The sequence below is a fragment of the Leisingera sp. ANG59 genome (genome assembly GCF_013317235.1).
Classification (GTDB): domain Bacteria; phylum Pseudomonadota; class Alphaproteobacteria; order Rhodobacterales; family Rhodobacteraceae; genus Leisingera.
On sequence record NZ_WLCM01000004.1, the window covers coordinates 55,738 to 111,725 of the forward strand.

56 protein-coding genes, 1 tRNA gene and 2 pseudogenes (2 of these 59 only partly in view) are annotated in these 55,988 nt (G+C 59.6%); 23 read left to right on the plus strand and 36 right to left on the minus strand.

The window, feature by feature from the left end; genetic code table 11:
• The 3 genes from GKC28_RS04605 to GKC28_RS04615 all read right to left on the minus strand — a co-directional run.
• Nucleotides 1–133: the 5' portion of a hypothetical protein gene (locus GKC28_RS04605; protein ID WP_174145483.1), read on the minus strand. 494 nt of this gene lie to the left of the window's left edge; the window shows 133 of its 627 coding nt (coding positions 1–133); its start codon is at nt 131–133; its stop codon lies off the left edge, out of view.
• A 68-nt stretch (nt 134–201) separates the two neighbouring features.
• Complete coding sequence (locus tag GKC28_RS04610; protein WP_174145485.1) at nt 202–540, minus strand: hypothetical protein; 339 nt, start codon at nt 538–540, stop codon at nt 202–204.
• A gap of 46 nt (nt 541–586) precedes the next feature.
• Nucleotides 587–901: a hypothetical protein gene (locus tag GKC28_RS04615; RefSeq protein ID WP_174145487.1), complete on the minus strand. Its 315-nt coding sequence runs from the start codon at nt 899–901 to the stop codon at nt 587–589.
• 312 nt (nt 902–1,213) lie between these two features.
• Here GKC28_RS04615 and GKC28_RS04620 point away from each other — a divergent pair, with 312 nt between their 5' ends.
• Nucleotides 1,214–1,792 carry a site-specific integrase gene (locus GKC28_RS04620; RefSeq protein ID WP_254604158.1) on the plus strand — a complete coding sequence of 193 codons (579 nt, stop codon included), beginning with the start codon at nt 1,214–1,216 and terminating at the stop codon, nt 1,790–1,792.
• Between the two features lie 32 nt (nt 1,793–1,824).
• Here GKC28_RS04620 and GKC28_RS04625 read toward each other — a convergent pair whose 3' ends face one another.
• A complete protein-coding gene (locus GKC28_RS04625) occupies nt 1,825–2,064 on the minus strand; it encodes a hypothetical protein (protein WP_174145492.1) in 240 nt (79 codons plus the stop codon).
• A 104-nt stretch (nt 2,065–2,168) separates the two neighbouring features.
• Entirely contained in the window at nt 2,169–2,699 is a 531-nt protein-coding gene (locus GKC28_RS26320) for a DUF3768 domain-containing protein (protein WP_254604146.1), read from the minus strand.
• Between the two features lie 193 nt (nt 2,700–2,892).
• On the opposite strand from GKC28_RS26320, the gene GKC28_RS04635 reads away from it, so the two are divergent.
• Both GKC28_RS04635 and GKC28_RS04640 read left to right on the plus strand, forming a co-directional pair.
• Nucleotides 2,893–4,050, plus strand: coding sequence for a type IV secretory system conjugative DNA transfer family protein (locus GKC28_RS04635; protein ID WP_174145494.1), 1,158 nt, complete (start codon nt 2,893–2,895; stop codon nt 4,048–4,050).
• Nucleotides 4,051–4,235: 185 nt separating this feature from the next.
• On the plus strand, nt 4,236–5,030 hold the full coding sequence (locus tag GKC28_RS04640) for a recombinase family protein (RefSeq protein WP_174145496.1): 795 nt from the start codon (nt 4,236–4,238) through the stop codon (nt 5,028–5,030).
• On the opposite strand, the pseudogene GKC28_RS04645 reads toward GKC28_RS04640, so the two are convergent.
• The 3 genes and pseudogenes from GKC28_RS04645 to GKC28_RS04655 form a co-directional block, all read right to left on the minus strand.
• Nucleotides 4,937–6,396: pseudogene (locus GKC28_RS04645) on the minus strand (IS66 family transposase). The gene GKC28_RS04640 and the pseudogene GKC28_RS04645 overlap by 94 nt on opposite strands.
• Nucleotides 6,397–6,451: 55 nt before the next feature.
• Nucleotides 6,452–6,805, minus strand: a complete 354-nt coding sequence (gene tnpB, locus GKC28_RS04650; RefSeq protein ID WP_174145498.1) for an IS66 family insertion sequence element accessory protein TnpB — start codon at nt 6,803–6,805, stop codon at nt 6,452–6,454.
• Complete coding sequence (locus GKC28_RS04655) at nt 6,799–7,209, minus strand: transposase (protein WP_174145500.1); 411 nt, start codon at nt 7,207–7,209, stop codon at nt 6,799–6,801. Before GKC28_RS04655 ends, tnpB begins: the two co-directional genes overlap by 7 nt.
• Nucleotides 7,210–7,319: 110 nt before the next feature.
• On the opposite strand from GKC28_RS04655, the gene GKC28_RS04660 reads away from it, so the two are divergent.
• A complete protein-coding gene (locus GKC28_RS04660) occupies nt 7,320–8,033 on the plus strand; it encodes a zinc ribbon domain-containing protein (protein WP_302480785.1) in 714 nt (237 codons plus the stop codon).
• 58 nt (nt 8,034–8,091) lie between these two features.
• On the opposite strand, the gene GKC28_RS04665 is transcribed toward GKC28_RS04660, so the two are convergent.
• From GKC28_RS04665 to GKC28_RS04700, 9 genes are all read right to left on the minus strand, one after another.
• Nucleotides 8,092–8,418 (minus strand): hypothetical protein, encoded by a 327-nt coding sequence (locus GKC28_RS04665; protein ID WP_174145503.1) that lies wholly within the window; start codon nt 8,416–8,418, stop codon nt 8,092–8,094.
• A gap of 525 nt (nt 8,419–8,943) precedes the next feature.
• Nucleotides 8,944–10,527, minus strand: coding sequence for a DUF6119 family protein (locus tag GKC28_RS04670; RefSeq protein ID WP_174145505.1), 1,584 nt, complete (start codon nt 10,525–10,527; stop codon nt 8,944–8,946).
• 496 nt (nt 10,528–11,023) lie between these two features.
• Nucleotides 11,024–11,998, minus strand: coding sequence for a hypothetical protein (locus GKC28_RS04675; protein ID WP_174145507.1), 975 nt, complete (start codon nt 11,996–11,998; stop codon nt 11,024–11,026).
• 709 nt (nt 11,999–12,707) lie between these two features.
• On the minus strand, nt 12,708–13,529 hold the full coding sequence (locus GKC28_RS04680) for an IS3 family transposase (protein ID WP_174145509.1): 822 nt from the start codon (nt 13,527–13,529) through the stop codon (nt 12,708–12,710).
• A complete protein-coding gene (locus GKC28_RS26325) occupies nt 13,526–13,678 on the minus strand; it encodes a hypothetical protein (protein ID WP_254604147.1) in 153 nt (50 codons plus the stop codon). Before GKC28_RS26325 ends, GKC28_RS04680 begins: the two co-directional genes overlap by 4 nt.
• A gap of 21 nt (nt 13,679–13,699) precedes the next feature.
• On the minus strand, nt 13,700–13,843 hold the full coding sequence (locus GKC28_RS26330) for a DUF1153 domain-containing protein (RefSeq protein WP_254604148.1): 144 nt from the start codon (nt 13,841–13,843) through the stop codon (nt 13,700–13,702).
• Between the two features lie 150 nt (nt 13,844–13,993).
• Nucleotides 13,994–14,536, minus strand: a complete 543-nt coding sequence (locus GKC28_RS04690) for a hypothetical protein (RefSeq protein WP_174145511.1) — start codon at nt 14,534–14,536, stop codon at nt 13,994–13,996.
• Between the two features lie 12 nt (nt 14,537–14,548).
• Nucleotides 14,549–15,028 carry a hypothetical protein gene (locus GKC28_RS04695; protein WP_174145513.1) on the minus strand — a complete coding sequence of 160 codons (480 nt, stop codon included), beginning with the start codon at nt 15,026–15,028 and terminating at the stop codon, nt 14,549–14,551.
• Nucleotides 15,025–15,834 carry a hypothetical protein gene (locus GKC28_RS04700; protein ID WP_174145515.1) on the minus strand — a complete coding sequence of 270 codons (810 nt, stop codon included), beginning with the start codon at nt 15,832–15,834 and terminating at the stop codon, nt 15,025–15,027. Before GKC28_RS04700 ends, GKC28_RS04695 begins: the two co-directional genes overlap by 4 nt.
• 138 nt (nt 15,835–15,972) lie before the next feature.
• On the opposite strand from GKC28_RS04700, the pseudogene GKC28_RS04705 reads away from it, so the two are divergent.
• Nucleotides 15,973–16,108, plus strand: a pseudogene (locus tag GKC28_RS04705) (IS5/IS1182 family transposase); the annotation flags it as partial.
• A gap of 36 nt (nt 16,109–16,144) precedes the next feature.
• Here GKC28_RS04705 and GKC28_RS26335 read toward each other — a convergent pair.
• Together GKC28_RS26335 and GKC28_RS04715 are read right to left on the minus strand one after the other, a co-directional pair.
• Nucleotides 16,145–16,330 (minus strand): hypothetical protein, encoded by a 186-nt coding sequence (locus GKC28_RS26335; RefSeq protein WP_254604168.1) that lies wholly within the window; start codon nt 16,328–16,330, stop codon nt 16,145–16,147.
• Nucleotides 16,327–17,475: a tyrosine-type recombinase/integrase gene (locus GKC28_RS04715; protein ID WP_368041087.1), complete on the minus strand. Its 1,149-nt coding sequence runs from the start codon at nt 17,473–17,475 to the stop codon at nt 16,327–16,329. Before GKC28_RS04715 ends, GKC28_RS26335 begins: the two co-directional genes overlap by 4 nt.
• 378 nt (nt 17,476–17,853) lie before the next feature.
• On the opposite strand from GKC28_RS04715, the gene GKC28_RS04720 reads away from it, so the two are divergent.
• The 4 genes from GKC28_RS04720 to GKC28_RS04735 all read left to right on the plus strand — a co-directional run bounded on the left by GKC28_RS04720 (nt 17,854) and on the right by GKC28_RS04735 (nt 24,301).
• A complete protein-coding gene (locus GKC28_RS04720; RefSeq protein WP_174145517.1) occupies nt 17,854–20,130 on the plus strand; it encodes a glycosyltransferase family 2 protein in 2,277 nt (758 codons plus the stop codon).
• 111 nt (nt 20,131–20,241) lie between these two features.
• On the plus strand, nt 20,242–21,810 hold the full coding sequence (locus GKC28_RS04725) for a class I SAM-dependent methyltransferase (RefSeq protein WP_174145519.1): 1,569 nt from the start codon (nt 20,242–20,244) through the stop codon (nt 21,808–21,810).
• A gap of 141 nt (nt 21,811–21,951) precedes the next feature.
• Entirely contained in the window at nt 21,952–23,325 is a 1,374-nt protein-coding gene (locus GKC28_RS04730) for a hypothetical protein (protein ID WP_174145521.1), read from the plus strand.
• A 73-nt stretch (nt 23,326–23,398) separates the two neighbouring features.
• Complete coding sequence (locus GKC28_RS04735) at nt 23,399–24,301, plus strand: hypothetical protein (RefSeq protein ID WP_174145523.1); 903 nt, start codon at nt 23,399–23,401, stop codon at nt 24,299–24,301.
• On the opposite strand, the gene GKC28_RS04740 is transcribed toward GKC28_RS04735, so the two are convergent.
• The 6 genes from GKC28_RS04740 to GKC28_RS04765 all read right to left on the minus strand — a co-directional run bounded on the left by GKC28_RS04740 (nt 24,285) and on the right by GKC28_RS04765 (nt 30,559).
• Nucleotides 24,285–25,223 carry a hypothetical protein gene (locus GKC28_RS04740; RefSeq protein WP_174145525.1) on the minus strand — a complete coding sequence of 313 codons (939 nt, stop codon included), beginning with the start codon at nt 25,221–25,223 and terminating at the stop codon, nt 24,285–24,287. The genes GKC28_RS04735 and GKC28_RS04740 overlap by 17 nt on opposite strands.
• 4 nt (nt 25,224–25,227) lie before the next feature.
• Entirely contained in the window at nt 25,228–26,538 is a 1,311-nt protein-coding gene (locus GKC28_RS04745; protein WP_174145527.1) for a TRAP transporter large permease, read from the minus strand.
• A gap of 6 nt (nt 26,539–26,544) precedes the next feature.
• The gene (locus GKC28_RS04750; RefSeq protein ID WP_174145529.1) at nt 26,545–27,078 is read right to left on the minus strand and encodes a TRAP transporter small permease; all 534 of its coding nucleotides are present in this window, start codon (nt 27,076–27,078) and stop codon (nt 26,545–26,547) included.
• 73 nt (nt 27,079–27,151) lie between these two features.
• Complete coding sequence (locus GKC28_RS04755) at nt 27,152–28,126, minus strand: TRAP transporter substrate-binding protein (protein WP_174145531.1); 975 nt, start codon at nt 28,124–28,126, stop codon at nt 27,152–27,154.
• Nucleotides 28,127–28,175: 49 nt separating this feature from the next.
• A complete protein-coding gene (locus GKC28_RS04760; protein ID WP_174145533.1) occupies nt 28,176–29,429 on the minus strand; it encodes an FAD-binding oxidoreductase in 1,254 nt (417 codons plus the stop codon).
• Nucleotides 29,426–30,559 (minus strand): enolase C-terminal domain-like protein, encoded by a 1,134-nt coding sequence (locus tag GKC28_RS04765; RefSeq protein WP_368041097.1) that lies wholly within the window; start codon nt 30,557–30,559, stop codon nt 29,426–29,428. Before GKC28_RS04765 ends, GKC28_RS04760 begins: the two co-directional genes overlap by 4 nt.
• A 95-nt stretch (nt 30,560–30,654) precedes the next feature.
• Between GKC28_RS04765 and GKC28_RS04770 the strand changes: the two genes are divergently transcribed.
• The 3 genes from GKC28_RS04770 to GKC28_RS04780 all read left to right on the plus strand — a co-directional run bounded on the left by GKC28_RS04770 (nt 30,655) and on the right by GKC28_RS04780 (nt 33,089).
• Nucleotides 30,655–31,557, plus strand: coding sequence for a LysR family transcriptional regulator (locus tag GKC28_RS04770; protein WP_174145535.1), 903 nt, complete (start codon nt 30,655–30,657; stop codon nt 31,555–31,557).
• A gap of 95 nt (nt 31,558–31,652) precedes the next feature.
• Nucleotides 31,653–32,345, plus strand: a complete 693-nt coding sequence (locus GKC28_RS04775) for a GntR family transcriptional regulator (protein WP_174145537.1) — start codon at nt 31,653–31,655, stop codon at nt 32,343–32,345.
• Nucleotides 32,346–32,354: 9 nt separating this feature from the next.
• The gene (locus GKC28_RS04780; RefSeq protein ID WP_174145539.1) at nt 32,355–33,089 is read left to right on the plus strand and encodes an aspartate/glutamate racemase family protein; all 735 of its coding nucleotides are present in this window, start codon (nt 32,355–32,357) and stop codon (nt 33,087–33,089) included.
• 113 nt (nt 33,090–33,202) lie between these two features.
• Here the strand turns inward: GKC28_RS04780 and GKC28_RS04785 are convergent, their stop codons facing one another.
• The 7 genes from GKC28_RS04785 to GKC28_RS04815 are packed head-to-tail and all read right to left on the minus strand — an operon-like array spanning nt 33,203 to nt 39,705.
• Nucleotides 33,203–34,135, minus strand: coding sequence for an AEC family transporter (locus tag GKC28_RS04785; protein WP_174145541.1), 933 nt, complete (start codon nt 34,133–34,135; stop codon nt 33,203–33,205).
• Nucleotides 34,136–34,182: 47 nt separating this feature from the next.
• Complete coding sequence (locus tag GKC28_RS04790; protein WP_174145543.1) at nt 34,183–34,980, minus strand: MBL fold metallo-hydrolase; 798 nt, start codon at nt 34,978–34,980, stop codon at nt 34,183–34,185.
• Entirely contained in the window at nt 34,980–35,789 is an 810-nt protein-coding gene (locus GKC28_RS04795) for a TatD family hydrolase (RefSeq protein ID WP_174145545.1), read from the minus strand. The genes GKC28_RS04790 and GKC28_RS04795 overlap by 1 nt, the downstream gene beginning before the upstream one ends.
• Nucleotides 35,790–35,824: 35 nt before the next feature.
• A complete protein-coding gene (locus GKC28_RS04800; RefSeq protein WP_174145547.1) occupies nt 35,825–36,943 on the minus strand; it encodes a DNA polymerase III subunit delta' in 1,119 nt (372 codons plus the stop codon).
• On the minus strand, nt 36,940–37,587 hold the full coding sequence (gene tmk, locus GKC28_RS04805) for a dTMP kinase (RefSeq protein WP_174145549.1): 648 nt from the start codon (nt 37,585–37,587) through the stop codon (nt 36,940–36,942). Before tmk ends, GKC28_RS04800 begins: the two co-directional genes overlap by 4 nt.
• Nucleotides 37,584–38,798 carry a D-alanyl-D-alanine carboxypeptidase family protein gene (locus GKC28_RS04810; protein WP_174146049.1) on the minus strand — a complete coding sequence of 405 codons (1,215 nt, stop codon included), beginning with the start codon at nt 38,796–38,798 and terminating at the stop codon, nt 37,584–37,586. Before GKC28_RS04810 ends, tmk begins: the two co-directional genes overlap by 4 nt.
• Nucleotides 38,782–39,705 (minus strand): SPOR domain-containing protein, encoded by a 924-nt coding sequence (locus GKC28_RS04815; protein WP_254604149.1) that lies wholly within the window; start codon nt 39,703–39,705, stop codon nt 38,782–38,784. The genes GKC28_RS04810 and GKC28_RS04815 overlap by 17 nt, the downstream gene beginning before the upstream one ends.
• Nucleotides 39,706–39,958: 253 nt before the next feature.
• Here GKC28_RS04815 and GKC28_RS04820 point away from each other — a divergent pair.
• Nucleotides 39,959–40,048 (plus strand) — tRNA-Ser (locus tag GKC28_RS04820).
• Between the two features lie 97 nt (nt 40,049–40,145).
• Here GKC28_RS04820 and GKC28_RS04825 read toward each other — a convergent pair.
• A complete protein-coding gene (locus GKC28_RS04825) occupies nt 40,146–40,559 on the minus strand; it encodes a hypothetical protein (RefSeq protein ID WP_174145553.1) in 414 nt (137 codons plus the stop codon).
• On the minus strand, nt 40,556–41,125 hold the full coding sequence (locus tag GKC28_RS04830; RefSeq protein WP_174145555.1) for an NADPH-dependent FMN reductase: 570 nt from the start codon (nt 41,123–41,125) through the stop codon (nt 40,556–40,558). Before GKC28_RS04830 ends, GKC28_RS04825 begins: the two co-directional genes overlap by 4 nt.
• A 365-nt stretch (nt 41,126–41,490) precedes the next feature.
• Between GKC28_RS04830 and GKC28_RS04835 the strand changes: the two genes are divergently transcribed.
• A complete protein-coding gene (locus tag GKC28_RS04835; protein WP_368041088.1) occupies nt 41,491–42,882 on the plus strand; it encodes an alpha/beta hydrolase in 1,392 nt (463 codons plus the stop codon).
• A gap of 321 nt (nt 42,883–43,203) precedes the next feature.
• Nucleotides 43,204–43,830, plus strand: a complete 627-nt coding sequence (gene ycaC, locus GKC28_RS04840; protein WP_174145557.1) for an isochorismate family cysteine hydrolase YcaC — start codon at nt 43,204–43,206, stop codon at nt 43,828–43,830.
• A gap of 109 nt (nt 43,831–43,939) precedes the next feature.
• Here ycaC and GKC28_RS04845 read toward each other — a convergent pair whose 3' ends face one another.
• The gene (locus GKC28_RS04845) at nt 43,940–44,878 is read right to left on the minus strand and encodes a pirin family protein (RefSeq protein ID WP_174145559.1); all 939 of its coding nucleotides are present in this window, start codon (nt 44,876–44,878) and stop codon (nt 43,940–43,942) included.
• A 162-nt stretch (nt 44,879–45,040) separates the two neighbouring features.
• Between GKC28_RS04845 and GKC28_RS04850 the strand changes: the two genes are divergently transcribed.
• On the plus strand, nt 45,041–46,561 hold the full coding sequence (locus GKC28_RS04850) for a VOC family protein (protein WP_174145561.1): 1,521 nt from the start codon (nt 45,041–45,043) through the stop codon (nt 46,559–46,561).
• 44 nt (nt 46,562–46,605) lie between these two features.
• On the opposite strand, the gene GKC28_RS04855 is transcribed toward GKC28_RS04850, so the two are convergent.
• On the minus strand, nt 46,606–47,463 hold the full coding sequence (locus tag GKC28_RS04855; RefSeq protein ID WP_174145563.1) for a pirin family protein: 858 nt from the start codon (nt 47,461–47,463) through the stop codon (nt 46,606–46,608).
• A gap of 272 nt (nt 47,464–47,735) precedes the next feature.
• Here GKC28_RS04855 and GKC28_RS04860 point away from each other — a divergent pair, with 272 nt between their 5' ends.
• The 7 genes from GKC28_RS04860 to GKC28_RS04890 form a co-directional block, all read left to right on the plus strand.
• Nucleotides 47,736–48,710 (plus strand): LysR family transcriptional regulator, encoded by a 975-nt coding sequence (locus GKC28_RS04860; RefSeq protein WP_254604159.1) that lies wholly within the window; start codon nt 47,736–47,738, stop codon nt 48,708–48,710.
• Between the two features lie 420 nt (nt 48,711–49,130).
• Nucleotides 49,131–50,405 carry an NAD(P)/FAD-dependent oxidoreductase gene (locus GKC28_RS04865; RefSeq protein WP_174145565.1) on the plus strand — a complete coding sequence of 425 codons (1,275 nt, stop codon included), beginning with the start codon at nt 49,131–49,133 and terminating at the stop codon, nt 50,403–50,405.
• Between the two features lie 123 nt (nt 50,406–50,528).
• Nucleotides 50,529–50,945, plus strand: a complete 417-nt coding sequence (locus tag GKC28_RS04870) for a RidA family protein (RefSeq protein WP_174145567.1) — start codon at nt 50,529–50,531, stop codon at nt 50,943–50,945.
• Nucleotides 50,946–51,067: 122 nt separating this feature from the next.
• Complete coding sequence (locus GKC28_RS04875) at nt 51,068–51,742, plus strand: DUF1028 domain-containing protein (RefSeq protein WP_174145569.1); 675 nt, start codon at nt 51,068–51,070, stop codon at nt 51,740–51,742.
• Nucleotides 51,743–51,756: 14 nt separating this feature from the next.
• Nucleotides 51,757–53,253 carry an aldehyde dehydrogenase gene (locus GKC28_RS04880; RefSeq protein ID WP_174145571.1) on the plus strand — a complete coding sequence of 499 codons (1,497 nt, stop codon included), beginning with the start codon at nt 51,757–51,759 and terminating at the stop codon, nt 53,251–53,253.
• Nucleotides 53,254–53,286: 33 nt separating this feature from the next.
• Complete coding sequence (locus tag GKC28_RS04885; protein WP_174145573.1) at nt 53,287–54,231, plus strand: LysR substrate-binding domain-containing protein; 945 nt, start codon at nt 53,287–53,289, stop codon at nt 54,229–54,231.
• A 91-nt stretch (nt 54,232–54,322) separates the two neighbouring features.
• A protein-coding gene (locus tag GKC28_RS04890) for an FAD-dependent oxidoreductase (protein ID WP_174145575.1) crosses the window boundary here: on the plus strand, nt 54,323–55,988 show its 5' portion. It continues 404 nt past the right edge of the window; the window shows 1,666 of its 2,070 coding nt (coding positions 1–1,666); it begins with the start codon at nt 54,323–54,325; its stop codon lies beyond the right edge, outside the window.

Sequence of the window (55,988 nt, forward strand, 5' to 3'; positions counted from 1 at the left end):
TATATGTGGTCCTTAGGTGCATTCTCGCGTATTCGCCAACCAGGCCTTCGGTCAGAGATCTGGCTTTCATTTCATCCGCTGAGACCGGGAATGCTAACGCGATGGTAAAAGCTAAAGGCATCAGAATTCTCATTTTTAATCCTTTGTCGGAAAGTTGCCGTGGTAATTTTACTGTGATTACCTGCTCGGAAATTCTGCCCGCTACTCCCTGCGCTTTTCAGACGGAGCCACAATCAGCCCAACAATCGGGGCGATCAGCGCAATAATGCTGCCAATGCGCAAGATGGGCGGGGCTCCGGTCGCCTCGCCAAACCCGGCCTTGTGTGCGGCGGCCTCTACCCACAGAGAAGGGGTGAGAACCAGGAACACAATCGCCGAAATAGCCACGACAGCAATCGGCAAGCCTTTGGCACCACCAAGGGCAGCCAGAGTGGCCAGCGCCAAGGCAGCCCAGCCAACATAGAGACCGACGCCGGGTGTAATTGCTCCTAATACAGCGAGAACGATAGCGGCGATGCTCAGTCCATTTTCATTATTCAAAACTTTATCCTCTCGACCTGATCCAATTCAACAGCGAAACCAACCACTACAACCGGCAGCCTCTGCGGGCGGCGGCCTCTTTGACCGAAGCGCGGCGTACGGCCCAGTTTCCATAGGGATTGATCCGGGCGAGCTTGTTGCTCTCCAGCCGGGCGTGTTCGGCCCGCAACTGGGAACAATTCATGCGCTGGACTTTCAGGTTGTGATCTACGGTCTTGTCGAGAGTGTTATTGACGAGGGCTGGACCGGCGACCATGCCCGCCACCGGCAGCGCTGCGGCCAGGCAGCCTGATAGTGTGGCCGTGATCCCGATGAGGATCAAAAAACGGCCCGCCCGGCCTGTCACATTGGGAAAATTCATTCTGCACCTCCATCGCAAAATCAGGGTTCTCGCGCTGTTTGCAGCCCTTGTGGTTGGCGATTTCGGGAAGGCTGATTTGCACCAAAATTGGTAATTTTGTACACTGTGGGAAGAGGGGCATATTTTCCGTTGTTTGCCCCTCTTCTTGCAGCTATGCTCCCAGGCATTCGCCGCTAAGTCCGCGTTTTTTGGTGATATTTCGGAACGCGCATCAAAATTACCAATACTGATGCGTGTCAGCTGACGCAGATGATCTCCAAAACAACGTGACTTTTCCTCACTATGGAACACGTACACGACCCGCCCGCTGAAATGCGGCTGTATGACCGCGCTCATCAGCGCCTCTATATCAACGCCGATGAGCGAAGACGGTTTTTGCGGGCAACGCTCAAGAGACCGCTCAAGGTTCGCTGCTTTTGCCTGATACTTCTCTATACCGGCTGCCGGATCTCGGAGGCGCTGGTGTTGACCGCTGAGGACATTCAGCCCGCCACCCGGGTAATTACCTTCCGTACGCTTAAGCGGCGTAATCCGCACAAATACCGTGAAGTACCAGTGCCGCCATCGTTGGTCGAGCTCTTCGCGCGAGGCTTCGATCTGGAGCAATCAGTTGCCAAGTGCCCGCTCTGGCAGAATGACGGCCAACCGCTTAACCGCAGCACTGCGTACCGGTGGGTTAAATCTGTAATGGCCGAGGCGAAGATTTCCGGCGCCCAAGCCTGCCCGAAGGGGCTGCGCCACGGCTATGGTATTCACGCCATTCGTTCCGGCGTGCAGCTGAATATGCTGCAAAAATGGATGGGTCATGCGTCGATGAGTACCACTGCGATCTATGCCAATGCCATCGGTGCTGAAGAGCTGGCCATCGCAGACCGGATGTGGGCCGACTAGAAAACCGCTCCCCTTACGGGAAGCGGTTAGGATCAAAGCAGCGGCAGCTGCGGATCATCGGGGTTTTCTATCCCATAGAACTCGCGTGCCATCTTCAGCGTGGCGGCACCAGAGAACAGAGGTTTCTCCACTTGATGATTGACGAAATGCCAGCCGCCCCAGATTTTTAGTCCGGCGGCTTGGTGAACGACATCCATCAGGCCAGGACCACAGGAACCGCCCCAGATGCCGAGCGTGTCTTCCAGCGCCTTGGTAAGTTCGCTGTCGGTCATGCCCCGGGCGATAGCCTTGGCATAACGCCTCGGAAAACTCTGCATAGCTTGTCGAAATACCTGTTCTCGATCTGCCGGGGTGAGGGGGCGCTTAGTTCGTCCCATCAATATTCACTAGCCAGCATGATGGTGAGCACCCGGTGAGTGACTTCTGGGTTGGCCGCGTCCGGGGAATGCATCTTGAGCGCACGGTCAAAATAATCGATTTTCCAGAAGAGCTTGTCGCCTTCATGGGTGAAGGTGCCGAAGTCATGCTCACCATGCGGGTCATTGTCTTCTGAAAAATCTTCGTATGTGGCCACTTGAGCGCTGATGCCGGGCAGAGCGTCGTCGCCTAGTGCCTGCACGCCTAGGGTCGCCACCACCGATCCGTGGGCGATCTCACCTCGGCGCATTGCATCATTAAGACGCCGGATGCGCTGGCGGCGAAACTCTTCATCGAGCTGCCACTGCAGACAATCCTCAGCTGCGCAAGCCTGGCAGACATTCTGGCCAGCCAGCTTGTCCAGCGCCCATTCTCCAGTGGCGAAGTTCCAGGCTGCCCAGGCCGCGAGCACGATCTTGCGGGAACCGCAGGCGCGGCATACCGGATAGGCGCCCACCATATCGGCAACAGTTGTTTCATGTGTTTTCATCTCCGTCTCCTTTCTCGGGGTGGCCGCCCGACCTGTTCGGACGCACCCCTCAAAAGGCGACGCAGAAGACCAAAAAAGAACTGGTCTGCTCTCAGCCTAGCAAAGAGCCAGCCGCCAGCTACCGGCCGCTTTGGTGACTGGGTGACCGTGCCGCCCCCTAGGCGGCATCATCAGAGCGGTGAAAACTGTATTGATGACACCACCGATCACCGTACTTGGCACCGCCTATGGCCGCTATGGCGGCAAGCCCTTAGGTATGCATCTGAGAGACCGGCTGCAGCATCTCTATGTGATCGGCCAGACAGGTACTGGAAAATCGACCTTGCTCTTTAACATGGCGAGCCAGGACACGGCGGCGGGCACTGGGTTTTGCCTGATTGATCCGCATGGCGATTTGGCCAGGGACCTGGCCGCTGTTCTCGATAGTACGGCCTTGGTCTGGAACGCTGCCGATCCTGATTGCCCGTTGGGATATAACCCGCTCACTCGTACCTCGCCGGGATTGCGCCCGTTGGTGGCCTCAGGGCTCATTGAAGCCCTCAAGAAGCAATGGGCGGAAGCCTGGGGCGTGCGCATGGAGCATCTGCTCCGCCATGCTCTCTTGGCGCTTCTTGATCAACCCGCAACCGATATGCGCGACATCATGCGGCTCTTTCTGGACCGCAGTTTCCGCCGCGAAGTAATTCTCCGCATTACCGATCCGCAGGTACGCCAATTCTGGGAAGAAGAATTTCCAGCCCTCAACTACAAAACCGCTTTTGACGGTGTGGCGCCGATTGCCAACAAACTCGGAACCCTTCTTTCGCACCCGGTAGTGCGCCGCGCCCTTTGCGAACCCGCCGAGCCGCTGCGTTTCCGGCAGACTATGGATGAGGGCCGGGTGCTGGTGGTGAACCTGGCAAAGGGACAGCTTGGCGCTGACATTGCCAATGTGCTGGGCGGCTTGATTGTCTCCGGGATCACCCATGCCGCATTCACACGTCAAACTGATGCCATCCGCCGTCCCTTCATGCTGTATGTTGATGAATTCCATAGCTTTACCACAGCTGCGCTTGCCGACACGCTGGCGGAAACCCGCAAATACGGGCTGGGGCTGACGCTCAGCCAACAGCATTGCCAGCAGGCCGCACCGGAAGTCTTCGCCTCGATCATGGGGAATGTGGGCAGTCTTATGGCGTTCAGGGTAGGGGCATTGGATGCGCCCCTTATCGCTCGGGAACTGGGCGGTATCCCGCCTGACACCCTTCAAACCCAGCCGAACTACCAGGCTGTATGTCGCCTGATGATCGATGGTGAGCGCTCCAAACCGTTTTCTGCCACCACTATGCCGCCCGCGTCGGAGCTTTCATGACCGGGCTGGCCGCTACCGTTGGCGGGCGGGCAGGTGCAGAATAACTGGATGAAAAATGATCCCCAATTGGAAGCCTATCTCGCACTATGCCAACGAATCTTTACGCGAATGGAGCGTGAAGGTTCCTGGCCGTGGAAAAAGAAAGACATCAAGGACAAAACATTAACAGACTAACGTGAAAGTATATGAAAACCTGTTTTGGATATGTGCGTGTATCTACCACCAAGCAAGGTGAAGGTGTTTCACTACAAGCGCAAAAGGAGGCAATTACTATCTACGCTGAACGCAATAATATACAAATTACCATGTGGTTTGAAGAGAAGGAAACCGCCGCTAAGTCAGGGCGCCCAGTCTTCAACCAGATGCTCAAAAAACTGCGCCGGGGCGCTGCCCAAGGGTTAGTGATTCACAAAATCGACCGTTCGGCGCGAAACCTAAAAGATTGGGCGATTATTAGCGATCTATCCGACGCAGGGATCGACGTCTTTTTTGCTGCCGAAAGTCTAGATTTTCGCTCGCGTGGTGGTCGGCTTGCTGCCGACGTACAGGCAGTAGTCGCCGCCGACTTTATCCGCAATCTCAGGGAGGAGTCGATTAAAGGCATGCGCGGGCGTCTGAAACAAGGACTGTATCCTTGGGGCGCCCCGCTTGGCTACATCGACACTGGACGTGGCAACCCCAAAGCACTTGATCCAGAACGAGCCCACTTTGTTCGGGAAACCTTTGAACTCTATGCGACTGGTGGTCATTCATTCCGCTCCTTATTGGCAGAAATGACCAGGCGCGGATTAACAAACCGCAAAGGTCGACCTCTTACTCTACACGGCCTAGAAGCAATGCTTGGCAACCCGTTTTACCGTAAGCGGCGTCTCCACCTCACCCAGGATCAGCTTGACGGCTGGAAGTTCCAGGGGAGGAGTTCATCGAGCTGGTTAGCGGGGTGTCCTGAAGCGATGGCTTCGAGGGTGGCCTTGAGGTAGGCGAAGGGCTCGACGCCGTTGATCTTTGCCGTGGCGATGAGCGAAGCGATACGGCCCCAAGCGCGGCCGCCTTCGTCATGGCCAGCGAAGAGCGCGTTCTTTCTCGTCAATGCGATAGGGCGGATCACTCTCCGAGACGTGACTTTGAGGAGATCCGGCGGCGCTGGCTTTGCAGCCATTCTCCAAACTCGGTGACCAGCGGCGCGGTGCGGGTCTGCCGGGCCGACAGCCGCTGGCCGGGGCCCATGCCGCGGATCTCAGCCTCGATGCGGTAGAGTTCCGCAATCCGGCGCAGTCCCTCGGCGGCGACCTCCGAGCCATCGCGGTCGAAGACCTCCTTCAGCTTCCTGCGGGCGTGGGCCCAACAATGCGCCACGCGGATTGGGTCGCCGCCCTTGCGGGAGGGACGCGTCAGCCGATTGTAACCCTGGTAGCCGTCGAGCTGCAGGATGCCATCGAAGCCCTGCAATATCTGTTCCGCGTTTTGCCCGGCGCGGCCGGGAGCATAGGTGAAGACCACACCGGGCGGGTCATCGCCGCCCCGTCCACGGTCGTCCCGGGCCAGCGCCCAAAGGTATCCGGTCTTTGTCCGGCCCTGGCCCGGGTCCAGAACCGGCGCCGTGGTTTCATCCATGAACAGCTTGCCTGAGCCCTTCAGGTGCTTGGCCAGCCTGTCGACCACCGGGCCGAGGTGGAAGGCCGCGGTGCCAACCCAATCGGCGAGCGTGCTGCGGTGCAGGTCGATCCCGGAGCGGGCCAGGATCTGGCTCTGGCGGTATAACGGCAGGTGATCCGAGAACTTGCTGACCAGCACATGCGCGATGGCGCCCTCGGTCGGCAGACCACCCTCGATCAGATGGGCCGGCGCCGGAGCCTGGCTGACCCCTTCCGCGCAGGTGCGGCAGGCATACTTGGGCCGGACGGTGGCGATGACGCGCAGCTGCGCCGGGATGATATCCAGTCGTTCAGTGCGGTCCTCGCCGATCTGGTGCATTGTCCCGCACCCGCATGGGCAGTCCAAGCTGTCCGGCTCGATCACCTTTTCGATCCGTGGAAGATCCTTGGGCAGATTGCCACGGTTGCGCCGGGCSGCCCGGCGCTGGGACGCTCGCGGCGGAGCCTGTTCGTCCTGCTGGGTCTCAACCTCGGCGACTGCGGTTTCCAAATCCTCGAAGGCCAGCTGCCGCTCGTCCTCGCTCAGCCTCTCCGACCGCTTGCCATGCACAGCCTGGTTCAGCTCGGCAACGAGGTGCTCCAGGCGTTTGTTGGCCTCCCTGAGTGCATCCCGCTCGCGCAGCACCGCCAGAACAGCGTCACGCTGATCTTCAGGAATGGCAGAGAGGTCGATGGGCGGGGCGCTGGACATGGCCGGACCATACCCTGATCGGCACCTCGATGGGCAGGCATTCTGCCCGACCGAGTCACTCTGCCACAGCCGGCCGGCGCGCCTCCAGGGACCGCACCCGCCGCCAGTCCAGCCCGGCAAAAAGCGCCTCGAACTGGGCCCGGTTCAACGTCATCGCCCCATCCCGGATGGCGGGCCAGGTGAATGTGCTTTCCTCGAGCCGCTTGTAAGCCATCACAAGTCCGCTGCCGTCCCAGAACAGGATCTTCATCCTGTCCGCCCGCTTGGCCCGGAATACGAAGACCGTGCCCGTGAACGGATCTTCCGCCAGCGCTGACTGCACGAGCGCCGCCAAACCGTCATGACCTTTGCGGAAATCCACCGGCTTCGTCGCCACCAGAATCCGCACGCCTTGCGAGGGCATCAGCATGGCGTGGCCCCAAGCGCATGCACAATCTCGGCGATCCGGATTGCGGGCGTGCCCGGCGCCAGCTCGATCCTGACTTCGCCCGAGACGATCCGGACCACCTCTTCTGATGCGGCAATGTCCGGTTCCGGCTGCTCCTCCGGTACATCGCAGACCACCAGCGGGGCGAAGACCGGTTCGTCCAGCTCCGCCGCTGGCAACACCAGCTTCCCTTGCTTCGCCAACCGGCGCCAGGCCGACAGCTGGTTCGGCAAAACCCCATACCGCGCTGCCACACCATTCACCGTGGCGCCCGGCTCAAGCGTATCCGCCACAGCACGGGCCTTGGCTTCATCCGGCCACCGCCGGTGACCAGACGCGTAGATCTCGACGCCCAACGATTTGAGAAACGAATTTGTAGCGCACATTGCGAAACGCACTCCCCTCTGTGAGATGTGCAAGATCTCGCAGCACGGGATAGGCGCTACAACGTGGGGCCGGGACACCGGTTACACGGCATAATCATCTGTTTCAGGGACTGTTCCGTTGTGGTCTATGTTCAGGCGCAATGAGCCCCGAACGGCAAAAAAGCCGCGTTTATTATCGATGCCAGCGGCCTCACTGCCCCACTACTACAATCCGGGAAGACCGGCTTGATCAAGCCGTTGTTTCGGAACTGAAGACTTTAAAGGTCTTGAACCCAACTGCTTGCGAGAAAATTGAAAGCGGCGACCTTTGGCGGCGAAACCAAGGCCGCGGGCAAAACGTCACGGATCTCAAATTGCGTATAGGTCACAAACAAGCCAGCTTAAAACGGTTAACGGATCTCGTGGTCGAAGGTGTGATTGATAATTCTGACTATCAGAAACGCAAGGAATCGCTACTAGCTGCCATAGCGGCACTGGAAGAAGAGTTGCAAGAAGTGAAGAAACAGGTGGCCGATGAAGCAGACCTTGAAGAATTTACCGAACTCGTAAAAAACCTTGCAGGGCTTTACGATTCCTCGAATCGTGGAGAAAAGCGGCAAATACTGGAAACTGTCTTCTCGAACCGTTGTGTTTCTCAAAAAAACGTTGAACTAGAGCCTTGTATTTGGTTGCAAGGAGGACAGAATAACGCTTCTGTCCCCAGTGGTGACCTACACCACCACAAAGATCGAACTTCTGGCGACTGTCCCCTGTGGGGTGTCGATGCACGGAGATTGCTCGAACGCCTGTTACGGCTCTTTGATGGCTCTGTTTACACTAATTAAAGCTGACCACAGGTAACGGAGACTTTTTCTCTAAAGTAGAATAAGAAGAGTAAGTGATTCATGCACCTGCAGTCATCGGAGCGACCGGTGAGTCCAAAATAAATCTATGACCATTATTGTCATCTCCAAAAATCAGAGCACGTGACCCTTCAGAGCGAAGATCTTCTTTTGACTTTCCCTGAAAATACTTCGGTGAAGCACTCTGTGATTCTGGTATTGTTGGCATTTTAATCACATGATTTACGACCGCCAGAGTTCCACCATCAGCGAGCTCGGTGTCCCATAGAAGGGTGCCGTTTGATACGGCAAGACTTTGCCCCGCCTTGAGAATCAAGATCATTGTCTCGTTTGCGTGCAAAGTTGGTGCATTTTCAATTTTCACCATGTTTCTTCCGTTGGTGTCCATCCGTGTAGTCACGGCTGACCAAGGGGTTAAGATTTTGTAGGCCAGTACAATTCCAGGCTTCACTTCTGAGGGCCGATTCCACTCTTCTACACGAGGATTTGTCTTTGGTTGGGACGGGTCATGATTTAGCCTTGTTAGGGATTCCCTAGACATTGTTGTGTGCCATTCGCCTGACGGATGAAAACTTGTATGGAGTGCGCCGCGTAGTTCACGACAAGTCAGATACACCTCGGGACCATAATCGGAAACTTGCGTCCAAAGCTTCCAGGTTGCCGCACGTTTCCCGGCGCCATCCGCAACAGTAAATCTGACTTCTTGCCTTGCCATAGACACATGGTAGCCTATCGACCTGATTTAGCAAGTCAGCCCAATTTGACTGGTAATGTGAGCTGCAAGTCGCAAAGATCAAACTTCTGATCCGCCCGAAGCGGCAGGGCTTTTGTGTGGGAAGCGTCCAGCAATCAAGATAAAACTGACTAGCGCCTAATTTTTAAAACCTCCTTTTCAGGCTGGAGCTTTCTGTCTTTGAATTTTAGTCACAAAGACATCTCTAAAGCCAAAGGCCCGGAGTTGCCTTTTCTCATTCTTGAGATTGACTTTGCTGAAGAATGGTAGATTTAGATCATTCTCGCTCTCACTGATAATTCCAAACACTATACTGTAGTCGGTCGCTACTGGAGATACGTTTTCATCAAAAGGATGGGTCCCCTCCTCGGCCTTAACCTTTTCCCTAAATCCTCTGTCATTGAGAAACAATTCACCAGAAACCCTACCTTGTGCAAACAAGTGACTTAGAGCACTGGATCCATAGTAGTTTTTCACATGAATAAACGCGTTACTGTCGGCGTCAAAGACATCACAAAACTCTACCGCGCTTGAACCGCCGCCGTAGCGAATATTGCGTCTATCCATCATAATAGCGTTCGGCAAACTTTCTGCCAAACGTTCATTGTAAACGTTTTCATGTTCGCCATGGATTGCTTCGAGTAATGTTGTGTCCTCTGAGGCCGCCATAATTTCATCGTAGCTTTGATTAACTAAAGCAACGAAATCTCGAGCAATCTCATACCATTTACCATTGGTTAAAATCACTGTCCTGTCTGCCTCTGTGATTTCACAGTACAGACACTGGAACACAGACCAGCTATTAAACTCTTCATCAGAAGTTGCTTTGATGGCAGCTACACGTTTGCGTTTGAGTACATCTATCGTGATGTTCTCCAACTGTTCTTGAGTAAGGGAATTTTTGAATTCAGGCAAGGAAATATCATCCAACAAATCTCCAGACTTCTTTCCAAACGAGAATCCGGAGACGTTCTCCCATTCAATGATCTCAGGTATAGCCATCCAAACCTGAACACCTTCGACGGTGTCATCTTTCAGTTTTGCAATAAGTCGATCGTTAAGATTGGCAGAGGACTTAATTTCTCTAACCTGATCAATAAACTCAAAATCGTCTTTGTAGTCGTCTTTCTCATAGAACTCCTTGCAAGATCTGAGGAAATCATGAATATCCTCAACATCGAGCTTCATTGATATTGAGAAGGCAACCTTTCCGGTGACAAGGTTCTTTCCAAAAATGTCTTGAACAGCCTCCTTTGGCTGACCGGTGATTTCTTCAACAAGATCTTGCTCAATATCGATCCCAAAGTCAGATATGGCGCCAATTTTACTGAGCTGTTCGACCGTATTCTTTGGATCAGAGGCAAGCGTCCGTTTTCCTATTTTTCTAATACTCTTCCGGTTAACAACATTCAGGACGACTTTTAGGCCAAAATCATCCACACACTTTGATTTGTCGATCATTGAGTGACCATAACCGAACGGTAGCGCAAATATTCTCGTTTCGCCCTCAAACTCCTGCTCAGTGAACCAAACCCCTTTTGAGCTTCGATTTTTCAAGTCTACATCAGCGAGAGACACACCGAAAAAGCTTGAGACCCAAGTTGGTGGGTTTGAAGGGGTGGCTGCATAGTAAAACCGCCCATTTTCCAGATCAATGGACTGAAAATCTTTCCGTAAAACACCCTCGATTGAAGTCGAGGGTTTTAGTAGGTAAATTGACAGCTTGTTCGTTTTTTCGGCCATACATAGTTACTCCGCTCGACACACCTCTTGGAAGAGTGCTATGACTTGCGTTCTATCGTAACAATAGGGTGAAAAGGTGTCTAGTGTCACATTCCTGCCGGAAATGGTACTCTTTCTATATGACTGAAGAAGAAGCACTTAACAGCTACATACAGCTATGCCAGGATATATTTTCACGTATGGAACGAGAAAATTCGTGGCCCTGGGTAACCGATCCAGAACGTTGGAATGAAAATTCCCCAGAGCATAAGGTTGAAATAAGTTCGGATCCCCTTAGGGGTAAGGGAAAATCAGGCTAAATTTGCCATTTCTCAAAAACACAAAACCGCTCAGTTGAGCGGTTTTGTTGTCTAGATGCCAGAATGTCTATAATGTGAACCCTCGACACACAGATCGAACTTTTGGACAGCCTGAAGCGATTAAGCGTTTGTTTGAACTGTATTCTGAAAATCAGAACGAAGATTGACCGGCAGGTCGCCAAAAATCGTCACAGTCACTAGGTCTTTGTGAAATCACCGCCACCTTCATGCTGTATCTTATACTCAAAAACGAGCAGATCCTGCTCATCTCCGCGATCTTCATATTGAACATCGATCACTTTGATTGCTGCAAAAATGCCGTTCTGGTTCTGCAGAACCAAGACACCACCTTCACGAACATTTCTTGACCGCGATGTGAAGTCAAACTCTGAGGCATCCACTATTTCACTTATTTCTTCATGGCCTTTCGCGAGTGCAACCCCCGATAAACTAGATGGATCGTTGTAGACGTGAATGGATACTTGGTCCGCATGCGTCCACATGGTTTCGAACAAGAACGATCCGTGACCAATTGTGTATCGCCCATCGTTATTTGAATAGTCGAAGCGGGCTTCACCATCGAGAGAAGAATTCTCGTAGCCAACAGCTTTTCGTTCGCTTTCTAAGGGTTTGGATTTTCTGGTCTCGATATGACCCTTCAACAGCTCGACGCACTGCCCTGGGTTCATCACCACGATGCCAGGTGAAGTCTTGAGCACTTCCGCTTTCTTAAGAATGCCCTTGTCGTCGGTAACAAAGACGTCTCGTTCATTGATTTTGTGGCCGACGAGGTGGTCGATATCGTTCAGCTTGTTTCCAAAATTGGAAGCCTCAGTATTCAAACCCCCAGGAAACAGAATTTTTTGAATTTCATCCGAAATTCGTGTCGTATCATAGCCACCCCAAACATCTCCGGAATCCCATTTGGAAACGTCCCAACGCGCTACCGTGCCAACTACGGGGAACATCTTGATTCGACCAAGCAGCTCTGTACGCCTGGCATCGTTCCGGTCATTTTCCAAGTCTGCCTCAACACGAGTAGTGATTGCTATTTCGGCATCACTTGAGAGAGCCAGCTGCATCAACTCATTGAGTTCATCGACCGAAGTCGCTGAGGGCGAATTGGCATCAAAGAGGTTGATGATGCAGTTGTTGTCTAGAGTGATCTTCATAGCCATTTTCAATGCTTTAGTGTATCCGACAGAGGCGAGATTTTCCAGTTTCCCTGACGGTACTCCACTGGCACGTGAAAGGATAGTGTGGGACACGGTCGACCGGTTATCAGTTTAAATCAAACCACCATTTTTAAGCCATTTCAGAAATAGGTTCTGACACAGTCAGCCTTCGAGCATCACTAGCCCGATGCGATCGAGATGCTGAGCAGCATCGAAGAGTACGCTTGGGCCCTCGACTGCAACGTTCGAGAATTCCGCGTCGTATTGCAGAACTTAGAGGATGTCCGTGATCAGCCAAGGGGGTGCCCGAACATACAAACAATAAAACCGCTCAATTGAGCGGTTTTGTTGTCTAGATGCCTGAATGTCTATAATGTGACCAACACCACCACAAAGATCGAACTTCTGGCGACAGTCCCCTGTGGGGTGTCGAAGCGCGAAGATTGCTCGAACGCCTGTTGCGGCTCTTTGATGGCTCTGTTTACACGGATTTGGACGGGAAAGCTTGAAGCAACGGCCCATTCCTCGAACACCTACTGAGATGCTCATACGGCGACTCGATGAACGCAACGAATTCCTGAAGGCGGAAAAGAGCCCGATTTACTGCGGGAATTGATGGACATGCTCGATCGGTACATTTCAGGACTAGGGTCTGGACTTCGGTAACGAGGCCGTCCCTGTATCGACCCAGCGGAATCTGCTCAGGTTAAGCCGCTAATCTGAATGCCTCGGCAGGCGTGCGCATGGCAAGGGCCTGATGAGGGCGGCGGTTGTTGTAGAAGTTAATCCAGTCACCGATGACGCGGGTCGCGTGCTGGATGCTCTCGAAACGGTGCCGGTGAACGCACTGCGCCTTGAGTGTTCGGATCACGCGCTCGACCATACCGTTCTGCTGCGGACAGTGCGGGGTGATGAACTCCTGCTTCAGGCCATAACTGCGGACTAGGGCCGTGAAGTGGCGGCTGGTGAAAACGAGGCCGTTGTCCGATCTCAGCAGGAATTGGTTGTCCACGCGGCCGAGGGTGCCGAACCTGCTGATCAAAGCATGCTCAAGGGCAGCGCTGGCGGTGGTGGCCTTGCCTGAGCGCGACAGGTGCCAGCCCAGAAGCTCGCGCGTGTGGCAGTCGATCACCAGGGCCAGAGAAGCCCAGCCGTCCTTGCCAGCCCAGACACGCGCCAGGTCCGTCGACCAGCGCTCGTTCGGCGTGGTGGCGACGGATGGCACGGCCTGGATGCGAGGACGCATGCCCACGGCGCGCTTGCGGACCTGCCAGCCCTTGATCTGGAAGATCCATTGCACGGTGTTCTTGTTGAAGCCCAAGAGCCACGCGACCGTGCGATAGCCGAAGGAGGGTTCCTCCTCGATCATCGCCTTGATCGGTTCGGCAAAGCGCGGGTCGACCTTGGGAGCTGCCTTGACCGGCTTGTAGTAGACCGTCCGGCGCGACACGCCGAACCAGACGCAGAGCTTGGAGAGCGACACCGCGGCGCCGTCGGCCAGAAGGCCCTCATGAAGCGTCCGGATCAATTGCCGTCCTCCCGCTCCATGAGGGCCGCCAACTTTTTTCGGGCGCGCAGTTCCAGCATGGCCTCGCCGTAAGCCTCCTGCAGATCCTTCAGCTGCTTCTCATATTGCTCGCGGATGTCGAGCGGGTTGGCGCGCAGGGAATTTTCCATGCCCCGCTTGGCATCCTCTACCTAGCCCTCGATTTCGGAGGGCGTCAGGTCAAACGACCGGCTGGCCTCCGCCACCGTCGTTTTGCCTTGGATAATCTCGATCACAAGCGCCGTTTTGCGCTTTGCCGTCCAACGCTTGATGTTGTCTTCCAATGGTCCACTCATCGCTACTTCTTCCTTCTTGTAGCATGAGCAGGTTTTCACTGGGTCGATACACGTTTTGGTAGCGGTGAATCATGCAGCGCACGGAAAATCAATGGGTCCGGAGCATAAAAGACCCAGCCACAAGAAGTGACCCGCCAAGGAATACGGATGCTATTGAATCTGCTTGAAATCGACGATTAGGTCTGGTTCAAGTACGTTAATCATCACACATGCTTTATCAAGCAACCAAGAATTAACAAAAAGTGGGTCACCTTCTGGTATCGAGCATCTTATTGACTTCGGGTTTCTCCCAAGTTTTTTCAATGCTTTCACATACAGTTCAATTATCCACGCATCATCGTCATGACCGAGCTTTACCTTTGAGGAATCTTGTAAGTAATCCATCAAAGGTGGTTGAAAACCCGGTGCATCTGACTTTTTGCTCAGATAGATTGCTCGCATTTTCTCCCAGTGACTATTATCAATGAGATCGATGCAGTTCTCTAGTTTTACAGAAACACGAAAGACCGCAGGCACCTGCTTTTTCCAAGTTGCCATAAACTTTGCCCAGTCAGCCGCATGACCTGGAGCTTCTTGAAAAAAATATCGACCGTGACCGATCCATAATCCATCACGCTCGCTGGCTTTAAATCCGACTTTATTGATATTTTTAGCCGCAGTCTGCGACGTCCCATGGTAACAAGTTACAATCAAAAATTGAGCCCCCTATTCGGGAGCTCTTTTTTTCCAGAATTCACGCTGGAATTCCACATTTTCTTCTGGGTCATCATTCCACCGTTCATCGATTTCCTTTCGAACATCGCTGGTGTCAAAGAACTGTTGGTCTGCATTTTCTAGCACAAATCGCAGTTCTTCTTCTGTCGGCGCCGGAATACGCCAAGATTCTTCATCTTTCCTCCGGGACATTTCCGGTTGCTCCTCTGGAATGAGGAGGTCAATCTGCGCCCCTTCACCAGTGGAGCGCAAGGCGCCTCCTCTGGTTGGAATAAATGTGCTAACTGGTTGAACAATATGGTGAAACCGACCAGTCCGCTCCACTGCCGCTGCCACTGTCTGTCGCTGGTCTACCAAATGTGCTTCGAATGCATGCAGGGCTTGTCGATAGGCAAAAACGTAGTCGCCGTCGGCAAACTTTAGCTCGCCGGTTTCAGATATCACAACGACTGATGTGTTTTCGCCTGTCATGATGGGTCTCTATTTTCGACTTCTTGCATCAATTCAAGCGCAGAAGTTGCACTAATGCAATAGTAAACCACGCTGGCGACGATACTCATGATAGCACGTGTTACATTTGCATCAAATCCACCAACTTTATTGTCAGCACACAAAAAACCAAAAATGCCGTCTTGGGACTCTGAGTTGGGATCGCAAATCAAGTGAACTGCTGAAGCTTTGAAATGCTTCGACCATTCGTTATTTTGATTGTAGTATCCTAATCCCTCTTCTTGGAGGAAGTTTGAAAATACATATCGTTTAAACGGAACGTCTTCCATGAGCTGCTTGAAGAACGCGTTTTTCGAGTATTCGAACGGTTCAATGATGTCATATACCTCACTCCTTATTCGAAGCGATTTCAGATCTCTAAAAAAGGTCTGAACAAGAGGCTTGGACAAATCAACATTATCCGGTGTGAATAGTTTTACCGAAACGCTACAATCACCGCCAGTCACCTTCGACAAAATTCGCTCTAGAATCTCAACCGCATCTTGAAGGAATTCTGTCGACTCGTGCTGAAAGTCCGTGTCTACTTTTCCGTTCACGGCAGAATCGATCAAGCTATCGCTTAAACCGGTCCTCAGTCGAAACAAATGGTCAAGCTCGCTTACAATGAAAAAAGTTCCGTGTCCCTCATTGAGTCGTGCCTCATATAGAGCCTTTTGCTTTACCCGAGAAGTTCTTCTCTGTAATAAAATCATATGGACGACGGCATAGAAGAGTATGACGCATACGAATACTAAGATCAAAATCACCCAAACCGAAGGGTCGTCCATGTTGTGTCCCGTGCTTTTTTTGTGTCCCGTGCTTTTCAATCCAGCCTAGCACTGTCTTTTCCGATCTTTAAGGGCGTTGTTGCAAAACTCTGACTTTGGAAGTTTCACATCGTGAATCCAGTCGGTTACACGGGGTGCTTGATCAAGCCATCACCCGCCCGCTACCGAACGTCCGACTGTTCCAGCTAAAATGCAGCACCCGCGCAAGCGGGGCGCGCTGCGAATCTGGTTGGACAAGGAGATGGCCTGGCTCGCGCCGCATGAAGGGCGCCCGCAGCCAGCCAAATCCGCGTGTTGCTCGGCACCGGGATCAAGTCATCAGCCCCTGCACCAAGCCAACGACCGCGGACAGCGCGGTCGGCCCTTCGACCACGATCCGCCGACCGGCCGACAGCGTGATGTCGATCCGCTGCGCCACCTGTGCGACCGAAACCCCGGAAGCCGCGATCAACCATACGAGCGACAGTTTTCCAAGCGGCTCAGCTTGGAATTTCAACGCTTTGCTGCAGTCAAAAAATCTGCCCATTTCCACATAAGGTCAGCCCTTTTGGAGAGTCTGTCGGAGCGTTGGTATGCTCGAACGACTTCTCCATCGACTTGGTGGCCCAGCGCGCTCTCTTTCACCTCATAAAGTGTGTCAGTTTCCTCTTCGACCCACGTCCTGAAGGTAGCCCGGAAGCCGTGCGGTCGAGCATCATAGCCTTCCCGCCTCATGAAGGAAGACATTGCCGCATCTGACATCGGATTGCCACGGTGCGAGGCAAACAGATATTCGCAGTCAGCTTTCTTTCGTGCTTCTTCTACGATCTCCAGCGCCTCGGGAGAAAGCGGAATCCTGTGCGGCTGGCCGGTCTTGGTGCGCTCAGGAGTTAGTGTCCAGACGTCACCTTCGATTTCATCAAAACGCGCCAAGCGAATTTCGGTAGTGCGTGCAACCGTCAGCATCAAGAAGCGGAGGGCGCGAACTGCGACCCCTTCTTTGGACTTGAGCCATTGGTAGAAATTGGGAGCTTCTGCGTACGGCATGGATGGGATGTGCGTCACTTTGTGCCGCTGCTTGCCGAGCAAGGCTCTAGCCTTCATGGTCGCCTGCAGGTCAACGTCGAGCCCGAGGGCTGCCGCATGCTTCAAGGTTAAGTTTAGACGGTTCAGTGCCTTGGATGAGGCTTCGGGCTTTGTGTGCCAAATCGGTTCGAGCAAGTTCTTGAGGATGTGCTGGTCGATGTCCTCTACGGGGTATGTGCCGATCTTCGGAATAACATGTGTGGTAAGGGGTGACATCCAGCGGCCCGCTTCGCCGTCCCCTTTGAGCTCGGCCTTGCGGGCATCGAAGCACCCGTCAATTGCCTGCGTCAGGGTCAGCCTGCGCGCTGTGGCCCGATCCTTCTCCCGTTGTATGATGGGATCAAGGCCATCACGTACTGTCTTCCTTGCTTCGGCAGCCCGCTCGCGTGCTTCAGCTATAGAGACGCCCGGCCAGGCTCCTAAACCCATTTCACGGCGCCTCCCGTGGACAGTAACGCGGAGAACCCATTTGCCAGCGGACTTGCTGCGCTTGACGAGCCATAGACCTTGGCCATCGGCATATTTACCGGCGTCCAGCGACTTTGCTTTCATCTGGTTTAGGGTGTTGTAGATCACCGGTCCACCTTTGGGTCCACCCTTCTCAGTCCACCTTTTAGTCCACCCTTTGGGATGCGAAGTAGTGCAAATCTATGTTCACCTATTGTCAAGTCGTTGATTTTAAGTCCTGAAAATCTCTGAAAAATGTTCCGCTATGTGCTGCCATACGGAACCCAACTTATGCATCTCGACCGCACCATCATCTTCCTGAAATCATTGCTGGATGCATCTGAAGCCTGTGTATCGGGGTGCCTGTTGCCCTAATATCAGCCATTCGGTCTCTTGCCGGCAGTTTGCGGCGTTTGCCGGTTCCGGCTTTGCGGCCTGCAGGGTATAAGGGAACCGCTCCTGTTACCTTTAACCGGGGCCAAGAATTTCGCGATGTGAAGCAGCAGTATGACCAGTCCAGATTCCGGGAGTTGCAGCGGTCAAGTCCTTGAACGTGAATTCAGCGCGCTAACAGTGGCCGGAGCGGATCTGCTGGATGCGGTGCAAATGCCTGATCCGGCCGCAACCGCGGCGCGGCTGTTCTTCCGGTCCGGAACGCCGCAGGATACCGCGGCTGCCATGCCCTCCCGCACCGGAACGGTGCTGCATAATTTTGGCGGCGCGCCGGTTCTGGATATTCCAGTTGGCAGCACTTGCGGCACGGTGAGTATCGCTGCTGACGGGGAGGAGTTTCAGATACCGCTGCATCCGGACGAGTCCGGCCTGTTTGCGGGGCAGAATGTCCTTGTTGCGGTCCGCAACGGGGAAAGTCCTGAAACGGCCGCGGAGTGGCTGAGCTTTCATGTCTCCCAGCATGGCGTGCAGGGGGCCGTTATCCTGGACCGGGCGCGGCCGCAGGACAGCCGCCGTTTCATCCGGGATCTGAGGGAGCGTGCCGGCAGTATCCCGGGGCTGGGCACGGTTGTTGTCATTCATTCAAAGCTGCCCCTGGGCAAGGAAGGGCTGCCGCCGGAGGCGCATCCTTTCAACGTGCCGGGCGCACCGGGCAAGGACCGGATGGAGATCCCGCCCGCGGATCCCTGGCAGGCGCCGCTGGGGGAGTTCCTGATCTACGAGATCCTGCGCGCACGGTTTCTGGCGCGGGCCCGCGCGGTGGCCAATATTGACGTGTTCGACCTTCTTGCGCCGGGCGGGGAGCGGAACGTCTTTGACTGCGCAGCTGCCGCCCTCTCCGGCTGCATCCGCCTGGGCGGTGTGCAGGCCTATCCCTGGCGGGTGCGCAAGGGCGATGAGCCCGCCTTTGCAGATCACATCTGCACCCAGTTCGACGCCACGGGCCTGCGGCCGCGCTGGTGTGTGGCGCCAGCCAAGGCGGGGGCGGACTGTATCTGGCGCCTGATCCGTGTGGTAGGGGCGAAGCCTGATCCGGAACAGGAAGCCCGGTTCTACCGCTGCATGGCGCTGCGCCACCCAGCGGACACGGTTTCCAAAATCGTGCCTAAGACAAGCCTGGTGGAGACCCCGGAACTGCTGCAGCTGGCAACCGGCTATTTCAATGCCAAACCGGTGCGTATCCCCGAAGAACAGGCGGTCAAGCGCCCCGGCGGCAAGCCGAGGACCGCGATTGTCACCACGATGAAAAACGAGGGGCCGTTCATCCTGGAGTGGCTGGCCTATCACCGGGCGATCGGGGTGGATGATTTTCTTGTCTACACCAACGATTGCACCGATGGCACCGACACAATGCTGCAGATGCTGCAGGAAAAGGGCATTGTGCAGCACCGGGAAAACCCGTTCCGGGGCACCGATCTGAAGCCGCAGCACGCAGCGCTGCAAGCAGCAGAGGAAGAGCCGGTCATCCGGAAAGCCGACTGGCTGGTCTGCATGGATGTGGACGAGTTCATCAACATCAAATGCGGTCAAGGGCGGCTGACGGACCTGTTCGAGGCGGTTGGCGATGCCAACATGATCTCGATGACCTGGCGGCTGTTCGGCAACAATGATGTCCGCGATTTCACCGGCGGTCTGATCACCCGGGAATTCACCCGCTGCGCGCATGAGGTTACCCGCAAGCCGCATCAGGCCTGGGGCTTCAAAACCCTGTTCCGCAATAATAGCATCTTCAAGAAGCTGGGGGTGCACCGGCCCAAGGGGCTGAAGCCGCAGTTGTGGGAAGACATCCGCTGGGTCAATGGCTCCGGTCAGGACATGCCGCGGGAGATGTTCCGCAACGGCTGGCGTTCCTCGATGAGCACCTATGGTTATGATCTGGTGCAGCTGAACCACTACGCCGTGCGCAGCGCCGAGAGCTTTCTGGTCAAGCGCGACCGCGGCAGGGTGAACCATGTCGACCGTGATCAGGGCCTGTCCTATTGGTTCCGGATGAACAACAACGCCGAGGAGGAACGCTCGATCCAGCGCATGATCCCGGCGCTGGAAGCCGAGATGGAGCAACTGCTGTCGGACCCGGACATTGCCGCGGCGCATGAGTTTTCGTGCCGCAAGCACCGCGAGAAGATCGAGGAGCTGAAGCCCCGCGATGACATGCAGGAGTTGTTCCGTGAACTGACCAGCGAAAAGCTGTGCAAACTGTCCCGGATGCATGCGCATTTTGGCGCCAACGTCTTTCTCAGCGGTCCTGGGGTGATTCCGGATGAAATTGCCGACAAGGAGCCGGGAAGCGATTTCTGGTTCACGGTGGCGCGCGGTGAAACCACGCACTAGGGCCTCCGGGCCCGGGTAATGTGACAGCACTTTGGGCGGAAGGCTAAATTGCGCCAACAAATTAACGCATTTAACCGGTAGAAATCACGAGGCTAACAAGGGGCAGGTATCATGGCACTTCCGGTCATCGCATCACTCTGGGTGGGCGCTGAGCTCAGCTGGCTGGAGCAGCTTTGCCTCAAGTCCTTTGCCGACAACGGTCACGAGGTGGTTTTGTTCACCTACGATGAGGTCAAGGGCGTGCCGGAGGGTGTGCAGGTGGCGGATGCCAACGATATCCTGCCTGCGGACCGCATCATCCGCCATGCCAAGACCGGCAGCCCGGCCTATCACGCGGATGTCTTCCGCCTGCACATGCTGCGCCAGACGGATTATATCTGGGCCGACACCGATGCCTATTGCTGCCAGCCCTGGGAGATCAAGGGCAAGCATTTCCATGGCTGGATTTCGGACAAGAAGCCGATGGTCAACAATGGCGTTCTGCGTCTCCCGAAGACCTCCAAGACACTGCAGGCGATGCTGAAATTCACCAGTGACGAATACCCCATTCCACCCTGGTACAGCGCAGAGAAGCAGGCAGAGCTGCAGTCGCTGAAGGATGCCGGGCAGGGGGTGCATGTGTCGCTGCTGCCCTGGGGCGTGTGGGGGCCGGATGCGCTGACCTGGTTCCTGCAGGAAACCGGAGAAATCTCAAACTCGAAGCCCGGCCATGTGATCTATCCGGTGCCGTTCAAGCAGGCGGGGGKGGTGCTGAACCCGAACCGCCGCAACCAGGCCGCCAAGCATATCCGCAGCGACACGCTGTCGATCCATTTCTGGGGGCGGCGGTTCCGCAATATTGCCGCCAAATACGGCGGGGKGCCGCCCGAGGGCTGCTATGTGCATGAGCTGCTGGCCAAACACGGGATCGATGCTGAAGAAACCCGCCATCTGCTGCAGCCCGCGCCGGAAACTGAGGTATCCATGACAGAAGAAATCGATCCCGCGACGCTGGATTTCTCCATGTTCGGCGATCAGGATGTGGCCAACATCCTGTTGCAGCGCAGCGAGCTTGCCAGTTCAGGCCAGACCATCCGGGACTGGCTGGCTGGCGATGAGCAGCTGCTGCTGGACGAAGCCATAACGCAGCGGGACCATATCCTGCATGAGTCGATCCGTATCGCGGAACGGGAGTGCCAGTTCTTCCTGAAGTCCGCTGACGCGATAGCCCCGAAACGATCCGCCGATATCGGATGCGGATATGCTTTCGCCAGTCTGGTGCTGCACCGCCGTTACGGCTGCGATGTTGTCCTGATCGATATCGAGGAAGGGAACAGCCGCCACTTCGGGTTTGAAGGGGAAGGCGCCGGATACACGAGCCTTGAAACCGCCCGGGCCTTTCTGGAGGGGAACGGCGTGCCAGCGGAACAGATCATCTGCCTCAACCCCAAATCACAAGACGCGGCAGCGCTGGGCAGTTTCGATCTGGTGATCAGCCTGGCCTCCTGCGGGTTCCACTATCCGGTCGGCACCTATGACAGCTTGTTCCGCAGCCAGATCAATGACGGCGGCGGCATTGTCCTGGATATCCGCAAGGGATCCGGCGGCATCGGCGCGATGAAGAGCTACGGAGCGGTCGATGTCCTTGCAAAGCATGGCAAGTACTCTACGGTCCTGACCCGGGTCAGGCAGCCCGCGTGAAGGGGGCGGGAACGTTAACCATTTGCCGTCATGTGACGGCAGCGGCCCGCGGTTGTGCGGCGCTCCCCCCCTGCGGTTCCGGCAGGCGGCAGGCAAGGGCGCGACGGGATCTGGAGGACACAGGAAGGCGGATGAACACATATGCTGACCAGTGAATTCGACTTCAGAACCGTGCTGCCGGAGCTTGATGCTGACGACGTCGGCAGTGTTGCAGATATCAATGGGCAAGCGCCGGAGCTGGGCATCCTGCTGCATCACAGGTTCGGCTGCCGCATTGATCTGGTCTGCCTCGACCGCAAGGGCAGGCCCAGGATGCCCGAGGCATCGGAGATTGAAACCTGGCTTTCCCGCCTCGAACAGGGCGGGGTTGACCGGGAGGCCATGGAAATTGCTGATGGCGGGGGCGAATGCAGCCCGTACGACGTGATCCTCGCGCTGAACAGCTTCGGCGTCCGGCACAAGATCCAGAACATCAAACCGCTGCTGGACAGCGCGCTGCACCCGCTGAGCCGGGTCGTGATCGAAATCCGCAAGGGGTCGGGCAGCTACCCGTTTCTCAAGGCCTATGGCGGCTGCAATACGCTGCTGGCGCCTGGGGCAGACAGCAATGGGCTGGCAGTCCTGTCCGCCGAACCTCAGGAGGCGCTGCCACCCTCCGGTGAATGGTCCAAGGTGGCCCGCGGGCTGGCCGGAAAAGAAGGTTTCTTTGACGAGCTGGAGGAGCATTCCTTTCTGTTCATGCCGCGCGGGGGCACGCTGGTTGTTACCTTCGACAATCTCGACATCGCGATGACCAAACGGGATGAGCGGCGGCCCTGGGGATTCAGCTTCATTGAGGCGCAGGGCTGGTCGATGCTTGGGGTGATGGCCAATGGCTGGACCTGGTTCCGCCATCAGGAAGTCACCCGCAAGTTCGAAGAATTGCGCGACAGCGGGTTCTTCCAGCAGTTTTCCCGGGTGGTTTTCTATGGCGCCTCGATGGGCGGCTATGCGGCAGCGGCCTTTGCGGCAGCTGCGCCCGGCTCCACGGTGTTTGCCATCAGCCCGCAATCCACCCTCGACAAGTCCATCGTGCCCTGGGAGATGCGCTACAAAAAGGTTTGGGGCCGGGATTTCTCCGGCCCCTTCGGCGATGCGTCGCAAGCCAGCCAGGGGGCAGGGGACGTGCACATCATGTTCGATCCTTACGTGACGGCGGATGCGGCGCACGCAGCCCGGTTCACCGGTTCCAATGTGACGTTCTGGCGGTGCCCGCTTCTGGGGCACCGGCTCGGGTCTTCGCTGCAGCAGATGGGCGTGTTGCAGGAGATTGCCCGCGGCGCCATCGCCGGAGACCTGACGCCGCACCGCTTCCACCGCCTGCTGCGCAAGCGGCACGGCTTTCCCCGGTTTCAGCGGGAGCTTGCCAATCTGGCGCTGGATCGCGGCCATCCGGGTCTTGCGAAACAGGTCTGCGCCTATGTTTTGCGCCAGAGGGACGACCGGTTTTTCCGCCGTATGAAGGAACGGCTATGAGAGGCGCGGATGGCCATGCGGCAGGCCGCAATCGCGCCGCTGAGCAAAAAACGGGCAAAGGCCGGACAGGAAAATGAGCCAGTCGAACACCGACATACGGGATATTTCCCTCGCCTTCCACATCGGGGCGCCCAATACAGACAACGGCCAGCTGATCTGGTCGCTGCGCAAGGATGCGCAACCGCTGCTGGAGCGCGGTGTCATGATCCGCAGGCCCGGCACCTATATGACGGCGCTGACCCAGCTTCTTCGCAAGCAGAACCAGGAATTCGTGACCGGGCAGGAGCGGGACGCGCTGCTGGCCGGGCTGGTCAAAGACCAGGCGGTCTCGCGGATCATCCTGACCAACTCCAGTTTTCTGGGGATGCCGGGCTGGATGCTGAACGGCCGACGGCTGTACCGCAATGCAGGCAGCAATACTGCGGCGCTGCGCAGCCTGTTTCCCGGCAACCCGTGCGAATTCTTCCTTGGCCTGCGCAACCCGGCCACCCTGATCGGTCCGGTGTTTAAGTCCCAGTCCGGCAGGTCCTGGCGCGAGTTTGCAGGGGATACCGATTTTTTGAACCTGCATTGGTCGGAAGTGGTCGAGGACATTCTGGAGCGTAATCCCGGCTGCCGCATCACAGTCTGGTGCAACGAGGAAACTCCGGTGATCTGGCCCAGTATCCTGGGCCATGTATCCGGTCTGGGGGACGGTTTCCGTTTCAGCGGCGAGCTGGACATTACCCGCGGCATCATTTCCGAGGCGGGATACGAGCGGCTGGAGGCCTATCTGGCAAGCCGCCCCGGGCTGTCGGAAAACCAGCGGGAACGGGTGCGCGCCCTGTTCCTGAGCTATTTTCATGACGAGGCGGAGATCGAGGAGGAAATCGATCTCCCCGGCTGGTCGCAGGCGCTGGTGGACGAAATGAGCGAGGCGTATATGGCGGATGCCGAGCTGATCCGGCATATGCCGGGCGTTACCTTCCTGTCTTGAGCGCAGCGCGGCTGTAAAGCGGCTTCATCAGGATCGCGGTCAGATACATCGGGATCTGGTAACATCCGAGGAAAATCAGCAGCGGATCGGTGGTGGCCGCGGGCAGCGCGATCAGGAAGAGGGCGAAGTTCCGGTTGCCGGCAACCACGGAGACTGGCACGGCGCCACTGCCCGCTCGGCGGCGCAATACTGTGAACACCAGCACCTGCAGGCCGAGGTTGGCGGCCATCGCAAATCCCAGCCAATGCAGAACCAGCACGGGGTCTGTCCGCAGCGCAGGTCCCAGCGCCGCCATCAGCCCCACCACGATCACGGCGAGTGCAATTACAGTCAGCCCGTCTATCGCACTGGCCTGATCCGGGCGCATTTGCGGCAGCGTAAGGCGGCGCAGCAGGAAGGCCGCCGCCACGGTGAGGCCGATCGCGCCTATCAACCGTCCGGCGGCGCGCAGCACCTCGCCCAGATCCCCAAGGCCGGGGGCCAGCAGGAACACCGGGATCACCGTCAGCGGCATCAGCGCGGTCCCGGTGATCAGCAGGCGGAAGGCAGGTTCCGGCGGGTGCCCCATCAGGGTTGTGATATTGGGGCTGCCGGTCACCGAGGGGGCGCTCAGCATCAGGATCAACGCCACCGCGGCGGGGGTCTGCGCAACGCCGAACAGCCAGGCCAGCGCGAGCGCCAAAAATGGCAGTGCCACCTGCAGAAAAACGATGGCCTTCAGCGTGCCGATGCCGTCGGCCAGCCCGCCTGCGGCCTTGCGCAGGCCGATCCGGTAGGTGTTCAAAAACAACAGCCCGGCCACCATTTCCGGCAGCCAGGGCTGCAGAGCTGCAGCGAGGCCGGGCAGCAGCAGCCCAGCCAGCAGCCCAAAAACCAAGGCGGCCCGCCCGTGCCGGGCGGCATAGGCGAGCGCTTTCATCATGGTTCTAGACCGGTCCAGGCCTGAGGTTGTTGGGCAGGTAGGTCGCCAGCTCCGGGAAGGCGATCAGAACAAACACCATCAGCACCATGATCAGGAACATCGGGATTGCGGCGCGGGCGATATAGCTCATCTCGTGGTGCGTCATGCCCTGCATCACAAACAGGTTGAAGCCGATCGGCGGGGTGATCTGCGCCATCTCGACAACTACCACGATGAAGATGCCGAACCAGATCAGGTCGATGCCCGCCTGGCGGATCATCGGCTCCACCACCGCCATGGTCAGCACCACCGAGGAGATGCCATCGAGGAAACAGCCCAGCACGATGTAGAACACCAGCAGCACCATCAGGAGTTCGAACCGGGTCAGTTCCCAACCGGCAATCAGATCGGCCAGCCCGCGCGGCAGGCCGGTGAAGCCCATCGACAGCGACAGGAAGGCGGCACCGGCCAGGATCAGCGCAATCATCGCGCTGGTGCGGGTGGCGCCCATCAGGCTTTCGGTGAAGGTTTTCCAGTTCAGCGAGCCCTGCGACAGCGCCAGCAGCAGCGAGCCGATGACCCCGAAGGCGGCGGCCTCGGTCGCCGTGGCAAAGCCCAGGTACATTGAGCCGATCACCACCATAATCAGCGCAATCACCGGCGCCAGGAAACGGGAGTTCTTCACCTTCTCGGCAAAGCTTAGCTTGCTTTCCTGATCCGGGTTCCAGTCCTTGCCGACCTTGGAGTAAATCGCCACGTAGCCCATGAACATCGCCGCCAACACCAGCCCTGGCAGGATGCCTGCAAAGAACAGCTTGGTGATCGATTCATTGATGGTGACGCCATAGACGATCAGTGTCAGCGACGGCGGGATCATCAGGCCCAGGGTGGCCGCACCGGTGAGGGTGCCGATCACCATGCGTTCCGGATAGTTGCGCTTGCGCAGTTCGGGGATCGACATTTTGCCCACCGTGGTCAGCGTCGCGGCGGAGGAGCCGGAGACCGCGGCAAAGACTGTGCAGCCGACGATATTGGTATGCACCAGCCCGCCGGGCAGGGGCGCCATCCAGGGGGAGAGGCCCTTGAACATGTCCTCGGACAATCGGGTCCGGTAGAGGATTTCGCCCATCCAGATGAACATCGGCAGTGCCGTCAGGGTCCAGCTGGAGGACGCCGACCAGACCGTGGTCAGCATCACGTCGCCGACGGGGCGGGTGGTGAACAGCTCCATGCCAACCCAGGCCACGCCCATCAGCGCCAGGCCGACCCAGACGCCGGTGCCCAGCAGGGTGAACAGCACGAAGAGGAACAGGATGATGACTGAGATATTTTCCATGTGCCCTTACTCCGCGTGGCTCTGATCTTCGAGATCCCGGGTGATGCGGTGGCCGCCGCGGAAAATCACGTGGATCAGGTGGTCGGTGAGGGCGATGGCCAGGATGACCGCACCAATCTGCATGGCGCTTTGCGGGATCCACAGCGGCGTGCGGTCCTGGCCCTGGCTCACGTCGTTGAACTTCCAGCTCCAGTAGACAAATCGGTAAGCGTAGAAGCAGAAGTACCACATCACGGCGGTGCCGATGCCAAAGCACCAGATCTCCAGCACCCGGCGGAAGCCTTCAGGTACGGCATTGAGCAGGATCGACACCCGGATATGGCTGCCGCGGTTCAGCGCGTTGGCAAAGGCCAAAAATGACGCTGCTGCCATCGCATACCCCGCATAGTCTGGCGCGCCGGGGAAGACTTCACCGGTCCAGCGGGCCAGCATCTGGACAACGATCAGCCCCAGAATGGCAATCAGGCAGAGAGCGGCCATCACTCCCGCCGCGAGGTATAGAAAATCCAGTCCGGAGCGCAGCCCCCTGAGCACAGTCATAACATCCCCATCGGCATTATTCTTATGAGAATACGGGTGGCACCTGCCGCGCCGCCCGCATCACCTTGTCTGATTACTCGGCGTTGAAGGCGTCGACGATGGCCTTGCCTTCTTCACCAGCAGCTTCCAGCCATTCATTGGTCATGGTGACGCCGATTTCCTTCAGCTCGCCCACCATCTGGTCGGACGCCGGACCCACGGTCATGCCGCCGTCACGCAAGCCCTGCAGGGTAAAGCCGGTGTACTCCTTGGCGCGCCAGTTGCCCGCGTATTCCGCCAGCTTGGCGCAGCCCTTGATCACGTTCTGGTTGGCTTCGGAGGTGCCGTTCCAGACATCGGAGTTCACGAACACGTAGTTGCGCGGCAGCCAGGCATCCACTTCGTAGAAATAGTTCAGGCTTTCCCAGACCTTGCGGTCATAGCCGGTGGAGCCGGACGACACCATCGACTCTGCCACGCCGGTGGCAAAGGCCTGGCTGATCTCAGCCGCTTCAATGGTCACCGGAAGCATCCCGGTCAGCTCTGCCAGGCGCGAGGTGGCGTTGTTGTAGGAGCGGAACTTGATGCCCTTCATGTCTGCGACGGAGTTCACCTCGTTCTTGAAATACAAGCCCTGCGGCGGCCACGGCACGGCGTAAAGCAGGGTCAGGTTCTGCTCTGCCAGCAGTTTCTCGATGGAGGGCTTGGCCGCCTTCCACAGCTTGTCGCTGTCATCAAAAGACGTCGCCAGGAACGGGATCGAGTCAAAGCCAAAGAGCGCGTTTTCGTTCTGGTGGCCGGACAGCAGACGCTCGCCGATCGGGGCCTGGCCGGTCTGCACCGCGCGCTTGATGTCGGCGCCTTTGAAAAGCGATCCCGAAGGGTGCGTCTTGATCTCCACCTCGCCGCCGGTGCCGGTGGTCACGCATTCGGCGAACTCGGCGCCGGTGGCCGAATGGAAGTTGGAGGCCGAATAGGCCATCGGCATGTCCCAGACTTCCGCCGCGGCGGGCAGGGCGGCAGCCGCGGTCAGCGCGGTGGCGGCCAGCAGTTTGGTCAGTTTCTTCATCGTTTTCTCCCTGTTGTGGTCGCGGCCCCTTGAGGGGCACTGGTTGGTATCAGATCGCGTATCGCGCCGGGTCATAGGCGCTCATATCCATGTTCGGGGTGCGGCCCGAAATCATCTGGGCCAGCAGGCGTCCGGTCTTCGGCCCGCCGGTCAGGCCGATGTGATGGTGGCCAAAGCCGACAAAGGCGCCGCTGAGACGCGGCACTTCGCCGATGACCGGAATCGAATCCGCCGGTGCCGGGCGGTAGCCGAGCCACTCCTCCTCATGCTTCCAGGTAACACCAGGCAGGATGCGCCGCGCGTTCTTGCGCAAGAGCTCAAGCGGACCTTTCGACGGCCCGGCCTCCAGCCCGCCGAATTCCACAATGCCCGCAATCCGGATCCGTCCCTGCATCGGAGTCACCACGCATTTGGCTGCTGCCACCATGACGGGGGCCTTGGGCATCGCCGAAGGCTCCCACAATTCAAGATGATAGCCGCGTTCTGCCTCCAGTGGTACGGAAATTCCCAGCTTCTCCGCCAGTGGTTTGGACCAGACACCCGTGGCCACCACAACGGCATCGCAGGGGATGGTCTCCCCGCCGGCACGCACGCCGGTCACCTTGCCGTTTTCGCGGGCCACATCCTCGGCAAAGGCCTGGACCAGCCGGCCGCTATTGGCCGTCACATGGGCGGCCAGGTCCTTCACATACCGGCCCGGGTCCAGGATGAGCCCGTGATCCTTCAGCCGGGCGGCAAAGCCGAACTCCTCTGCATAGATACTGTCATAGGCCCGGACATCCGCGCCCTCCAGCTCATCCCAGCGGAACCCATGCTTGCGGCGCAGGCCCCAGCCGAATGCATCCTCGCCGAAATGCGCCCGGTCATTGTAGAGGAACAGATAGTCGGAGGGTTTAAGATGCCGCTCCGCCCCTGTGCCTGCCGCCAGCGCCTGGTGATCCGCCAGCGAGTCCCCCACAACCGGCGCCAGCGCCGCGGCGATGCGGGCGGTGTCCTCTGCATTGGCATGGCCCATGTACTTCATCAGCCAGGGCGCCAGTTTCGGCAGGTACCCCCAGCGCATGAACAGTGGCTGGCTGGAGTCCAGCAGCATCTTCGGCGCCTTCTTCCACAACCCTGGACCTGTCACCGGCACGATAGAGCAGGAGGCCAGAATGCCGCCGTTGCCGTGGCTGGTGCCTTCGCCCGGCCCCTTGCCGTCGATCAGGATCACCTGATGCCCGTCGCGCTGCAGCTCGATCGCGGCGGAGACACCGACAATGCCGGCGCCGATGATGGCAACGGTTTTCTTTGGCTGGCTCATGCCGCAACCTTCTTGGCCACCGCGAAACGGCTCAGCTTTTCAACATCCGGCCTAATGCCCAGGCCGGGCCCATCCGGCACCACCACCTGGCCGTCCTTGACCTGGAAAGGCGTCTCCAGAATGTCTTCTTTCAGGAAATAGCTCGCCTGGTAGAACTCGCAGCCCAGCCGGATCTCGGGTGTGGCCGCAATCATGTGGGTGCCCGCCAGATGCGCCAGCCCAGCCTCGAACATGTCGCCCCCATAGGCAGACAGTCCGTTGGCCGCCGCAATCCGCGCCACCGTCTGCCCGCGGGTCAGCCCGCCCGACTTCATGATCTTGACCGAGACACCATCGCAGATGCCCTCGCGTGCCGCGCGCACCATGTCCTCCGGGCCAAAGACGCTTTCATCCGCCAGCAAAGGCACGTCGATCATCTCCCGCAGCCTGGCCATCATGCCAAAGTGATGAAACCGCACCGGCTGCTCGATGAAGTCCGGCTTGAACTCCGCAACGTCACGCACCTGCGCGGGCGCGTCCTCGATGCTGAGGCCCTGGTTATAGTCCACGCGCACCCGGAACTCGGGGAAGTCCTTGGCGATCCGCTCCAGCCGCATGATGTCGAATGCATGGTCTTTGAAGCCGGTCTTCAGCTTGATCAGCCCGACCTTGTCGGCCCGCAATCGGTGCAGCAGATCGATGTCCTTCCCGAAATCCGGGTCGGCAATCGAACAGCTGAGCGGGATGGTGTCGCGGCACTTGCCGCCCAGCAGCGCCCAGACCGGCGCCCCAGTGATCCGCCCGGTCAGATCCAGCAGGGCGGTTTCCAGCGCCGCCTTGGCCTCGGTGCAATGGGCCACGGCCTTGGCCGCATCCTCCATGATCGCCGCGCGGTCCGCCACCCGGCGGCCCTCCACCAGCGGGCGGATGTAGCGGTCCAGCGCCGCCAGGCTCGCCTCCGGGGTGCCGGTGAACACCGACCAGGTCGAGGCTTCGCCAAACCCTTCGGCGCCGCCTTCGCTGCGCAGCCGGACAATCACGACCTCACAGGAGCCCTCAACAGACCCGATCCCGTGGTCGCGGCGCGACAGCACGGGCAGCGCGAGATGCCACAGATCCATCCCGGCAATCTTTTGTTCCAGCACTTCGATCTTCCTCCCAGGTGCGAGCGGAAGCCTGCCTTGACTAAATCATCATTACCAATACAAAGAATTTGGCAAGGTATCATGATAAGTGATGATCTGACATGTCCCTCCGTTTCCGCCAGCTGCAGGCGTTCCACGCTATCGTGGAGACCGGCACCGTCACCGGCGCGGCCGAGCAGCTGGGTATTTCCCAGCCCGGCATTTCCAATCTGCTTTACCAGCTGGAACGCCAGACCCGCCTCAAGCTGTTTGAACGCAGCAAGGGCCGGCTGATCCCAACCCCGGAGGCGGGCGTGCTGTTTCAGGAGGTCGACACCGTAGTGCGCGGGCTGGACCACGTGGCGCAGGCTGTGACCGATTTGCAGAACAAGCAGGCGGGCCAGCTGCAGGTTGCTTCTCAGCACTCCATGTCCTTTGGCTTCATGCCCGCCCTGATCGCCCGTTTCGCCCGCACGCGCCCGGACATGTCGATATCATTCCAGGCGCAGTATTCGCTGAAGATCCAGGAATGGGTGATCGCAGGCCTGTTTGAGATCGGCGTCTGCGAGATGCCGCTGATCCACGACGGGCTGGAGGTGCATCCGGTCAGCGTCGAAACCCGGCTGGCGATGCCTGCGGACAGTCCGCTGGCAGATCACGAGGTGCTGACACCGGAGCTGCTGGAGGGGGTGCCCTTCATTGTCATGGGGCCGGACCACATGACCCACCGCCGCACTCGCGAAGTCTTTCAGCAGGCAGGAATCCCGCTGAAAACCCGCGTTCATTCGCATATGTTCAAGAACCTCCTGAGTTTTGTGCAGGAGGGGATGGGGGTTTCGCTCCTCGACCCCTTCGTACTGGGTTTCGAGAGCGGCGGTGGCTTTGTTTCCCGGCCGTTCCGCCCGCGCATCATGATGGATATGGCGGTGATCACCTCCAAGTCGCGCCCGTTATCTGCGGTAGGGCAGGAGTTTTTGGCGCTGCTGAAACATGAACTGACGCCCTATTCGGAAACCAGTCCTTGATCCATACTCAAAACTGTATGCAGTTTCGAATTCAATGTTGCCAAAGACCGGGCGCCGCCGTACCTTGCACGGCGGATTAAAAGATCGGCGGGAACATGGCCAAACGCGAAAGCAATGTGGACAGGGTGTACGAGGCGTTGCGCCGGATGGCGGCGGATTTTGCGTTCAAGCCCGACCAGAGGATCAACGAAAGCGCGCTGTCGGAGGTGCTGGGTGCCAGCCGCACGCCGCTGCGCGAGGCGCTGAACCGGCTGGTAGCCGAGGGCTTTCTGACCTTCCAGAACAACCGCGGCTTCTTCTGCCGCCCGCTGACGCCAAGCTATATCATGGACCTGTATGAGGCCCGGGTGGCGGTGGAATGCGAGGCCACCCGGCTGGCTTGCACCCGCGCCGCAGACGAGGATATCGCGGCGCTGGCGGATTACCTGAATCGGATGGAGCCGGAGTACGAAAGCGCCACCGACCCGGAAGAACTGCTGGCGATGGACGAAAGCTTCCATGCCCGGCTGGCGCAGCTGTCGGGCAACAGCGAATTGCAGCGCATCCTGAACAACCTCAACGGCCGGATCCGCTATATCCGGCTGATTGACCTCAAACGGATGCGCGACCGGGCGGGGGGCAAGGCGCCGGGCGACATCTCGGCCCACCGCCAGATCGCCGAAGGCATTGCCGCCCGAAACACGGATGCGGCGGTAACGGCCATGCGCAGCCATATCGAGAAACGCCGGGAGGAGGCGACGGAGGCTGTCCGCATCGCCTTTTCTCAGCTTTACGTTCCGGACGAATAGGGGTTCCACATGGAACATGGCGGAAAGACTGTCTTTGGCGCGTCGGTTGGCATCCTGATGCTGGAAACGCGCTTTCCCCGCATTTATGGCGACATGGGCAACGCGATGACCTGGGACTTTCCGGTCCACTACAAAGTGGTGCGCGGTGCCAATCCTGAGAATGTGGTCCGGGGTAACCCCAAGGAGCTGGTGGACCTGTTTGTCGAGGCCGGCCGCGATCTGGTCGCCATGGGGGCCGACGGAATCACCACCAACTGCGGTTTCCTGGCACTGATCCAAGACGAGGTGAAACAGGCGCTGGGCGTGCCGGTGGCCACCTCCTCGCTGATGCAGGTGCCGATGGTGCAGAACCTGCTGCCCGCGGGCAAGCGCTGCGGCATCCTGACCATCTCCAAGGCGACGCTGACGCCCGCCCACCTTGTTGCCGCGGGTGTTGCGCCGGATACTCCCATTGCCGGCACCGATGGCCTCCGCGCCTTTACCCGCGACATCCTCGGCGACGCGCCCTCGATCGACTTTGAGGCCTGCCGCCTGGACATGATCGACGCTGCCCGCGCGATGGTTGCGGATATACCGGACCTCGGTGCTATCGTGCTGGAATGCACTAATATGGTGCCCTACGCCCGCGATGTGCGCAAAGCGACCGGGCTGCCAGTGTTCTCGATCCATTCTTTCATCAACTGGTTTCAAGCCGGCCTGCTGCCCAAAGGATTTCCGCTGGAACTTGATGACCCCCGGTTCTGACGGCGGTAACCACTTGGTAGAAAATTGCTAATGAAATCTGAAGGATAAGGTCAGTCTTGTTGCCCGAATGTTTCGCACGCGAAACATTCGGACAGAACTGCTGACCTTTTTCGTCAGCTCAGAACCAGCAGCCAGAACCAAACGGTCAGGATGCTCGATCCGGTGGCGATCAGCACCGAGGAGGCCGCCACCCGCTTGGCCCGCCCGTACATATTGGCGAAGATATATCCGTTGAACCCGGTCGCCATCGCCGCGTTCAGCACGCCCGACCGGAACAGGTCCTGCGGCAGAGCCAAGGCCGAGCCCATGGTCCAGACAATTGCCGGGTGGATCATCAGAGAGGTGAAGCAGACAAACAGGATCGCCCGCATGTCGCCTTCGGGACGGTATTTCACCAGCACGCCGCCAAGCGCAAACAGCGCCGCAGGCAGCGCCGCGCGGATCAGCAGCGACAGCGCCTCGTTTATCACCAGCGGAATGGCCAGCCCCGACAGGTTGACCGCAAACCCCAGTGTGATCCCCAGGATCAGCACATTGCGGAACATCGCATTCAGCACGGATGTGACAGTCTTGATGCCGCCCGCCCCGCGGTTGCGGACAAACTCCATTGCGGTGATGCCGACGCCGTAGCAAAAGGGCGAATGGAAAGCGATGATCGCGTAGTTGCCGGTCAGGTTGTCCGGGCCAAAGGCGCGTTCGGTGATCGGCAGGCCCAGCAGGACCGAGTTGGAAAACAGGCAGCAGAAGCCAATGGCGATGCAATCCTCCCACTCCCGCTTGAACAGGATACGGGCGCCAAACAGCCCGATCAGGAAACAGGTGAAGGCGCCGGTGTAAAAGCTCGCCAGCAGTTGCGGATTGAAACTGGCAGAGAGGTCCAGTTCCGCCATCGCCTTGAACAGCAGACAGGGAATGGCGAAGCCCTGCGCAAACTTCATCACCCCGTCGATATGCGCCTGGTCCAGCACCCCCCGCGCAGTGGCGGCATAGCCCGCGCCGACAACCAGAAACACCGGCAGGATGACGTCGATCAGGCTCTGAAACAATTTTCGTCCTCAAACAGCGCGATTGAAAAAGGGCGCCGGTGCGCCCCTTAGATCTCCATCCTGATCACCATCCCGTCGTAGGCGGGGGTGATGTGGTCTGGTGTTTCAGCTTCGATGGTCGCGTAGTCCATATCGATATGCATGTTGGTGATTATGCCGCGTTTCGGCGCCATCCGTTTAAACCACTCCAGCGCGTCCTGGTAGCTGAAGTGCGTCGGATGCGGCGTCCGGCGCAGCCCGTCCAGGATCCAGACGTCAAGCCCCTCCAGTTCCGGCAGGGCGGCGTCCGGGATTTCCTTCACATCCGGCAGATACACCAGTCCGCCGATACGGAACCCAAGCGCGTCGATGGAGCCGTGGTTCACCTCAAACGGCCGGAACGGGATTTCGCCGCCTGGGCCGTCAATGTTGAACGGTCCGCTGATGCTCTTCAGATCCAGAATCGGCGGATAGGGGGAACCGTCAGGCTGGGCAAAGGCATAACCGAAACGGTTCAACAGGTCGTTCTGGGTCGGGCCGTCGGCATAGACCTCGATGCGCTGGCGCATGTTGAAATAGACCATGCGCAGATCGTCGACGCCGTGCAGGTGGTCGGCGTGGGAATGGGTGTAAACCACCGCATCCAACCGGCTCACCTCTGCATCCAGCAATTGGTTGCGCATGTCCGGCGGGGTGTCGATCAGCACTGAGGTTGTTCCATCCGGTCCGTCGCGCTCCACCAGCATCGAGCAGCGGCCGCGGCGGTTCTTGGGGTTTTGGGGATCGCAATCACCCCAATGGCCGCCAATGCGCGGCACCCCGCCGGAGGAGCCGGAGCCAAGGATGGTGAAGCGCATCTCAGCCATCAGGCGGCGGCCTCATACTGCGCGGCTTTCCAGAACAGCCGGTCGAAGTTCTGCTGAGTCTGCGCGGCAAAAGCGGCGTAGTCCATGCCGAACACCTCCGCGCCGACCTTGGCGGTAAAGGCGGTGTAGGCCGGCTCGTTGCGCTTGCCGCGGTAGGGCGGCGGCGCGAGATAGGGGGCGTCGGTTTCGACCAGAATGCGTTCCACGGGTGCGGCGGCAAAGATATCGCGCAGTTCCTGGCTCTTGGGGAAGGCGGCAATGCCGGACATCGACAGGTAGAAGCCCAGGTCCAGCGCGGCCCTGGCCAGCTCTGCGGAAGACGAGAAGCAGTGCATCACGCAGGAATAGGCGCCGTTTTTCATTTCTTCGCCCAGGATGCGCGCCATGTCGTCATCGGCGGCGCGGGCATGGATGATCAGCGGTAGGCCGGTCTCGCGGGCGGCAGCGATGTGGATGCGCAAGGACTCCTGCTGCACGGTGGCGCTGTCGGCGGTGTAATGGTAGTCCAGCCCGGTCTCGCCGATGCCGACAAACTTCGGGTGCTTGGCCAGCGCCACCAGTTCGTCAACGGTAACCAGGGGTTCATCCGCGGCGCTCATCGGGTGGGTGCCTGCGGCGTAGAACACCGGCACGTGGGCCTCGGCAATCGCCCGCACGGACGCTTCGTTTTTTATCTTTGTGCAGATCGTCACCATCCGGGTCACGCCGGCCTCAGCGGCGCTGGCGATCACCTCATCCAGGCGGCCTTCGAAGTCCGGAAAGTCCAGGTGGCAATGGCTGTCCGTAATCTGGGGGGGCGTTTCGGTCATTTGTCCTCTGGTGCCGCTTGCGCCGCGCCGGATGCCTAGCGCGCCGCGGTTTCCTGCATCTTGAAAACCGTATCTAGGACAAGCGCCGCGGGGTCAAGGTTCACCGCCTGCCCGTGGCGGGCGCGCGCTGTCACTTCTGCCGCGAGGTCGGCCCAGGCGCGCGCCTTGCGCGGATCGGGCGACAGGCGGCTCAGCATCGCCGCCTCTTGCGGTGCAGCTTCCGGCGCTGGCGGAGCACCGGTGGCGCCGGTGCGCGCGAGCCGGGCCAGCGCCATCTCGGTTAGCGACAGCAGCAGCTCGAACCGGTCTGCCGCACCGCGCTGGGCGGCGGCCTCGGCGAGGGCCATGGCACGCTGGCGGTCCAGCCGCGGCATGGAATCGAGGATCTGCACCAGTTCGGCATAGATCTTGAGCCCGCCCAGATTGATCAGCCGCAAAGCCGCGCCGACCGAGCCGCCTGCCAGGGCTGCGAGATTGTCCATGTTCTGGGGCAGCTCGACACCCGACTGCGCCAGCGCCGCCTCCATGTCCGGCGCCGACAGCGGCCCCAACCGCAGTGTGCGGCAGCGCGAACGGATTGTCGGCAAAAGCCGCGAAGGCTGGTGCGAGATTAAGAGGATCGTGGTGCGCGCAGGCGGCTCTTCCAGCATCTTCAGGAGTGCGTTGGCGGCGCTCACGTTCATGTCGTCGGCGGCGTCCACGATCACCACCCGCCGCCCGCCGTCGGTGGCGGACAGGCCAAAGAAGCGGTTCAGCTTGCGGATGTCGTCCACAACGATCTGGCTGCGCAGCTTGCCCTTGTCGTCATAAGAGCGGGTGATCGGCGCCAGCCCCGGTTCCGCCAGCGCCTGGATGCGGTGCGAAACCGGGTGCTCCGGATCAATGTCCAGCGTCTGCGGCGGGGGCGGGGCGCCGAACAGGCCCTCCTCAGCCGGAGGCGTGGCCAGCAGGAAACGGGCGATCCGCCAGGCCAGCGTTGCCTTGCCCACCCCCTGCGGGCCGGTCAGCAGCCAGCCGTGGTGCAGACGGTCGGAATTGTAGGCGGTCAGGAAATCCTGCTCCGCCGCCTCCTGCCCGATCAGGCGCAGGGTCTCGCGCGGATGCGGCGCGCCCTCGGCCTGGTCAGCGCGGGGAAGCTCGTCGTCAGCACTCATGCGGCAGGTCCTTCCAGGGCCTCATGCGCCAGCTTGCGGACGTCTGCTGCGACGTCGTCCACCGGGCGGGCGCCATCGACCACCCGGAAGCGGTCCGCAAACTCCTGCGCCAGCGCCAGGAAGCCCGCGCGCATCTTCTCTTGCAGCTCGACGCCAAAATCCTCGAACCGTTCCTCCTTGCCCTGCCGCCCCTTGGCACGCGCCAGCCCTTCAGCCGGGTCCATGTCAATCAGAAGTGTCAGATCCGGCTCGCGGCCGATCATCAGCTTGTGCATCTGGTCCACCGCGGCGCGCAGATCGCCGCGCGACAGGCCCTGATACATCCGGGTGCTGTCGGCAAAGCGGTCGCAGATCACCACCTTGCCCGCGGCCAGAGCAGGCTCGATGGTACGCTCCAGGTGGTCGCGCCGCGCCGCCATGAACAAGAGCAGTTCGGTTTCGGCCGACCAGCGGTCGGGGTCGCCCTCCAGCACCAGGCGGCGGATTTCCTCGGCGCCGGGGGAGCCGCCGGGTTCGCGTGTCAGCACCACATCGCGGCCCTCCGCCTGCAGCGCCTCGGCCAGCAGGCGGCATTGGGTGGACTTTCCGGACCCGTCGATGCCTTCAAAGGTGATGAACAGGCCGCGCCCCGTGCCAGATGTCACAGTGCCCCCTCGGGACCGGTCAGGAATTGCTTGATCAGCACCTGGGCTGCGGTTTTCACCCGCACCACAAAGCCGCCAGCGGGCACATCGCTTTCCGCCACCAGCGGCAGCCGCACCTCCGGCAGTTCCTCTGGTTGCAGAACCAGTTCGGCAAGGCGCTGGCCTTGGGCCACCGGGGCCTCAATCGGGCCGTTATAGACCACCTCGCCCTCGATGGTGCCGCCCGCCAGTGACGGCAGCAGGATTTCCAGGTCTTCAGCCGGCACCAGCCCTACCGATCGCTCGGCCCCCCGCCAAATCTCGGCTTCGGCGATGGGGATGCCCTCCTTGGCAACAGTTTTTTTGGTAAATTGGCGAAACGACCAGTTAACGAGGGCTTCTGCCTCCTCTGCGCGTCCGCGCTCGCTGTCGAGGCCCGAGACCACGAAGATCACCCGGCGGTCGCCTTGCGTGGCGGAGCCGACAAGCCCGTAACCTGCTTCCTCGGTGTGGCCAGTCTTAAGTCCGTCGGCACCGATGCCCAGTTTCAGCAGCGGGTTGCGGTTGCGGGTATTCGAAGGCGCGCGGCCGTCGAATTCGAACTTGGTTTCGGCAAACAGCGGGTAATATTCCGGAAAATCCTCGATAAGCCGCTCAGCCAGGATCGCCAGGTCATGCACCGACATCCGGTGTCCGGCGGCGGGCCAGCCGTTGGAATTGGCAAAGGTCGAGGCAGTCATGCCCAGTTCCTGGCCGCGCTTGGTCATGTAGCGGGCAAAGCCCGCCTCGGTTCCATCCGGGCTCAGCGCCTCGGCAATCACCACGCAGGCGTCGTTGCCGGACAGCACGATGATGCCGCGCAGCAAATCCTCGACCCGCACCCGGTCCAGCGTGTCCAGGAACATGGTCGAGCCCTTGTAGCTCATCGCGTGTTCGCTGACCGGCAATTCCTCATTCAGCGTCAGCCGCCCGTCGCGCAGGGCTTCGAATGCCACATAGAGCGTCATCAGCTTGGACATCGAGGCCGGCGGCAGCGGCACATCGGCGTTTTTCGAAAGCAGGACGGTGTCCGTGCCCGAATCCAGCACATAGGCCGCGCGTGCCTTGGTGTCAAAGGCGGCGGCAGACAGCGCCGAAAGGCTGACGGCCAGACCGGCCGCAAGGCCTATGCGCAGCGATGACTTCAGGAGACGCGCCAGAGGCGCGCCGGGGGGGTCAGTTCGTGACAGCATAGGCATCAGCGAATCCGGTTTCCTTTACGCTTTTCAGAAGCTGGCTGCGCTCTGCTTTGCTTTGCGCCGGGCCAACCAGTACCCGCCAGAAAGTCTTGCCGCTGGTGGATTGCTTGCGCACTTCCGGCACCATTCCGGAACTGCGCATTGCGTTGGCTGCATGCTTGGCGTTGGCTTCAACGCTGAAGATGCCGATCTGGATGAAGGGTTTTCTCAGCGACGACTTCTGTTGTTTTGAGACCGGCGCCGAGGCCGGCTCTGCCTTGGCAGATGCTTCAGTTGCTTCCGAAGCGGTGGGCGCCGAGGCCTCAATCGCGGCGGCGGCACCAGCAATCGGATCCAGCGGGGTCTCAGAGATCTCGCTGCCGGCCAGGGCATCGTCGTTCAGCCCTACGTCGTCCTCCGGTGCGGGTTCGGCGCCTAACAGGTCTTCGGGTTGCGGCTCCGGGGTGACTTCCTCGCGCCGCAGGGCGGTAACGTTCACCTCAACCGGCGCGCCGGCGAGCATCCCCAGCGCCGCTGCGGCGTCAGAGGAGACCTGCAGCCGCGGCCCCGGGATCTCGCGCTCGCGCCGGAACAGGGCGCCGATCACGAACTGGCCGTTGGCATTGTTGCGGATGATCACCCGTTCCGGGTCCTTGGTGTCGGGGTGCGCCACCCAGACCCCGCCGATCGACGGGCGCCCGTCCCACAGTCCGGCCTCGGTGACCTGAAACACGTCCGGCGCTTCCACGTCGCGTTCCACCAGCTTGGTGCTGCTGGAGGCGCGGACTTCACCTTCTGCCTTCGGCTTTGGCTCCAGAAAGCCCAGTTTTGGCCCGTCCTCGCAAGCTGCCAGGACCAGCAGACCCAAGGCCGCTGCGGCGATCCGCGGGGCCCTTCTTGCTCTCGACACCGTGTTTGTCATGCGTTCATCCTTGCCTGTGCCCGCGGCGCTTTTGCGCCCCTGCCGGAATGCCCGGTCTTCTTGATTTGACGGCATGATAGCCTGCGCTTCCGGTCATGAAAACCCTGCCGGGTCACGATGCAAGGGAAAGCCGGGCCAGCGGCATGTTTCCGCGTGTCCGGCAGCGCGCGGAAAGTTTCTCTTGTGCACTTCCCGCGGGACAAGGATTTCCGCTTGCCTCGCCCGGCGTTGCATCCTAAACCGCTGACGGACCGGGGAGGTGGCAGAGTGGTCGAATGCGGCGGTCTTGAAAACCGTTGAACGTGAGAGCGTTCCCAGGGTTCGAATCCCTGTCTCCCCGCCACTTGCAAACAAAAGCGGGAACCGCTGAGGGCTGAGCCTCACCAGACGCCACTGCGCGCACTATCAAGGCGCGACGCCCTCGTATCCGGCGACTTTTCTCACCGGCGCCGATCCTGCCGATGACTGATCGCAGGTACCCTTTCTGAACCGCATCTTGTTCGTTGGTCAGGCCTGTTTGCATCGAAAAACACATAAGCGTTAAATTTCTCAGTGGTCAGCCGGGCTTTTGGCGCGACCTCTGCGGCGACTTGGTCCCGCTCTTTTGCAAGGCGTGTTTTTCTGAGCCTGCTCGAACCGCTGCCGTTCGAAAGGGACGCAGAGAAGATCAGCTTGCCGCCCTTCCCAAAGGGGCGGCTTCGTTCTTGGTAGCGAAAGCAGGCGTTTGCTTCCGCCAATTCAAGGACGCCTCCAGCCGATAGCCCAGCCATGACGAAGCTCGTGCCGAACCATGGCAGCGAGACAGAAAATGCCGCCCAGAATGATGTGAGCAGATGTGCTTCGGCAAAGATCACACCGATCTTGGCAAGACGCTGAGGACCCGCCGGACGAACTGGTCGTATTCCTTCATGTAGTTTTTGAGGAACTGCTCTGTCCTGGCGCTGGTGACTTCACCCTCATCCGATATGAGATCCGGGGTGAATTGGATGTAGGCCTCAATCGCGTTCATCATGGGCGAATTGCAAAAGCTCAAGACACTCTTCAGGCTCTGCTGGGCGATTGCCGTCCCGATGGCGCCCGGGGATGTGCCGATGACGCCGGAGGGCATACGGGAAAAGGAGTTGTCCCCCCACGGGCGGCTTGCCCAGTCGATTGCATTCTTCAACCCGCCGGGGATCGAGCGGTTGTACTCTGGCGTCACAAACAACACGGCATCAACAGCTGCGAGCGCGTCCTTGAAGCCGCGGGCCACGGCAGGAAAATCGTCGTCGTAGTCGTAGCTGTAGAGGGGCAGGTCCTTAAAGGAAATTTCGGTCATCTCGAGACCCTCCGGGGCCAGCCGGACCAGGGCCTTCGCAAGTTTGCGATTGATCGAATCTTTGGCAAGGCTTCCAACGAAGTAACCAACCTTGTAGGTCATGACGATCTCCTTCCTGGGTGCGGATCCGCCAGTGGATCCAAGCTTCCTTTATACCACATTTATGGTCGGCTGGGTTTGCTGTGACGGCTGGCAGCCCCAAAGAACAAGCACGCTGGGCTTGGCAATGGCCTCGCCAGCAAGAGGAGCTACAGGGGCTCGGGGCGGCCTGGAGAAAGCCGCCGGTACGGGAAACTGTAAAAATGCGTTTCTGGTTGGCCGGCGCCCGGAACTGCGTCTTGTCAGCCAAGGCCGCGCAGGCCAAGATGAAGGCGTGACCCGTCTTAAAGCAAGTAAAGACCGCAGCGCCGGTGTGCGGGTGAGCGCTGTTTTGCCCGGCGGGCAATCCGAAGGTCTCGCTGTGGAGCGTGGCGACACGGTTCCGTTCGGGACCTGATGACATTGCATTACGGAATGCATCCGCCGGCAGAGTACAGCTTGGTTTCCAGTTGGCCAGAAAGGCAGGCAAACAAGTGATCAGGTGCATCCTGATAGCATTGACAATTGCGGCAATGGGCTGCGCTCCCAAGCCGACGCAATTGTCGCCGCCACCCAATATCTACCTGAATGGCGCGGAGTACCCCGCGGAGGAAATTCCGGAACCGCTGCGCAGCGTTGATCCGAAGTTGTTTTTCGTAACCAACCGCCGGCCTGCGGGCAATGACGAGCCGAAAGGCGTCTTTGGCAAACAAAGGTCGGACTCAATGTTCTTCGGCGAGGCAACAGTAAAATTTGATGTCACCGATTGGGACACCCTACTGCGAAGGACCACCGGAGAGGAGCATCGCAATTGGACCTCCCTTACGATCGGCGATGTCAAGGAAGTCGTTCATTTCCTGCCAATCCCGCTACCCGTGGACAGGCGGGGAGATACGGTGGAATTCCAAACCGGCCCCCTGTCGGCCTACCAAAACCAGGGCCGTGCCTTCAAGCAAGCCGTGAGCAGAACACTGTCCAGTCTGCGGCAGGACAGTGTTCTGCTATATATTCACGGCGTGAACAACACCTTCGACGAAAGCCTCTCGACGCTCGCGAACTTGTGGCACTTTTCCGGACGCAAGAGCCTGCCGCTGGCATTTTCATGGCCTGCAGGAAACCCAGGCCTGTTCGGATACTTTCGCGACAGCGCTGCAGGCGACTTCAGCGTGTTCCATTTCAAGGAGCTGCTGCGGCTTTTGGCGGAGGTGCCAGAGGTGAAGCGTATCGACATCGTTGCGCATTCCCACGGGTCTGATGTTGCGATGGATGGAATTCGCGAGCTTGTTATTCAGCATCGTGCCGCCGGGTTAAGGCCAAGACGCGCAATGAAAACAGGAACGCTGATACTGGCCGCCGCCGACCTTGATGTGGGGGTAGTGCGTCAGCGCCTCGCAACAGAGCGTGTTGAGGAAGCCTTCGAACAGCTGAATTTCTACATCAACCCAAATGACTTTGCCCTTGGGCTCTCGGCGATTTTAACCCGCACCGTCAGGTTTGGAAAGCTGCAGCGCGAAGACTTGGCCCCGGCTGAATTTGAATCCCTGCTACGGGAGTCCTTGGTCTATTTTATCCGGGTGGAGAATGGCGACAGCAGCAGCAGCCATGCCTACTTCAGAAGGAACCCAGCCGTTCTTTCAGACATAATCTTGGCCCTGCGGACGGGCGCGAAGCCTGGAAGCGCGTCCAGGCCGCTTGTCGACCTTGGCGATGGGTTCTGGCTGCTGCCGTCGCATTATCCGGGTCCTCGGCCCTTAGACGAAGCCTCCAGGCCGTCGCGTTAGGCTTGTACCGAAACAGCGGGCTGCAACGGCTTGGGGTCTTAGCCGGATTTGACAACTGGCTTGCAGATCGGAGGTTGTGGCGGCGGCCCTGGGCGAAGCGGGGCGCTGGTTGCAAGTGGAAGCGGGCGGGAAGCTGTTCGTTATCTCCGAACACTGCATTCAACCGGCCCGGCGGCGAAAGCCTGCGGAGATAATGGTATGATGTTTCCCGCCGCATGTGGCGGGGTTTGCCTTCACTGAACTTTCGTGAAGATGATTTGAGACGCCAAGCACACACTTGATCCCTCCTCATCTTGCGGTGCTAAAAGAAAGGAAACGCAGATGACAACTCCTTACAAACGCCTCGACAAAAATGATGCCGCCGTTCTGATGGTCGACCATCAGGCTGGGCTGCTTTCCCTGGTGCGGGATATCGATCCCGACAAGTTCAAGAACAACGTTCTGGCCCTGGCTGATTCCGCAAAGTACTTCGGCCTGCCGAAGATCCTGACCACCAGTTTTGAAGACGGTCCCAACGGGCCGCTGGTTCCTGAGCTGAAGGAGCTTTTCCCGGACGCCCCCTATATCGCCCGCCCGGGACAAATTAACGCCTGGGACAATGAGGACTTCGTCGCGGCCGTGAAGGCGACCGGCAAGAAGCAACTGATTGTCGCCGGCGTGGTGACGGAAGTATGCGTGGCATTCCCGGTCCTGTCGGCGATCGAAGAGGGGTACGACGTCTTTGTCGTGACGGATGCCTCCGGGACATTCAATCCGATCACCCGGGACGCAGCCTGGGACCGCATGTCTGCTGCGGGAGCCCAGCTGACGTCATGGTTCGGCATGGCCTGCGAATTGCACCGTGACTGGCGGAATGACATCGAAGGGCTGGGGGCACTGTTCTCCAACCACATCCCGGACTACCGCAATCTGATCAGCAGCTATAACGCGACGCCCGTCACGTCATAAGCGGCCGTGGCCTGAAAGTGTGTCAGGCAAGCCCTTGGCGGGGATTTTGCAGCCGCCAAGGGCTGTCTGGCTCAACAGCTCCGCGCGGCATTCAGCGCGGGGCTGCGCTTCAGCGGCGCGGCAGGGGGATGTGTTCGCTCCGGTCATTGGGCGGCAGATCGAACTGCCCCGTCCCCCATTTTTCAGCACGCCACTCTTCCTTGGCGTGCTGAATCTTCTCCCGGCTTGAGGCCACGAAGTTCCACCATACATATCTGGGGCCATTGAGGGTTGCCCCACCCAGTGCCATCAGCCGGGCGCCTGCTGCGCCAGCGGCCACCGTGATCCGGTCACCTGGCCGGAAGACCATCATCCGGCCGGCTTCGAACTCCTGGCCTGCAATCTTCACGCTGCCCTGGGACACGTAAATGCCGCGGTCCTCGTGATCGTCCGGAAGCGGGAAGCGCGCGCCGGGCTCGAGAATTACATCCAGATAGAAGGTTTCGGAAAAAAGGGTTGCCGGGGCGGCCTCTCCGTAGGCCGATCCCAGGATCAGTTTGGCACGGACGCCCTCCGCCTCGATTTCAGGCAGGCTTTCCTTGCCGTGGTGCTCAAACAGGGGAGCGATGTCCTCCCTGTCTTCCGGCAGCGCCATCCAGGTCTGAATGCCGAACAGCGAATGCGGCCCGCTGCGGCCCTCCGAGGAGGTGCGCTCCGAGTGGGTGACCCCCTTTCCGGCCACCATCCAGTTCAGGGCGCCGGGCCGGATGACCTGATCTGTGCCCAGGCTGTCGCGGTGGTGGAAATCCCCTTGATAAAGATAGGTCACCGTGCCCAATCCAATATGCGGGTGGGGGCGCACGTCGATGCCCTGGCCGGTGAGGAATTCGGCAGGCCCGGCTTGATCGAAGAAAATAAACGGGCCGACCATCTGGCGCTTCGGCGCGGGCAGCGCGCGCCGGACTTCAAACCCGCCCAGGTCATGCGCACGGGGAATGATCAGGGTTTCAATGGAGTCGATGCCAATGTCATCAGGACATCCGGGGTCAAGTGCAGGATTCCAGCTCATATCAACCTCCCTTGGGTCTGAGTTCAGTAACAGGATAACCCATCGTGGAGGATGCAGAAGCCGCCACCTGTTCGATCAGGGCGAATACGGTGTTCGCCCGCCCTGTCTTCACCTGGACCCAAGCTGGGTTATGCTGAGCCGACTGCTGGGTAAGAGGTGCAAATGCCTTCGGGGATTCATCATGTGACGGGCATCACGAGAAACGTTCAGGCCAATGTTGATTTTTACATTGGGTTTCTCGGCCTGCACCTTGTCAAACAAACCGGCGGCTATGAGGACGCCGAACAACTGCATCTGTTTTATGGCGACGCACAAGGCGCTCCCGGGTCGGTGGTGACCTTCCTGGTATGGGAGGATGGCGCACCAGGGCGTGTTGGACAGGGCCAGGCCGGCGAAATTGCCTTTGCAGTTCCGCCCGGCAGCATTGGTGAATGGCTGACACGCGCCATGGAGGCCAGGGTGCCCCTTGAACGGCCTGTGCGCGAGTTCGGGGAGACTGTTCTGCGGCTGAAAGACCCCGACGGTATCATCGTGAAGCTGGTTGGTGCAGATTTGGGGCCCAAGCACCCACTACCTGACCAAATTGCGCCAACCCGCCTGCGGGCCGTCACGCTGTTTTCCGGAGATCCTGAAGCAACGGCGGAGTTCGCCAAAAAGTTCGGTTACCGCATGAGCGCTACAGAAGGTCCGATACAGCGGATGGTATCGGATACCGATGCGATAGATATCCGTGATACCCGCGGGTTCTTCAGCGGCATTCCCGGCACCGGCGTTTTTGACCACGTAGTCTTCCGCGCTCCGGATGTTGCGGCAGTCCGGGAGATGCGCCTGTCTCTGGCGCGTCACCATGAGCCGACCAATGTTCATGACCGAAAGTACTTCCTGTCGCTGTACGTCCGGGATCCCGCCGGTCTGCTTGTTGAGTACGCAACCGACGCGCCCGGGTTTGCGGTGGATGAGCCGTCAAGCCACCTGGGAGAACAGTTGCTCATACCGGACCATGACACCGCCCGTGCTGCGGACCTGCGCGTTATGCTGCCGCAGTTCACGCGGCCAGGCGAACCGCGGATGCCCAAGCGGTCTCTGCCCTTCGTGCATCGGTTTCACTATCCCGAAGACCCCGACGGCTCGGTGATCCTCTTGCTGCACGGAACCGGTGGCAACGAGGCTGACCTGATGCCCCTGGCCGCGCGCCTCAACCCAAGGGCAACCCTGCTTGGCGTGCGCGGCCGTGCCACCGAAGAGGGCGTCGCCCGGTTCTTCCGGCGGTTTGACGTGGATGCGTTCGACCAGGAGGACATCCGCGCCGAGGCCCGGGCCTTTGAGGCTTTTCTGCACGCGGCGGTGCGGGGATATGAGCTGGACGCCGGGGCGGTGACGGTGCTGGGCTATTCCAACGGCGCGAATTTTGCGGCCGCCGTGATGGCGCTGCACCCCGGTCTGATCCGCCGCGCCATACTGCTGCGGGCGATCCCTGTGCTAGAAGATCTGCCACGCGTGGATCTGTCCTCGGCCCGGGTATTGCTGCTGACCGGCCGCGATGACCCTTTCAGCTCAGAGGCTGCGCGATTGGCGCAATGGCTGCGTGACAGCGGTGCGGATGCCGAAACCGGGGTTATTGAAGCGGGCCACGATATCTCGCCGACCGATTTGAGCGCCGCCCGCGCCTGGCTGAAACAGTAGGGCAGCGGATACTGCCCGCCGCCCGGGTGCTGTTCATAAGCCTCTTACAGAGTGCCGAACTTTCCAGACTGGAACTCGGCAATCGCCTGATGGATTTCGGCCTGGGTGTTCATCACGAAAGGCCCATGGGCGGCAACCGGCTCGCCGATCGGCTCACCTGACAGGATCAGAAGCTTGGCACTGGTCGCAGCATCAATCCTGATGCCCCCCTCGTTCCCGAGGCGCGCTGTTGCCGGGCCCGCCAGAGACGCGCTGCCGTTGATCGTCACTTCACCGTCCAGAACAACCACTGTCACGTTCTGGCCTTCCGGCGGTGTCAGGGAAATGCCTTTTTCCCCGTTCAAGCGCAGATCCCATACCTCGATCGGTGTAAAGGTGCGCGCGGGCCCGGTGCGGCCGTTATAGCTGTCGGCAATGACCCGCAGCCGCCCTGCAGCATCAGCAAGGTCAACACCAGGTATCTGCGCATCCGTGATGCTCTGGTAGCCGGGCGCGGCGGACTTGTCCTTGGCGGGCAGGTTTACCCAGAGCTGGACCATTTCTAGCGTGCCGCCCTTGCGGGTGAACTCCTGGCTGTGAAACTCCTTGTGCAGGATGCCGTCTGCTGCCGTCATCCACTGCACATCGCCTTCCCGGATCACTCCGCCGCGCCCGGTGGAATCGCCGTGCTCAACCTCGCCCTGATAGACGATGGTGACGGTTTCAAACCCTTTGTGCGGATGCACATCCACACCTTTCGGCCGGTCCGCCGGATCGAAACGGTGCGGCCCGGCATAGTCCAGCATCAGGAACGGGTCGTGGCTGTTTTCCCCGCCCATGTGCGAGAACAGCGAGCGCACTGGAAACCCATCGCCCACCCAATGTCCAGGGCCGGTCTTGCCGGCAGATAATACCTGTCTCATATTGCAACTCCTTACTTCACGGGGAAACCGTGGCTGCCCTTGAGTTGGGGTGCAGCGGCAAGCAATCAATGCGCGCACCGTTCCCGAAAACAGAACCCAAGGTTCGCCTTTCCCCTCAGGGAAAGGCGGCACGCCGCAATTCAGCACAGGCCTCCGGCACGCCTGCCAGGGGTGCGCTCGCTTGCCACAGCCCACCGCGGAGAAGTGCAGTTTTTTGATCAGAACCAGTGGGGCAGGCAGTCAGATGGCTGAGGACCGGACCCGTGCATCTGATGCCGGAAGCCGTCCCCAGCGTTCGAAAATCCAGAACGAAATCTTTTCCCGCATTCTGGAAACATGCTTATGCTGACCATATGCGCTGGACCATAAACGAAATCGAAACCTTCCTGAGTGTGATGGACACCGGGTCCATCTCAGAAACCGCTACCCGTGCCGGCCTTTCAAAATCCGTTATCAGCAAACGGATCAGCGATCTCGAAGCGGCTCTCGGCGTCGCCCTTTTCACGCGCCATGCAGGCCGGATCAGCGCCACAAATGCTGCCAGTGCGCTGGCAGAGCGTATTCGGCCTGCATACAGCGAACTTGTTGCAGCCACCGAATGGGTCGCGGAGGATGACCCTGGCTTGCATGGCCGGTTGAGGATTTCAGCCCCGATGAGCTTCGGGATCCGTCACGTTGGCCGGATAGCCGCCAAGTTCTCCAGCATGCACCCAAACCTCGAGGTCATCATCGAATACGATGATGCAATGGTTGACCTGGCCCGGTCCGGTTTTGATGCTGCTGTACGCGTCGGCGCAATGCCGGATAGCACCCTGGTTGTGCGCAAACTGTGCGAAGACCCGCGAGTGATCGTCGCAAGCCCCGGATATCTGGAACAACATGGTCCGATCGACAGTCCCGATCAGCTCAGGGACCATGCCGCGATTGGGTATCAGAACAAGCGCCTGGGCGAAATCTGGCAGTTTGACAAACCAGTTGACCCGCCGGCCCCGTCCAGGGTCATGACAAACAACGGCGAAGCGATGCGCGACATGGTTCTGGAAGGCCTAGGGATAGCGCTACTGCCCATGTTCATCGTTTACGATGACCTGAAGAATGAGCGCTTGCTTCAGGTCCTGCCTGAATTGACACCGGAACCGTTGCCAGTGCAAGCCGTTTGGCCGCCGATAAAGCACATGCCTCCGAAGCTTCGGTTGTTCATTGACCACCTCGCTCTTTCCTTCGGTCAGCGAGCGCCATGGCAATAGAAGATCACAAATTGCAGGCAAGTCCGTCACACCATAGGCATTGCTGCAGATGTAGGTGTCATGCGGTGTAAGCCGGGCCAGGGAAACAGGAAGAGTGTTTCACACAGCGTCAGTCGGGAGCCGTCGTGCCGCGGAAGTGATGACTGACCGAAGCCCCAAGTTCCCTCTACTTCTGGGAGAGGCCTTGGGTCTGCTTCGGTGGCATTATACGTCCAGTCTGTAAGCCATCAGTTTCGCAGTAAATTTTTAGGGTTCAGGCCAAGTCCAGTGCAAAGGCAGGCGAAGTCCGGGTTGGGTTAGAGGCAAGCGAAGCAGGGGTAAGCCATAGATTTCTTTCTCCAGCGCTGAGGATGTGAACATTCTTCCCTGTATAGCCGGCAGGGCGATGGTGCCGGCAGAGGATGCAGGAAAGGTTTGGACATGCCGATCGAAAAAACAGATACGCTGGTTGTCGGTGCCGGTCAGGCTGGAGTGGCCATGAGCGAACACCTGACCAGCCATGGTGTGCCGCATCTGGTGCTGGAAAAGAACCGGATTGCCGAGGCCTGGCGGACAGGCCGCTGGGACTCGCTGGTCGCCAACGGCCCGGCCTGGCACGATCGTTTTCCGAACCTTGAGTTCACGGATACCGATCCGGAGGCCTTTGCCGGGAAGGAGCGTATCGCGGACTATTTCGTTGAATACGCCGGACGTTTCAATGCCCCGATCCGAACCGGCGTCGAAGTGACCAAGGCAGAACGAATGAATGGCACTGGCGGCTTCCGTGTTGAAACCTCGGACGGGGTGTTCGAGGCGCAGCGGATCGTCGCGGCCACCGGCGCTTTTCAGCACCCCGTTATCCCGCCGCTGGTGCCGGAAGGCGCAGAGGTGAACCAGCTTCACTCCTTCCACTACCGTAACCCGGATCAGCTGCCTGACGGCGCGGTGCTGGTGGTCGGAGCGGGGTCATCCGGCGCGCAGATTGCCGATGAGCTGAACCGGGCGGGCCGCAAGGTTTTTCTCTCGGTGGGGCCGCATGACCGCCCGCCGCGCATGTACCGGGGCCGCGATTTTGTCTGGTGGCTGGGCGTTCTGGGCTTGTGGGACCAGGCGGCGCAGGACCCGGGCAAGGAGCATGTGACGATCTCCGTCAGCGGTGCCTATGGCGGCCGGACCATGGATTTCCGCCGGTTGGCGGGCGAGGGCGTGACCCTGCTGGGGCTGACCGAGTCCTATGACAATGGCACCATGAGATTTGCAGGCGACCTGCAGGACAACATCGCCAATGGCGACGCCGATTACCTGAAAATGCTGGATCTGGCCGACGCCTATGTTACCCGCAACGGTATAGACCTGCCGGAGGAGCCGGAGGCGCGCAAGGCCTTCCCGGATCCGGAGAGCCTGACCCATCCGATCCGGGAACTGGACCTGGAGAAGGAGGGTATCACCACCATCCTCTGGGCGACCGGCTTCCGCCAGGACTTTGACTGGATGAAAGTGGATGCCTTTGACGAAAGGGGCCGTCCGCAGCATCAGCGCGGTGTGTCAAACGAGCCGGGGATCTACTTCCTGGGACTGCCCTGGCAGTCGCGGCGCGGATCGACCTTCATCTGGGGGGTCTGGCATGATGCCAAGCATGTGGCCGACCAGATCGCCATCCAGCGCGACTATGAAGCCTACCGCGGCCCCGCCGAACGCCGCGCGGATCAAATCTGACAGCTGGCTTAACCGCAGCCGAAGCAAGGGGTAGCCAAAAGATGCTTTGGCTGTCCCGCGGCTCGTGAGAGTTTTTCCGGCAAACGCAATGTCCGGCCGGCCCCGTCACATCAGGAGGATTTCATGGCCCATACCCGCATCCGCAAGTTCAATACATCGGACACCTACCCGGAACAGAACCTGGACAACGACCTGTGCCAGGCGGTGGTGACCCAAGGCGGTAGAACCGTCTACCTGCGCGGCCAGTGCCCGCAGAACCTGGATGATGCGAAGAATATCGAGAGCCACGATCCGGTGGAGCAGACCCACAAGGTGATGCAGAACATCCAGCAGCTGATCGAGGAGTGCGGCGGCTCGATGGAGCACCTGGTCAAGGTAGTGGTCTATATCACCGACGTGCGCCACCGCGAGGCGGTCTACCGCACCATGGGCGAGTATATCAAAGGCGTGCATCCGGTCTCCACCGGCCTGGTGGTGCAGGCGCTGGCGCGGCCCGAATGGCTGGTGGAGATCGACGGCACCGCGGTTATCCCGGACTGATCCGGAAGCAGGGAGGGGGCTGTCTGCCCCCTCTTAAGCCTGCGGCTCAATTCACCCCTGAGGAAATTTCCGGCCAGATGAAGAACGGATCCGTCTCCAGTGGCTGGTGAGGAGGAAAGACGATGACATTATCGCTTGTGGCGCGCTGCGCGGAAACGGGCATGTTCGGGGTGGCGATTTCGTCCTCCTCGCCGGCGGTGGCAGCGCGCTGTTCCTTTGCCCGCGCGGGCGTTGGCGCGGTGGCGAGCCAGAATGTGACCGACCCAAGCCTGGGTCCCTTGGCGCTGGATCTGATGGAGCAGGGCATGACCGCTGCCGCCGCGGTGGCCAAGGTGCGGGAAACCGGCCGCTTCATCGAATACCGGCAGGTGCTGGCGGTGGACAGCATTGGCGGCACCGCCATTCACTCGGGACCGAACTCCCTGGGCATCTGGACCCAGGCGGAAGGCCAGGACGTGGCCTCTGGCGGCAACCTGTTGGCCAATGACGGGGTGTGCCAGGCGATCGTGGACGGGTTTCAGGCGGCGGAGGGCCATCTCGGCGACCGGCTGATTGCCGCCATGCGCGCCGGGCTGGCGGCAGGCGGCGAGGCCGGGCCGGTGCATTCGGCAGGCATGAAGATCGTCGACAAGGTCAGCTGGCCGGTGGCCGACTTGCGCTGCGACTGGACCGAGGACTGCCCGGTCGAGAACATCGCAACCGCCTGGGACATCTACAAGCCGCAGCTGGAGGCCTATGTCCAGCGCGCGCTCGACCCGCGCGAGGCGCCGTCCTACGGCGTGCCCGGGGACGAATAAGCAGGAGAGAGACTATGCTGGACTATTCATTGGACGACTGGAAATCCCGGGCGGCGGCTCTCTCGTTCCGCGGCCAGGCCTTCATTGACGGCAAGTTCACGGATGCGGCTTCGGGCAAGACATTTGCCAGCGTGAACCCCGCAACCGGTGAGGTGCTGGCGCAGGTGGCCGAATGCGATGAAGAGGACGTGAACCGGGCAGCGGCCGCCGGGCGCCGGGCCTTTGAGGACGGGCGCTGGTCGCGGATGGCGCCGGGGGACCGCAAGACAGTGATGCTGCGGCTTGCTGACCTTGTCCGCGAAAACCTCGAGGAGATGGCGCTGCTGGATTCCCTGGACATGGGCAAGCTGGTGACCGATGCGGCCACCATTGACGCCCCGGGCTCGGCGCATTTCTTCCAGTGGTATGCCGAGGCAATCGACAAGGTCTATGACGAAGTGGCGCCGACCGGGCCGGGCGATCTGGCGCTCGTCTCCCGTGTGCCCTTGGGCGTCGTGGGGGCCGTGACACCCTGGAACTTCCCGCTCGACATGGCTACCTGGAAGGCCGCGGCGGCGCTGGCGGCGGGCAATTCGGTGGTGCTGAAACCGGCAGAGCAATCGCCCCTGTCTGCGCTGCGCTTGGCGGGGCTGGCGGCTGAGGCCGGGGTGCCGGATGGGGTTTTCAATGTGGTGCCGGGCTATGGCGCCACCGCGGGCAAGGCGCTGGGGCTGCATATGGACGTGGATTGCCTCGCCTTCACCGGCTCCACCGCCATCGGCAAGATGTTCATGCAGTATTCGGGGCAATCGAACCTGAAGCAGGTCTGGCCCGAAACCGGCGGCAAGTCCCCCAACCTGGTGTTCGCGGATTGCGAGGATCTGGACGCCGCTGCCGACATGGCTGCCTTTGGCATCTTCTTCAATCAGGGCGAGGTCTGTTCTGCCAACTCGCGGCTCTATGTGGAGCGTTCGGTCAAGGACGCCTTTGTCGAGAAACTGATCGCCCGCGCCGAGGCGACCCAGCCGGGCGATCCGCTGGATCCGGCCTCGAAAATGGGCGCCATCGTGGATGAGAAGCAGACCGAGGGCATCATGCGCTTCATTGAGGCGGGCAAATCCTCGGCCAACCTGGTCGCGGGCGGCGCGCGTGTCACAGTGGATGGCAAGGGCTGTTTTGTGCAGCCGACGATTTTTGATGACGTGAGCCACGACAACCCGCTGGCGCGGGATGAGATTTTCGGCCCCGTCCTGTCGGTGATCCCGTTTGACAGCGAGGAGGAGGCCGTCGCCATGGCCAATGACTCGATCTATGGCCTGGCAGCCTCGGTCTGGACGGACAACCTCAGCCGCGCCTGCCGGGTGTCGGACAAGCTGCAAGTGGGGACGGTCTCGGTCAACACGGTGGACGCCCTTTCGGCGCAGACGCCCTTTGGCGGTATGAAACAGTCCGGCTTCGGGCGCGATCTGTCGCTGCACAGCCTGGAAAAATATACCGCGCTGAAAACCACTTGGATCAAGTACCGGACTTGATAAGCCCGGTCCCGCTCCGGCATAGTTGCTGACATGCCTTTGCGTTTCACCCTGCGCCAGCTGGAATACTTCGTCGCCGTCGGCGAGGCCGGGTCCATTGCCCTGGCTTCGGAGAAGGTGAACGTGTCCTCGCCTTCGATATCATCGGCGGTGTCGCAGCTGGAAAATGAGTTCGGCCTGCAGCTGTTCGTGCGCAAACATGCGCAAGGTTTGTCGCTGACCCAGGCCGGGCATCAGTTCATGGATCAGGCGCGTGCGGTTCTGTATGAGGCGGGTGCGCTCAGCCGTCTGGCGGATAATATTTCTGGTTTTGTGCAGGGGCCCTTGTCAGTCGGCTGCCTGCTGACTTTCGCCCAACTGATCGTGCCGGGGCTGCGCCGCCAGTTCGAGACGCTATATCCGGCGGTTACCATCAGCCAATTGGAGCGCGATCAGGCCGGGCTGATTGAGCTGATCCGGCAGGCACGGATCGACGTGGCGCTGACCTATGACCTGAACATCCCGGCGGACCTGACATTCAACGCGCTGGCGGAGCTGCCGCCCTACGCGTTGTTGAGCGAAGATCACCCGCTGGCAGACCGCGAGAGCGTCACTGTCGAAGACCTGGCCGCGCATCCGATGGTGCTGCTGGATCTGCCGCTTAGCGCCGAATACTTCCTTTCCATCTTCGAAGATGCAGGTGCCGCTCCGCAGATTTCCGAGCGCACCCGCGACATGGCGGTAATGCGCGGATTGGTGGCGAACGGCTTTGGCTATTCCATTGCCAATATCCGCCCGGTGACAGACATGGCACCAGACGGGCGCAAGCTGCAGTTCGTGCCAATCGAAGGCAAGCTGCGGCCGATGCGGATGGGCCTGCTGACGGCTGAAGGGGCCGAGAACGTGCTGACCGTCAAAACCTTCATCAGCTACTGCCAGGAACGGATCACAGACGGCACTGTGCCGGGCATCCGTATAGGGGATGGCGGCGGCGCTTAGGCGGCGGCTAATCAATGCTTCCGTAAGCGCAACTTTCGCCTTTGACACAGTCCTGTACCCTTTTGGCAGCTCTGCACGAAGGAGATGGAAATTGCGCGATCCCCGCTATGATATTCTGTTCGAGCCGATGAAGATCGGCCCGCTCACCGCCAAGAACCGCTTTTACCAGGTGCCGCACTGCAACGGCGGCGGCTACCGCGACCCCTCTGCCGCGGCAGCCATGCGGGGCATCAAGGCCGAAGGCGGCTGGGGCGTGATCTTCACCGAACAGTGCGAGATGCATCACACCTCGGAAATCACTCCCTTCATCGAGCTGCGCCTGTGGGAGGACAAGGATATCCCGCAGCTCAGGAAGATGTCGGAGCGGATGAAGACCCATGGCGCACTGGCGGGTATCCAGCTGGCCTATTCCGGGATCAACGGCCCGAACCTCTATTCCAAGGAGGTGCCGCTGGCGCCCTCCGCCCTGCCGATCCGCACCTTCACCAATGACCCGGTGCAGGCCCGTGCGCTGGACAAGCAGGACATCAAGGATCTGCGCCGCTGGTTCGTCAACGCAGCCAAGCGGTCAAAAGAGGCAGGCTTTGACCTGATCTGCCTTTACGGCGCGCATGGGTTCGGCATCTTTCAGCATTTCCTGAGCCGGGCGACCAATCAGCGTTCGGATGAATACGGCGGATCGCTGGAGAACCGCGCACGTTTCAGCCAGGAAGTCATCGCGGATATGCGCGATGCGGTGGGCGACACCATGGCGATCACTTTGCGCGTCAGCTTGGATGAAACTATCGGCGAGCTGGGCTTCTCCAACGCAGAAGTGCGCGATTACATTGAGATGAACAAGGACCTGCCGGACCTTTGGGATTTGGCGCAGGGTACATGGGAAGATTGCTCCGGACCCAGCCGCTTCAAGGAAGAAGCCGCGCAGGAACAACTGGTGCGCGGCATTCATGAACTGACGGACAAGCCCATCGTTGGCGTTGGCCGCTTCACCAGCCCGGATGTGATGGCCAAGATGGTGAAATCCGGCACGCTGGATTTCATCGGCTGCGCGCGGCCGTCGATTGCCGACCCCTTCCTTCCGAAGAAGATCGAGGAAGGCCGGATCGAAGACATCCGCGAATGTATCGGCTGCAACATCTGCATTACCGGCGACATGACCATGTCGATCAGCCGCTGCACCCAGAACCCGACCTTTATGGAGGAATGGCGCAAGGGCTGGCATCCGGAGAAGATGAACACCAAGGGCGACAGCTCCAACGTTCTGGTGGTCGGCTCCGGCCCTGCCGGTCTGGAAGCCGCCTGGGCGCTCTGCCGCCGCGGCTATGACGTGGCGGTGGCCGAGGCCAAGGACGTGATCGGTGGACGGGTGACCCGCGAGCGCCAGCTGCCGGGGCTGAACGCCTGGGGCCGGGTGGTGGATTACCGAGACTATCAGCTGAGCCAGCGCCCAAATGTGGAGATCTACCGCGAAAGCCCGTTGGATGCGGACAGCATCCTGGAGTTCGGCTTCGAAAATGTCTGTATCGCCACCGGCTCCACCTGGCGCCGCGACGGGGTCTCCCGCCAGCACGTGGTGCCGATGCCGATCGCCGAGGGCGCCAAGGTCTACACCCCTGACGACCTGATGGACGGCACCACTCCCGAAGGCCGCGTTGTGGTCTATGACGACGACCACTATTACATGGGCGGGGTTCTGGCCGAACTGCTGGCCTCCAAGGGCGCGCAGGTGACGCTGGTCACGCCCTCGGCCTATGTCA

Excerpts from the sequence above, each read along its gene's own strand:
- GKC28_RS04730 (WP_174145521.1), top strand. The coding sequence starts at position 21,952 with ATGCTGACCAGTGAATTCGACTTCAGAACCGTGCTGCCGGAGCTTGAT.
- GKC28_RS04625 (WP_174145492.1), bottom strand. The coding sequence starts at position 2,064 with ATGACCGACAGCGAACTTACCAAGGCGCTGGAAGACACGCTCGGCATC.
- GKC28_RS04855 (WP_174145563.1), bottom strand. The coding sequence starts at position 47,463 with ATGAGACAGGTATTATCTGCCGGCAAGACCGGCCCTGGACATTGGGTG.
- GKC28_RS04795 (WP_174145545.1), bottom strand. The coding sequence starts at position 35,789 with ATGACCGAAACGCCCCCCCAGATTACGGACAGCCATTGCCACCTGGAC.
- GKC28_RS04695 (WP_174145513.1), bottom strand. The coding sequence starts at position 15,028 with ATGACAGGCGAAAACACATCAGTCGTTGTGATATCTGAAACCGGCGAG.
- GKC28_RS04815 (WP_254604149.1), bottom strand. The coding sequence starts at position 39,705 with ATGACAAACACGGTGTCGAGAGCAAGAAGGGCCCCGCGGATCGCCGCA.
- GKC28_RS04780 (WP_174145539.1), top strand. The coding sequence starts at position 32,355 with ATGGAACATGGCGGAAAGACTGTCTTTGGCGCGTCGGTTGGCATCCTG.
- GKC28_RS04775 (WP_174145537.1), top strand. The coding sequence starts at position 31,653 with ATGGCCAAACGCGAAAGCAATGTGGACAGGGTGTACGAGGCGTTGCGC.
- GKC28_RS04800 (WP_174145547.1), bottom strand. The coding sequence starts at position 36,943 with ATGAGTGCTGACGACGAGCTTCCCCGCGCTGACCAGGCCGAGGGCGCG.
- GKC28_RS04665 (WP_174145503.1), bottom strand. The coding sequence starts at position 8,418 with ATGGTGAAAATTGAAAATGCACCAACTTTGCACGCAAACGAGACAATG.
- GKC28_RS04755 (WP_174145531.1), bottom strand. The coding sequence starts at position 28,126 with ATGAAGAAACTGACCAAACTGCTGGCCGCCACCGCGCTGACCGCGGCT.
- GKC28_RS04655 (WP_174145500.1), bottom strand. The coding sequence starts at position 7,209 with ATGTGCGCTACAAATTCGTTTCTCAAATCGTTGGGCGTCGAGATCTAC.
- GKC28_RS04865 (WP_174145565.1), top strand. The coding sequence starts at position 49,131 with ATGCCGATCGAAAAAACAGATACGCTGGTTGTCGGTGCCGGTCAGGCT.
- GKC28_RS04845 (WP_174145559.1), bottom strand. The coding sequence starts at position 44,878 with ATGAGCTGGAATCCTGCACTTGACCCCGGATGTCCTGATGACATTGGC.
- GKC28_RS04875 (WP_174145569.1), top strand. The coding sequence starts at position 51,068 with ATGACATTATCGCTTGTGGCGCGCTGCGCGGAAACGGGCATGTTCGGG.
- GKC28_RS04885 (WP_174145573.1), top strand. The coding sequence starts at position 53,287 with ATGCCTTTGCGTTTCACCCTGCGCCAGCTGGAATACTTCGTCGCCGTC.
- GKC28_RS04735 (WP_174145523.1), top strand. The coding sequence starts at position 23,399 with ATGAGCCAGTCGAACACCGACATACGGGATATTTCCCTCGCCTTCCAC.
- GKC28_RS04830 (WP_174145555.1), bottom strand. The coding sequence starts at position 41,125 with ATGACCTACAAGGTTGGTTACTTCGTTGGAAGCCTTGCCAAAGATTCG.
- GKC28_RS04770 (WP_174145535.1), top strand. The coding sequence starts at position 30,655 with ATGTCCCTCCGTTTCCGCCAGCTGCAGGCGTTCCACGCTATCGTGGAG.
- GKC28_RS04880 (WP_174145571.1), top strand. The coding sequence starts at position 51,757 with ATGCTGGACTATTCATTGGACGACTGGAAATCCCGGGCGGCGGCTCTC.
- GKC28_RS04700 (WP_174145515.1), bottom strand. The coding sequence starts at position 15,834 with ATGGACGACCCTTCGGTTTGGGTGATTTTGATCTTAGTATTCGTATGC.
- GKC28_RS04860 (WP_254604159.1), top strand. The coding sequence starts at position 47,736 with ATGCCGGAAGCCGTCCCCAGCGTTCGAAAATCCAGAACGAAATCTTTT.
- GKC28_RS26320 (WP_254604146.1), bottom strand. The coding sequence starts at position 2,699 with ATGAAAACACATGAAACAACTGTTGCCGATATGGTGGGCGCCTATCCG.
- GKC28_RS26330 (WP_254604148.1), bottom strand. The coding sequence starts at position 13,843 with ATGAGTGGACCATTGGAAGACAACATCAAGCGTTGGACGGCAAAGCGC.
- GKC28_RS04640 (WP_174145496.1), top strand. The coding sequence starts at position 4,236 with ATGAAAACCTGTTTTGGATATGTGCGTGTATCTACCACCAAGCAAGGT.
- GKC28_RS04670 (WP_174145505.1), bottom strand. The coding sequence starts at position 10,527 with ATGGCCGAAAAAACGAACAAGCTGTCAATTTACCTACTAAAACCCTCG.
- GKC28_RS04740 (WP_174145525.1), bottom strand. The coding sequence starts at position 25,223 with ATGATGAAAGCGCTCGCCTATGCCGCCCGGCACGGGCGGGCCGCCTTG.
- GKC28_RS04620 (WP_254604158.1), top strand. The coding sequence starts at position 1,214 with ATGCGGCTGTATGACCGCGCTCATCAGCGCCTCTATATCAACGCCGAT.
- GKC28_RS26325 (WP_254604147.1), bottom strand. The coding sequence starts at position 13,678 with ATGGAAAATTCCCTGCGCGCCAACCCGCTCGACATCCGCGAGCAATAT.
- GKC28_RS04790 (WP_174145543.1), bottom strand. The coding sequence starts at position 34,980 with ATGGCTGAGATGCGCTTCACCATCCTTGGCTCCGGCTCCTCCGGCGGG.
- GKC28_RS04720 (WP_174145517.1), top strand. The coding sequence starts at position 17,854 with ATGACCAGTCCAGATTCCGGGAGTTGCAGCGGTCAAGTCCTTGAACGT.
- GKC28_RS04635 (WP_174145494.1), top strand. The coding sequence starts at position 2,893 with ATGACACCACCGATCACCGTACTTGGCACCGCCTATGGCCGCTATGGC.
- GKC28_RS04615 (WP_174145487.1), bottom strand. The coding sequence starts at position 901 with ATGAATTTTCCCAATGTGACAGGCCGGGCGGGCCGTTTTTTGATCCTC.
- GKC28_RS04760 (WP_174145533.1), bottom strand. The coding sequence starts at position 29,429 with ATGAGCCAGCCAAAGAAAACCGTTGCCATCATCGGCGCCGGCATTGTC.
- GKC28_RS04750 (WP_174145529.1), bottom strand. The coding sequence starts at position 27,078 with ATGACTGTGCTCAGGGGGCTGCGCTCCGGACTGGATTTTCTATACCTC.
- GKC28_RS04850 (WP_174145561.1), top strand. The coding sequence starts at position 45,041 with ATGCCTTCGGGGATTCATCATGTGACGGGCATCACGAGAAACGTTCAG.
- ycaC (WP_174145557.1), top strand. The coding sequence starts at position 43,204 with ATGACAACTCCTTACAAACGCCTCGACAAAAATGATGCCGCCGTTCTG.
- GKC28_RS04745 (WP_174145527.1), bottom strand. The coding sequence starts at position 26,538 with ATGGAAAATATCTCAGTCATCATCCTGTTCCTCTTCGTGCTGTTCACC.
- GKC28_RS04675 (WP_174145507.1), bottom strand. The coding sequence starts at position 11,998 with ATGAAGATCACTCTAGACAACAACTGCATCATCAACCTCTTTGATGCC.
- tnpB (WP_174145498.1), bottom strand. The coding sequence starts at position 6,805 with ATGCTGATGCCCTCGCAAGGCGTGCGGATTCTGGTGGCGACGAAGCCG.
- GKC28_RS04810 (WP_174146049.1), bottom strand. The coding sequence starts at position 38,798 with ATGCTGTCACGAACTGACCCCCCCGGCGCGCCTCTGGCGCGTCTCCTG.
- GKC28_RS04870 (WP_174145567.1), top strand. The coding sequence starts at position 50,529 with ATGGCCCATACCCGCATCCGCAAGTTCAATACATCGGACACCTACCCG.